Origin of the sequence: Bacillus sp. MAG717A, from assembly GCF_036884855.1 — a bacterium.
Classification (GTDB): domain Bacteria; phylum Bacillota; class Bacilli; order Bacillales; family Bacillaceae; genus Bacillus; species Bacillus safensis.
In genome coordinates this window covers 746,901-804,571 of the sequence record NZ_CP145733.1, presented here as the reverse complement: position 1 = coordinate 804,571, position 57,671 = coordinate 746,901, and the positions used below count along the sequence as shown (strand labels likewise).

The window sequence follows — 57,671 nt, the reverse complement described above, 5'->3', positions numbered from 1 at the left end:
AGATGTGATTTTCCAAATTCGTGTAATAAGACGAATGAAGCGGACATTTCTTTGAAAAATGTTCGCTTTTCGTATTGTGTTTTAAAAATGAAGTTGGTACAATAGACACAGAAATCAAATAGATAGAAGTCGTATAATCGTGGGGATATGGCCCGCAAGTTTCTACCAAGCTACCGTAAATGGCTTGACTACGTCAATTCACACTCGTTTGATATAAATCATGCATTGTTCTTGTTTTATGTCACAGTCTGAATTCACATATGTAGTCAAGCGTCCCAAAATTGTTGGGGCGTTTTTTATTTGACTAGTGAATGGGACAGACTAAAACAAAAGGACATGAAGGGAGTCAGTTGGCTTGAAACAGTTTTTTCAGTTTGATGAGTTAGGAACGAATTACCGCAGAGAAATCATCGGTGGTTTAACCACATTTTTGTCGATGGCTTACATTCTGTTTGTTAATCCGATCACACTTGCATTAGTGTCGGTACCGGATTTTCCAGATAAATTACGTATTGATCAGGGCGCTGTCTTTACAGCAACGGCGTTAGCTTCTGCTGCAGGGTGTATCCTGATGGGATTGATCGCCAGGTATCCAATTGCGATTGCACCAGGTATGGGTCTGAATGCGTTCTTCGCCTTTTCGGTTGTGCTTGGCATGGGCATTAAATGGGAAGCAGCACTTTCGGGTGTGTTTGTTTCAGGATTGATTTTCGTAGCCCTTTCTTTAACAGGTTTCCGTGAAAAAATCATCAATGCCATTCCGGCTGAGCTGAAGCTGGCGGTTGGTGCAGGTATTGGTTTGTTTATTACGTTTGTTGGTCTTCAAGGCTCTGGCATTATCGCCAATAATGATAATACGCTCGTTTCGATTGGGAACATTCATAGTGGTCCTGTCTTGTTAACGGTGTTTGGTATCGTTGTGACGGTCATTTTAATGGTTCTTCGAGTGAATGCAGGTGTCTTCATTGGGATGCTTGTGACAGCTATTGCTGGGATGATCTTTGGTCTTGTGCCAGTACCATCTCAAATTGTGGGAAGTATTCCAAGCTTGTCTCCAACCTTTGGTCAAGCCTTGATTCACTTGCCAGAAATTTTCTCCATCCAAATGCTTGTCGTGATTTTAACTTTCCTATTCGTTGGATTCTTTGATACAGCTGGTACACTTGTGGCTGTGGCAACACAGGCCGGTTTAATGAAAAATAATGAGCTTCCTCGTGCAGGAAGAGCACTGCTGGCGGATTCTTCTTCTATTGTTGTAGGTTCTGTTCTTGGTACATCTACAACGACATCTTATGTTGAATCTAGCTCAGGTGTTGCTGCTGGTGCACGTTCTGGTTTTGCAGCGGTCGTCACTGGTATTTTCTTCTTGCTTGCGATGTTCTTCTCACCACTTTTATCTATCGTTACATCGAATGTGACAGCACCTGCTTTAATTATTGTCGGTGCACTAATGGTCGCTCCGCTGGCGAAGATTGCATGGGATCGCTTTGAAATTGCGGTACCAGCGTTCTTAACGATGATTATGATGCCACTGACATACAGTATTGCAACAGGGATTGCGGTTGGCTTTATTTTCTACCCGATTACGATGATCTTTAAAGGGAAAGCGAAAGAAGTGCATCCAATCATGTACGGATTGTTTGTCATCTTTATTCTATATTTCGCTTTCTTAAATCATTAATTGAACATCTGAAACAGCAGCTCATGGGGCTGCTGTTTTTTTGTTAAAAAAATCAAAACATAGTTGACATATAGGAATTATGTGTTTATGATAAAAAGACATAATTCGCTGATTGGATCACCAAAGGCGCTTTGATTTCCTTTTTTAATAGAAGGTTTCAGGGTGCCTTTTTTTCTTGCAAACATTCAAAAGGGGGAGGAGATGTCTTTTGTCACACTGGCTTAGACAGGTGATTGAACGAAAAAAGCAGGTGCTGATTCAAAAGCTCCTTTTATGGGGGCATGAAGAAAAGCAGGAGGCGCTCATGCATTACACGATTCATGAGCTGGAAAATGAGGTTCTCTATTTAAAAGAGCGAAAACAAAAATAGGGGGATGAGCGATGGATGAACAAAAGCTGAATTATATTTTATCTGCCTTAAAAGGGATCGACTATGGATCAGTAGTCATCACCATTCATAATGGCCATATTACACAGGTCGATTCGACCAAAAAGACTCGGTTCCCCGCTCATCAGGAGAATATCCGGGTTCAGCAAGGAAAGCGGAGTCACTATCGTTCTTGACGGATTTCAACATGGTAAAAAGCTGATGGAGGCCGTCAGCTTTTTTGTTTTGTCTTATTTAAAACCTCTGCTGCCTTTTATCCGTCTATTCGTATGAACGTCAAGGAATCTTGACTGAATAGAGAGACTCCGCTACTTTAAGAGGAGTCATCCGAACAGTTCATTCACTTGAACCTGTAAGGATTGGATAGGAGTTGATATGAGATGTTAGAGAAAGATCAAGATCAGGGGACATCTGAAAAGAAAAATGAAGAGTCATCAATAGATCAAGAAACAAGGCAATCCCGCCTCAGCCGCAGCGCTGCAAAACGTGGAAGAACCTCAAAATCAGCAGATGATGAGCGTTCAACCTTCCAGCGTATACTGCAAGGTGCAGGAGGCGCGTTTAAGCGCTATGGTTCATATGGACTGGCGATGTTAAAATCACCGAGCCAGGCCATCAATCAAGCGGAAACATTGCGTATGAAGTACGCCTGGATCTCGATTGTGTTATTCAGCGTGTTTTTTGCTTTAGGCAACTATGTTCAATTAAAGGCGTCAAAGACCCGCTTATTAGGCTTTGGCATTCATTATTCTTTTGGCGACGCCTTTTTGAGGGTAGCAGTCTTTACACTCATTTTGTTGACATTAATGATGCTTACCGTCTGGCTGCTCGGAAAATACATGCTAAAAGGAAACATATCACTGAAAGAAGTGATCATGAAGTTTGGTGCTGCGCTTGTGCCGGTGTTGGTTTTATCCATCCTTTGGCTTGTATTTGCCATGCTGAATATTCCATATGTGACCGTCATATTATCCGTGATGATGTTTGTCGGCCTTCAGTTGATTGCGGTCGTGCTCTTTCGCTCGATTCAATCGGAGCATGATGCAGAACGTGGAGATTTGATGTATGCAGGCTGGGTCTTTTTATTGGTTGAGCTTGTCATCATCGCGCTGCTCTGGGGCATAGTCGGGGAGTATTTGATTCCATCACTTGTTCCTGTTCGATTTGGATAAAACACACCTGAAAACCTCCTTTTTTGAAAAAGGGGGTTTTCATGTTGAGAAGAGAAAAAAACGGGTAAACTCTTGGTAACAAACACCACCCTTGTTGTCGAAAGATATATGTGTTTTGATCGCGTAAATTTGATTGTATCAAGGTATGTTCTCTAGTAGAATATGGGGTGCTTTATTTGATTTTTTAGTGCAGGGGGTTCGAATCGTGCTTCAACAACTTTTATCCAATGCGTTCACCATGGTTTTAATCATTTTAGTGATTAATATTGTCTATGTTTCTTTTTCCACCATGCGTTTGATTTTAACGATGAAAGGCAGACGGTACGCAGCTGCTTTTGCGGGTACGATCGAAATGCTCATTTATGTCATTGGGTTAAGTATCGTTCTAGATAACTTAGATCAAATACAAAATGTCATTGCGTATGCCCTAGGTTATGGAATGGGGATCATTGTCGGGATGAAAATTGAAGAGAAGCTGGCACTTGGCTACACAACTGTTAACGTGATCACAAAAGAATTGGATGTCGATCTCCCAAGACAATTGAGAGAAAAAGGATATGGTGTCACCAGCTGGGTAGCAGGCGGTCTTGAAGGAGACCGGACAGCATTGCAAATTTTAACACCGAGAAAATATGAACTGCAATTATATGAAACGATTAAGACGCTGGATTCAAAGGCGTTTATCATTTCATATGAGCCCAAATCGATTCACGGCGGCTTCTGGGTGAAGGCTGTGAAGAAAAGGAGAATTAAAGAATGACCGCAAAACCAAAGAAGAAAAAATTCTATGTGGAAGACAACATGACGATTGATCAAGTGTTGTCCCAGATGGCAGCGGAAGGCTACTCGCCTGTCCGACGAATGGAGGAACCGATTTTTCAAGAAAAGAAGGAAAATGGGTCGATTCAGATCATTCCGATTGGGAAAAAAATCGTATTCGAAGGAAAAATAGTCTAAATCCGAACATTAAAACGACGACTTCATAGATTGTTCGATAAATCCGTTGACATCATGAACATCCGTTGTTAAGATAAACATGAAATCAAAACACGAGCCTCATATAATCTTGGGAATATGGCCCATAAGTTTCTACCCAGTTACCGTAAATGACTGGACTATGCAGGATAGTGAACAAAACTGACATGGCAATTCAAAAGCGAACAGCGCTTACCATGGCCCGGTTTGTGTTGCTTCCTAACAATGCAATGCAAATCGGGCCTTTTTGTTCGGCGTTTGACAAGCTGCTTAGGTTTGGGAAGCGTGTCAAACGATACAAAATCGAATATCAGCTTAAAGGTGGGGACAAAATGAAGCCGCTTGTAGGTGTCATCATGGGAAGTACATCTGATTGGGAAACAATGAAAAATGCGTGCGACATCTTAGAGGAATTAAACATTCCGTACGAAAAACAGGTAGTATCCGCACACCGGACACCTGACTTGATGTTTGAATATGCGACTGAAGCAAGAGGTAAAGGACTAAAGGTCATCATTGCCGGTGCTGGAGGCGCAGCACATTTACCGGGGATGGTCGCAGCAAAAACGACACTGCCGGTCATTGGTGTGCCTGTACAATCAAAAGCACTAAACGGTCTGGATTCCTTATTATCCATCGTTCAAATGCCAGGCGGTGTACCAGTTGCTACAGTAGCAATCGGCAAAGCCGGTGCAACAAATGCAGGCCTTCTTGCCGCACAAATGATTTCAGCATTTGATGAAACAATTGCAGCTCGCCTTGAAGAAAGAAGAGAGCAGACAAAACAGACTGTACTAGAAAGCAGTGATCAGCTTGGCTAAGCAGACCATTTTTCCAAACGCAACCATCGGTATCATTGGCGGCGGACAGCTTGGCAGATATATGGCTGTCAGCGCAAAGCAAATGGGGTACCGGGCAGCAGTTCTAGACCCGGTCACACAATCTCCTTGCGGACAGGTTGCCGATACAGAAATCACAGCCGCATATAGTGACCTTGAAGCGATTCGAAAGCTGGCAGAAATCAGCGATGTGGTGACTTATGAGTTTGAAAATATTGATTATGATGCACTGAATCAGCTCAAGGAAGAAGCCTATTTACCACAAGGAAGCGACCTTCTCCTTTTAACTCAAAATCGTGAGACCGAGAAAAAAGGGATTGTAGACGCAGGCTGTGAAGTAGCACCTTACCGCATCATTCATGATGAAAAAGAGCTGGAAGATGCCGTGGACGCGCTCGGTTTGCCAGCCGTGCTGAAAACATGCAGAGGCGGCTACGATGGAAAAGGACAGTACGTCATCAAAGAAAAAGGACAGCTGAAGGAAGCTGCTGCACTGCTCACACATGGAACATGTATTTTAGAAAGCTGGGTTCCATTCCAAATGGAGCTTTCGGTGATCGTCACTCGTTCTGTTCATGGAGAGATCGCAGTATTCCCAGTCGCTGAGAACATTCATAAGCATAATATTTTGTTCCAAAGCATTGTACCTGCAAGGGTAGAGAACCGCATTCAGGAGAAGGCGAAAGAACTGGCAACAACACTGGCTGAAAAGCTGTGGCTGGTTGGTACTCTTGCTGTAGAACTGTTCTTGACAAATGACGGAAAGCTGCTCGTCAATGAACTGGCACCACGCCCGCATAATTCTGGTCATTATACGCTCGATTTATGTGAGACAAGTCAGTTTGAACAGCACGTCCGTGCTATATGTGGTCTGCCGCTTGGCGGTACAGCCCTTTTATCAGAGGGAATGATGGTGAATTTATTAGGCGATGAAGTGGACATTCCAAAAGAGCATCCTGAGCTTCTCAAAGAAGCAAAGCTTTATCTATATGGAAAGCATGAAGTAAAAGCCGGCCGCAAGATGGGGCATATGACGTTTATGAAACAGCTCGATGATGAATGGATGACAAACATCACAAAGATATGGACTGAAAGAGATGGAGGAAACGGGAAATGATCGAACGTTACGCACGACCAGAAATGTCAGCAATCTGGACAGAGGAAAACAAATTTAATGCATGGCTTGAAGTAGAAATTCTCGCTTGTGAAGCTTGGGCAGAGCTTGGTGTCATTCCGAAAGAAGACGTTGTGACAATGCGCAAGAATGCAAGCTTTGATATTGGACGTATTCTGGAGATTGAACAAGACACGCGCCACGACGTGGTTGCCTTTACGCGTGCTGTATCTGAATCTCTAGGGGAAGAAAGAAAGTGGGTTCATTACGGATTAACATCGACAGACGTAGTGGATACGGCGCTTTCATATCTATTAAAACAGGCGAATGATATCTTGCTCAAGGACATTGAGAGATTTGTTGACATACTAAAAGAAAAAGCAAAAGAGCACAAATATACCGTCATGATGGGCCGTACACATGGTGTACACGCTGAACCGACAACATTTGGCCTGAAGCTTGGTCTTTGGTACGAAGAAATGAAGCGTAACCTAGAACGTTTTAAACAAGCAAAAGCTGGCATTGAATACGGCAAAATCTCTGGAGCTGTTGGCACATATGCGAACATCGACCCGTTTGTTGAGCAATATGTATGTGAGAAACTTGGCATCAAAGCTGCACCAATTTCAACCCAAACCTTGCAGCGTGACCGTCATGCAGATTACATGGCTACTCTTGCTTTAGTGGCAACGAGCATTGAGAAATTTGCTGTCGAAATTCGTGGTCTTCAAAAGAGTGAAACACGTGAAGTAGAAGAGTTCTTCGCAAAAGGACAAAAAGGATCATCAGCGATGCCGCATAAGCGTAACCCAATCGGTTCTGAGAATATGACGGGAATTGCCCGCGTTATTCGTGGATATATGCTGACAGCTTATGAAAATGTACCGCTTTGGCACGAGCGTGATATTTCTCATTCATCTGCTGAGCGCATCATTTTACCAGATGCTACGATTGCACTGAACTATATGCTCAACCGTTTCTCAAACATCGTGAAAAACTTGACGGTCTTCCCAGAGAACATGAAACGCAACATGGACCGCACACTTGGCTTAATTTACTCACAGCGCGTTCTTCTTGCATTAATCGATACAGGCATGGGACGTGAAGAGGCATATGACACGGTTCAGCCAAAGGCAATGGAAGCGTGGGAGAAGCAAGTGCCGTTCCGTTCATTAGTAGAAGCAGAAGAAAAAATCACGTCACGTTTAACACCTGAACAAATCGCTGACTGCTTCGATTACAATTATCATTTGAAAAATGTCGATATGATTTTCGAACGTCTAGGTCTTGCGTAAGAAACGGGCCGCCTGCTCGCCAGGCGCCCAATCCTGAAAATTGCCAACATTCAAATTAGGAGGCCAACCTGAATGACTGTGAAACAAGAACTTCTCTACGAAGGCAAAGCGAAAAGAATCTATCAGACCGATGACGAGCATATTTTATATGTCGAATATAAAGACTCAGCTACAGCATTTAACGGCGAAAAGAAAGCCGAAATCGAAGGCAAAGGCAGATTGAACAACGAAATTTCGAGCTTAATCTTTCAAATGCTGCATGAAAAAGGGGTCAACAATCACTTTGTAAAACGCCTCTCTGAAACAGAACAGCTCATTCAAAAGGTACAGATTGTTCCGCTTGAAGTGGTTGTACGAAATGTAGTGGCAGGCAGTATGTCAAAACGCCTTGGCATTCCAGAGGGAACGAAACTGGACACACCTTTGATTGAGTTTTACTACAAAGATGATGCACTCGGCGATCCGCTCATTACAGAAGATCATATTCGCATTTTACATGCAGCGACACCTGAGCAGGTAGAGGAAATGAAACAGATCACAAGACAAGTGAATGAAGAATTAAAGCAAATCTTCTCAGACTGTCATGTGAATTTAATTGATTTCAAGCTTGAATTCGGAATAGATCACGAGAATCGTATTTTGCTAGCTGATGAGATTTCACCTGATACGTGCAGGCTTTGGGACAAAGATACAAACGAAAAGCTTGATAAAGACGTGTTCAGACGAAACCTGGGCGGCTTAACGAATGCATACGAAGAAATTTTCAAAAGACTTGGAGGCCATAAACATGTATAAAGTGAAAATTTTTGTCAGCTTAAAAGAGAGCGTTCTTGATCCACAAGGAAGTGCCGTGCAGCACGCTTTGCACAGCATGTCTTATCAGGAAGTAAAGGATGTCCGTATCGGGAAATACATGGAGCTTGTCATTGAAAAATCAGATCGTGATTTAGACACAGTCGTCAAAGAAATGTGCGAAAAATTACTTGCCAACACGGTGATTGAAGATTACCGCTATGAGGTGGAGGAGGTTGTCGCACAGTGAAGTTTGCAGTGATCGTCTTGCCTGGCTCTAACTGTGATATCGATATGTACCATGCGATTCAAGATGAGTTAGGTGAACAAGTTGAATATGTATGGCACGACGAAACGAGTCTTGACGGATTTGACGGTGTACTCGTACCAGGCGGTTTCTCCTATGGGGATTACTTAAGATGTGGTGCGATCGCCCGCTTCTCAAACATCATGCCGGCGGTGAAGAAAGCAGCTGAGGAAGGAAAACCTGTTCTTGGTGTTTGTAACGGGTTCCAAATTCTTCAGGAGCTTGGCATTCTTCCGGGTGCGATGAGACGAAATAAAGACTTGAAGTTTATCTGTCGACCAGTTGAACTCATTGTAGAAAACAACGAAACGCAATTTACAAGCGGTTATCAAAAAGGCGAATCCATTACGATTCCTGTAGCGCACGGTGAAGGCAACTTCTACTGTGATGAAGACACTTTAGCGAAGCTCATTGAACGCGGCCAAATCGCTTTCACCTACGGAGACGATATTAACGGCAGTGTGAATCGAATTGCAGGTGTAACGAATGAAGAGGGCAATGTACTCGGCATGATGCCGCACCCTGAGCGCGCGGTTGATTCATTACTAGGCAGCGCAGACGGACTTAAATTGTTTCAATCTATCGTGAAAAATTGGAGGGACACTCATGTCACTACTGCTTGAACCAAGTCACAAGCAAATTAAAGAAGAGAAATTGTATCAGCAAATGGGATTGAGTGATGAAGAATTCGCTTTAATCGAATCCATTATTGGCAGGCTGCCAAACTACACAGAAACGGGCATTTTTTCTGTCATGTGGTCAGAGCATTGCAGTTATAAAAACTCAAAGCCTGTTTTAAGCAAATTCCCGACAAAAGGAGAACATGTCCTTCAAGGTCCTGGGGAAGGCGCTGGAATCGTTGATATTGGAGACAACCAAGCGGTTGTATTTAAAATCGAATCACATAACCATCCATCTGCGATTGAACCGTATCAAGGAGCGGCGACAGGTGTCGGCGGAATTATCCGTGATGTATTCTCCATGGGTGCGCGTCCAATTGCTGTATTAAACTCTCTTCGTTTTGGTGAACTGACTTCACCGCGCGTGAAGTACTTGTTTGAAGAAGTAGTGGCAGGGATCGCAGGCTATGGAAACTGTATCGGAATTCCAACAGTCGGCGGAGAGGTTCATTTCGATCAAAGCTATGAAGGCAACCCGCTCGTAAATGCAATGTGTGTTGGATTAATCAACCATGAGGACATCAAAAAAGGGCAGGCCAAAGGTGTTGGCAACACGGTCATGTACGTTGGTGCCAAAACGGGACGTGACGGAATTCACGGTGCAACATTTGCGTCTGAGGAATTTTCTGATGAATCAGAAGAAAAACGCTCAGCTGTTCAAGTCGGTGATCCGTTCATGGAAAAACTGCTGCTTGAAGCGTGCCTTGAAGTCATCAAAAACGATGCACTCGTTGGGATTCAGGATATGGGAGCGGCTGGCTTAACAAGCTCAAGTGCTGAAATGGCGAGTAAAGCAGGTTCTGGTATCGAGATGAATCTAGATCTCATCCCGCAGCGTGAAACAGGCATGTCAGCATACGAAATGATGCTGTCTGAATCTCAAGAGAGAATGCTTCTGGTTATTGAAAAAGGTCGTGAACAAGAAATCATTGATATTTTTGAAAAATACGATCTTGAAGCGGTATCAGTCGGTCATGTGACAGACGATAAAATGCTTCGTTTACTTCATCAAGGTGAAGTGGTATGTGAGCTTCCTGTTGACGCTCTTGCAGAAGAAGCGCCGGTTTATCACAAGCCGTCAAGTGAGCCTGCCTACTACCGTGAGTTTTTAGAAACAAAAGTTGAAGCACCTGCTATCACAGATGCAGCAGACACGTTAAAGCAGCTCCTTCAGCAGCCAACAATTGCAAGTAAAGAATGGGTCTATGATCAATATGACTACATGGTTCGGACAAATACAGTGGTTGCACCAGGCTCTGATGCGGGCGTTTTAAGAATCCGTGGAACGAAAAAAGCCCTTGCGATGACAACCGATTGTAACGCACGTTATCTCTACCTTGACCCAGAGGTCGGCGGGAAAATCGCAGTCGCTGAAGCAGCACGTAATATTGTGTGCTCAGGCGCTCGTCCACTTGCAGTAACAGATAACTTAAACTTCGGTAACCCAGAGAAACCAGAAATTTTCTGGCAAATTGAAAAATCTGCTGACGGTATTAGCGAAGCGTGCCGCAAGCTAAGCACACCAGTTATCGGTGGTAACGTCTCTTTATATAACGAATCAAATGGAACAGCCATTTACCCAACACCAGTCATTGGGATGGTTGGTTTGGTTGAAGATACAGCTCATATTACGACGCAGTCGTTCCAGCAGGCTGGCGATGTGATTTTCGTTATTGGTGAAACGAAGGAAGAATTCGCAGGCAGTGAGCTACAAAAGATGACAGAAGGCCGTATTTACGGAAAAGCACCGGAAATTGATTTGGATGTAGAGCTCACGCGTCAGGAAGCCCTTCTTGCTGCGATTCAAAACGGACTTGTTCAATCAGCACACGATGTGTCTGAAGGCGGTCTTGGTGTCGCACTTGCTGAAAGTACATTTGGAACAGACGGTCTTGGCGCTCATATCCAAATGGATTTAAACAGCGAAGCTTCATTATTTAGTGAAACACAGTCACGTTTTGTTGTCACAGTGAAACCAGAGCACCGCGAAGCATTTGCTGCGGCTGTCAAAGATGCGAAAGAAGTTGGAACGGTCACAAATGATGGTGTATTCACCGTCAAAAATCAAGAAGGACAACAATGGATTCATGCAGCGGTCAACGAACTTGAACGCGCATGGAAAGGAGCGATCCCATGCTTGCTGAAATCAGAGGCTTAAACGAAGAGTGTGGCGTCTTTGGGGTTTGGGGACACGAAGAAGCCCCGCAAATCACATATTACGGATTGCATAGTCTTCAGCACCGAGGACAAGAAGGTGCGGGAATCATTGCAACAGATGGTGAAAACCTGACGGCACATAAAGGCCTTGGACTGATTACGGAAGTCTTTCAAAACGGTGAGCTAAAGGATTTGAAAGGAAAAGGTGCAATCGGACATGTCCGGTATGCGACAGCAGGCGGAGGCGGCTTTGAAAATGTGCAGCCCCTCTTCTTCCGCTCGCAAAACAACGGCAGTCTTGCCCTTGCTCATAATGGGAACTTAGTGAATGCAACGCAATTAAAGCAGCAGCTAGAGAACCAGGGGAGTATATTCCAGACATCTTCTGATACTGAAGTGCTCGCTCATTTAATTAAGCGCAGCGGCTATATTGAATTGAAAGAGCAGATCAAAAATGCCCTGTCCATGCTTAAAGGAGCATATGCTTTCTTAATTATGACGGAAACTGAAATGATTGTGGCACTTGATCCGAACGGCTTACGTCCGCTTTCACTTGGTATGCTTGGGGACGCTTATGTCGTTGCTTCTGAAACATGTGCATTTGACGTTGTCGGCGCCACGTATTTACGAGATGTGGAGCCTGGCGAAATGCTGATTATTAATGATGAAGGCCTCAAATCTGAGCGCTTCTCCATGAATATTAACCGCAGTATGTGCAGCATGGAATACATTTATTTCTCAAGACCTGACAGCAATATCAACGGCATCAACGTGCATAGTGCGAGAAAGAACCTTGGCAAAAAGCTTGCTGAGGAAGCGCATGTCGAAGCAGATGTTGTGACAGGTGTACCAGATTCGAGTATTTCTGCAGCGATTGGATATGCCGAAGCAACAGGTATTCCATATGAGCTCGGTTTAATTAAAAACCGTTATGTCGGCAGAACCTTTATCCAGCCGTCTCAAGCACTGCGTGAGCAGGGCGTGCGCATGAAGCTGTCTGCTGTGCGCGGGGTCGTCGAAGGAAAGCGTGTCGTGATGGTGGATGATTCCATCGTACGCGGAACAACAAGCCGCCGCATTGTGACGATGCTAAGAGAAGCGGGTGCGACGGAAGTCCATGTCCGCATTAGTTCACCGCCAATTGCACATCCGTGTTTTTATGGAATTGATACATCCACACATGAAGAGCTGATTGCTTCTTCTCATTCAGTGGAAGAAATTAGACAGGAAATCGGTGCAGACTCCATTGCCTTTTTATCTGTAGACGGTTTAATGGACGGGATTGGCAGAAAGTATGATGATCCGCAGCGCGGTCAATGCTTAGCATGCTTTACTGGGAAATACCCGACGGAAATTTATGAAGATACTGTTCTTCCGCATGTGAAGGAAACAGCACTGACGAAATAATCGAATAAAGGAGCAGCAGTCAAGATGATTTGATATGCTGCTCTTTCATTCTGCTGAAAATAAATGGAAGAGAAGCAGTTAAAAGGAGTGAATGGGATGTCAGAAGCATATAAAAACGCCGGTGTCGACATCGAAGCAGGATACGAAGCCGTCAAACGAATGAAAACACACGTAGAACGTACAAAAAGAGCAGGCGTCATGGGTGCTCTAGGTGGATTTGGCGGTATGTTTGATTTATCTGAGCTGCCATACAAAAAGCCCGTTCTTGTCTCAGGAACAGATGGTGTCGGAACAAAATTAAAGCTTGCCTTTTTAATGGATCAACACGATACGATCGGCGTCGATGCCGTGGCAATGTGTGTCAACGATGTGCTTGCACAAGGGGCAGAACCGCTCTTTTTCTTAGATTACTTAGCAGTCGGAAAAGCAGATCCTTTGAAAATTGAATCCATTGTCAAAGGTGTGGCTGACGGCTGTGAGCAGTCTGGTTCAGCGCTTGTCGGCGGAGAAACAGCAGAAATGCCGGGTCTTTATACAGAAGATGAATATGATATTGCTGGTTTTTCAGTAGGCGTCGTTGAAAAGGATGAAATCGTGACAGGAGAGAGCATCAAAGAAGGACACTTGCTGATTGGACTCAGCTCAAGCGGAATTCATAGCAATGGGTACTCTCTCGTTCGTAAAGTATTGCTTGAAGACGCTGGTCTTGACCTTCATCAAACGTATGAACCTTTTACAAGACCGCTTGGAGAAGAGCTTCTTGAACCGACCAAAATTTATGTAAAGCCTGTTCTTAAACAAGTGAAAGCCGGTAAGGTTGACGGTATGGCACATGTGACAGGCGGCGGTTTTATTGAAAATTTACCACGTATGCTACCTGAAGGGCTTGGCATTGAGATTGATAACGGTTCATGGCCAGTGCCGCCAATTTTCTCCTTTATTCAAGAAAAAGGACAGTTAAAGGCAGAAGAAATGTTCAACGTGTTTAATATGGGCATTGGTTTTGTCTTAGCCGTAAAAGAAGATGACCTTGTCGAAGTGATTAGAGGACTTGAAGAAGACGGAGAGAAAGCTTTTCTCATCGGCCGTGTTCAAAAAGGAGAAGGTGTCACATTCGGCGGTGGAAGCCTCTCATGAAGAAGTTTGCGATCTTCGCCTCTGGAAGCGGGACGAATTTTCAAGCCATTATTGATACATTAAAAAAGGAACAGTGGCAGGCAGAGGCCGCCATTGTGATTTGTGATAAACCGGGGGCAAAGGTGCTGGAGCGTGCTGAGATAGAGGGCATTCCCTCCTTTGCATTTACCCCGAAGGCTTTTCCGAATAAAGCCGCTTTTGAACAAACGATCATTGAACAGCTTAGGCTGCATGAAGTGGAATGGGTTTTCCTTGCTGGGTATATGAGACTGATTGGTCCGACATTACTTGAAGCATTCAGAGGGAAAATTGTTAATATCCATCCGTCTTTGCTGCCAGCCTTCCCAGGGCTTGATGCTATTGGCCAAGCCTATCAAGCAGGCGTCAAAGTGGCAGGCATCACTGTCCATTTTGTCGATGAAGGCATGGATACAGGTCCAATCATTGACCAAGCGTCGATTTACATTGAACAAGGGGAAGAGCTTGAATCGATTGAAAAAAGAATGCATGAACTAGAACACACACTATATCCAAAAGTGATCAAATCACTTTTAGAATTATCTTAATGAGGTGACGAAGGCATGACGATCAAACGCGCATTAATCAGTGTTTCCGATAAAACGAATCTTGTACCTTTTGTGAAAGAATTAACAGAACTTGGTGTTGAAGTGATTTCAACTGGAGGTACACACAAGCTTCTTCAAGAGAACGGTATTGATGTCATTGGGATTTCAGAAGTCACTGGATTCCCTGAAATCATGGATGGACGACTCAAAACTCTTCACCCGAACATTCATGGTGGACTTTTAGCAGTGAGAGAAAACGATGAGCATATGGCACAGATTGAAAAGCATGGCATTCAGCCGATTGATCTTGTTGTCGTGAATCTCTATCCATTCAAAGAGACGATCTCAAAAGACGATGTGACATATGAAGAAGCGATTGAAAACATTGATATTGGCGGACCGGGAATGCTTCGTGCAGCATCAAAAAACCACCAAGACGTCACAGTGATTGTCGATCCTCGTGATTATGATACAGTCATTCAGCAAATCAAAGAAGGCGGCGTGTCACTAGAGAAAAAGCGTGAGCTCGCTGCAAAGGTATTCCGCCATACGGCTGCTTACGATGCTCTGATTGCAGATTACTTAACAAACTTTGTCGGCGAAACAGAGCCAGAACAGTTCACTGTCACGTTTGAGAAAAAACAATCCCTTCGTTACGGAGAAAACCCGCACCAAGCGGCGACTTTCTATGAAAATGCTCTTCCAGCGAAAGGTTCGTTGGCTACTGCAAAGCAATTACATGGAAAAGAGCTTTCCTATAACAATATTAAAGATGCAGATGCAGCTCTCCAAATTGTACGAGAATTCACGGAGCCGGCAGCTGTTGCTGTGAAGCATATGAACCCGTGCGGCGTTGGTACAGGAGAGACGATTGCAGAAGCATTTGACCGAGCGTTCAAGGCAGACGAAACTTCTATTTTTGGCGGCATTGTGGCACTTAACCGTGAAGTAGATAAACAAACGGCTGACGTACTGCATACGATTTTCTTAGAAATTGTCATCGCTCCTTCGTTCAGCCAAGAAGCACTTGACGTGTTAACGGCGAAAAAGAACCTTCGTCTATTAACATTAGATGTAGAAGCGGATCTCGGGAAAAAAGAAAAACAGCTGACAAGTGTCCATGGCGGATTGCTTGTTCAGGATATTGATACGTATGGCTTAGAGGAAGCAACGATCTCTATTCCAACGAAAAGAGAACCAACAGAAGACGAATGGAAAGACTTAAAACTTGCTTGGAAAGTTGTCAAGCATGTGAAATCAAATGCCATTGTTCTTGCGAAAGATCAAATGACAGCAGGGATCGGTGCTGGTCAAATGAACCGTGTTGGCTCAGCGAACATTGCGATTGAGCAAGCAGGTGAAAAGGCAAAAGGAAGCGCACTAGGCTCTGATGCGTTCTTCCCAATGGGCGATACAGTGGAAGCTGCTGCAAAGGCAGGCGTCACAGCGATCATTCAGCCAGGCGGATCTATTCGTGATGAAGAATCGATTCAAAAGGCAGATGAATACGGCATCGCCATGGTCTTCACTGGCGTTAGACATTTCAAACATTAAGGGGATGACAGAGTGAACGTACTAATTATCGGCAGAGGCGGAAGAGAGCATACCATCGCATGGAAAGTGAATCAAAGTGAACTTGTCAGCCAAGTATTTGTCGCACCCGGCAATGATGGAATGACAGATGCTGCGAAGCTTGTACCAATCGACGAAGGCGATCATGAGGCATTAATTCGTTTTGCAAAAGAAAACGAAATCGGCTTAACCATTGTCGGCCCAGAGGTTCCTTTAATTGCTGGTGTGGTGGATGCATTTGAAGAAGCAGGTCTAAAAGTATTTGGACCGAATGCAAAAGCTGCGGTCATTGAAGGCTCAAAGGAATTTGCAAAAGACTTAATGAAAAATTACCATATCCCGACAGCCGCCTATGCTGCCTTTACATCGTTTGAAGAAGCAAAGACATATGTGGAAGAAAAGGGTGCGCCGATTGTCATTAAAGCAGACGGGCTCGCTGCAGGAAAAGGCGTGACAGTGGCTATGACACTTGAAGAGGCGATCGACTGTCTGCATGATTTCTTAGAGGATGAAAAGTTTGGCGATGCAAGTGCATCTGTCGTCATCGAAGAATTTTTAACAGGCGAAGAATTTTCACTCATGGCCTTTGTCAACGGAGAAAAGGTGTACCCGATGGTGATTGCGCAGGATCATAAACGGGCCTTTGAAGATGACAAAGGGCCGAATACAGGCGGAATGGGCGCTTATTCACCAGTTCCGCAAATTTCAGATGAAGTGGTTCAGAAAGCGGTGGAGGACGTCGTCAAACCGGCAGCTCGCGCGATGGTGCAGGAAGGGCGTCCATTTACAGGCATTTTATATGCAGGCTTAATGCTGACACCAGAAGGCTCAAAGGTGATTGAATTCAATGCACGCTTTGGCGACCCTGAAACGCAGGTGGTTCTCCCTCGACTACAATCAGATCTAGTTCAAGTATTTCTCGATATTCTTGATGGAAAAGATGTGGACTTACAGTGGAAAGACACTGCGGCTGTCAGTGTGGTTCTTGCATCAGAAGGATACCCAGAAGACTATGCAAAAGGCACACCAATTGGTACCTTGCAAACGACTGTCTCTGATGTCGTGACCTTCCACGCAGGAACAAAAAAAGAAAACAATCAATTCGTCACAAATGGCGGCCGTGTAGCGAATGTAACCGCATTTGACGACACATTTGAAGCGGCAAGATCAAGAGTGTATGAAGCGGTTGAAGAAATCATACAGCCAGGTTTATTTTATCGCCGTGACATCGGTGCCCGTGCGCTGAAGGCTGCGGGGAAAAACGTTTAATCAAAACACCTTTCTATCTGACGAGATGGAAAGGTGTTTTTTGTTCATGAGAAGGGATGATGCTCGAATATGAAGAAGTAATATGGGATGACGAATTTATGAGGAGGCAGCATGGTCATTCAAGGAATCATTCTATTTGCCATCGTATTATTTATTTTATTTATACTGTTCTCAAATCTCATCATGTATGAAGCGAGAAAGCAAAACAAAGCCAAAAAAGGCTCAGCCATTAGGTATATGATCATGTCGATTTTTTCTGATATCGTCATTGTTTCATGTTCCATTTGGATTTTTTTTATTAGCTGATTTATAAGAGAGGATGAGTATATGGTGCAATTGAAGGAACTTGCGAACGAGCGTTTTTCTGCCTCGATCTGTATTGATTCATTTAATGAGCGAATCCGTTTGGATGACTATAGCGGCAGGGTGCGGGATGTGATTCAGTCGGTTCTTCAGGAAGCGGCGGACTGTAAGGCTTCTAAGGTCATTGTGAAAGTCAGGCGTGAGCATATGCCTCTTTTTTTAGAAAAAGGCTTTCGGCTTGAAGGTGTTTTTTCTCATTATTTTCTTGGAAGTGATGCGTACGGCATGTCGCTCTTTCTGACGGAGAGTCGAATGAACAGCCCGTATTGGCTGAAGGAAGATGAAATTGTTACGTCTATTCAAGAAAAGCCTCTCAAAAAAGATCAAGGCACGTGGCAGGATGAGTATGTGATGAGGAAAGCGGATACGCAGGATATTCACAAGCTGGCAAAGCTCTATGATACCGTCTTTGAAACATATCCCACGCCAATGAACGAGCCAGATTACATTCAAAAGGTGATGGAGGAAGGGACGGTTTTTTATGCCGTTGAACATGACGGGCATATTGTGAGTGCAGCATCCGCTGAAATCAATGCGCCGTATGGTCATGCGGAATTAACAGATTGTGCAACCCTTCCATCATATAGAAAGCTAGGATTCATGCATCATTTGATTCTAGCACTCGAAAAGGAACTTCAATCCATGCACATTTATGTCTTTTATTCTCTCGCACGTGCACTGTCCTATGGAATGAATCAAGTGTTTTATCAGCTCGGTTATACGTATACCGGGCGCTTCCAAAATAATTGCTATATTTTTGACAAAATTGAAGATATGAATCTATGGGTCAAAACGCCGAATGAATCATGAAATGGTTCTCATCTGATCAAGCAGACCAGATAGGCGGTACGCCATGATACTGAGCTGCAGCTTCATCCGATCATCCGTGGATTTGAGGCTGCAGCCTGTTCTCGTTTCAATTTGTTTCAGCCGGTAGCTTAATGTATGTCTGTGAATAAACAATTCTCCCGCAGATTTTTGAATATTTTCATTGTGGGCCAAATACACTTCGAGTGTATGGATCAGGTCTGCTCCCTGTTTTTTCGTATAAAGCAAAGGACTTAACAGCTCCACGTAAAAGTCATGCAAATTCATACCCGCTTCATTCATTTCAAGAAGCATCCCGTATAAGCCGAGCTTCTGATAATGAATGATGCATTCGTCTGTCTTTAAAAGCGGAAGAAGCCTTGCTGCATACTGTGCTTCCTTCGCGCTTTTTGCAAAGAGACCGATCTGGTCATAGGCTCTCCCAATGCCAATCACGATCGGATGGACGGGAAAAAAATAAGACCAAGTGCTCCGGCACTCTTCTGCTGCGCGATACCACTCCGTTTCTTGAAACGCTTTTTTTCCTGCGGGGGTAAGAACAAAAATGGAATCAAGCCTTGTCTTAAGTAAAAAAGGAATATGTCTCCGTTCAAATATCGACGTGAGCAATTGAGATAGGCGCTGCATCATTTGGTGATCGAGCTGAGTGTGCTGATGCTGAAATTGAAAGTAGATGACCACCTGCTCATCGCTCATATCATATTGCAGCTTTGTTGCTTGCTCGATGACATAGCTTTCTTCTGTGTATTGCTGCTGCAAAATATCATCTAACAAATGACCTTGCATTTGGTTTTCTGTATCTTGAATGGCTTTTTGCTTCAGCCATTCAATCGCATACACGGCTCCGGCATGCTCGATGGCGATTGCGTCGAGATGGTGCCACGTTTCTTTTTTCTTTAAAGCCACAATAAACCCAAAAATATCGCCCATTGCAATGACGGGGCACGCAGCCAGCACAAACGCACCGCACGTGTCATAGACGAGCCGCCCTTTCTCCTCAGCCTGCTTGAGAAGAGGTGTCGTTTCAATTGGTTCGTGATCTGTTTGAAAGCCAAATGCAGGAGAATAAATTACTTCGTCTGTTTCGAGGTGAGCAGCTGTTTGATGTAAAAAAACATCAAGCACAACGATGTTTGCCGAAGTGAGATGTGCCAGCTCATCTGTAATTTGTGTGACATTTTTATTGCTGACATTTAAATGAGTCAGTCTTTGGTGAATGGCTGAAGAATATTTAAGCTGATGAAGCTGGCTGCTGACGATTTGCTCTAGGACGGCTTTTGTAATGTCTGAAAAGTTGACATGTGAAGGAATCTCTATGAGTGGAATGCCGCTTTTTTTGGCCGCTTCGATCAGTGATGCAGGAATTTCCGCTAAGTACACGCCTTTATAAATCGCAATGGCTGATAGACGATGAGATTCAATCAGCTCCTCAAGCCGAGTGCGCCTTTCCCTATTGTCTGCAAGCCCAAAACCGGTTGTGACAAGCAGCTCTCCTTCTGAAAGCCTTGAAGTATCTTCGATAATTTCCACGATGGTCACCCACTGAATGAGGCGATCCAGTCCATTTTCTCCAGCAAGCAGCTTTGTTTCCTTCATGATATCGAGCGAGAGTGCATCTTTGACGAGAATCGCCATAGACTCATGACCTCCTTTTGAACACTCTTATACACAATGTATAAAAAATACGTGTGAAATTCGGGCATGTGGCGAATGGAGGATGACTGCCCTCTTGATTAAGCTAATCTTATAACAAGTATACAAAATTTTCTTGCGATTCATGAAAAAAGAAAGATGCAGCTGCTGACGAGAGAGGGAGGAATAACAAAGTGGAGACCCGGGATTACTTAATCAAACCAATGTTGAATCAGCATTATCCTGTGGCTGTGAAAGGAGAGGGGATTTATTTATATGATCGGGACGGGAAAAAATATTTAGACGGCTCATCTGGTGCTGTCACGGCAAGTATTGGACATGGCATACGAGACATCATTGATGCCATGACAGAGCAAGCGGAAAAGGTGAGCTTTACGTACAGATCACAATTCACAAATGAACCAGCTGAAGAACTTGCCTATGAATTGAGTACGCTCTGCCCAGGGAACCTAAACTGGTCTTTTTTTGTCGGAAGCGGATCAGAGGCAACAGAGACCGCCATGAAAATTGCCATTCAGCATTGGCAGGAGCAGGGGAAGGCAGAGAAGAATCACATTATCTCAAGATGGATGAGTTATCACGGCATCACACTTGGTGCGCTGTCGATGTCAGGACATATTGCAAGGAGAGAGCGCTTTGAACCACTGCTCGAAAAACACCCGGTGCTGTCTCCGCCATACAGCTACCGTTCATGGCTGCCAAAGGAAGAAAGCAAGCAGGTCGAATGGTATGTACAGGAATTTAAAACCGTCATTCAGCGTATAGGAAAAGAGAGAATTGCGGCTTTTATTGCAGAGCCGATTGTTGGAGCAGCGGGCGCGGCACTTGTACCGCCAGATGGATATTTTGAGGCGATGAAGCGAGTTTGTGAGGAAAACGATATTTTAATGATTGCAGATGAAGTCATGACAGGCTTTGGACGAACTGGGAAAATGTTTGCCATGGAACATTGGGGCGTCGTACCAGATATTATGGTGCTCGGAAAAGGCATGAGCGCCGGCTATTCACCGATTGCGGCAGCTGTCTCAGCGGATCATGTGATTGCACCGATTCTCAGCGGTTCGGGCTCTGTGATGGCAGGCCACACATATAGCGGCAATCCGCTTTCAGCAGCCGTCTCACTGGCTGTCATTCGATATATGAAAAAACACCAGCTTTCTGAACGGGCTGATTTGTCTGGCCGATATTTAATGAATGCTTTAAAGGATTTGCAATCAAAACATTCCATCATAGGAGATGTGAGAGGAAAGGGATTGCTCATTGGCATTGAGTTTGTCGCAGACCGATTATCGAAAACACCATTTCCTGCCCATGCTCAAATGACGCATTTAGTTGTGGAGACGGCCAAGCAACATGGTTTGCTTGTTTACCCAGCAAGCGCTGGAGAGGATGGCGTAGGAGGTGCAGCAGTCATGATCGCACCGCCGCTTTCCATCACGCAGCAGGAGATGGATGAACTGATTCATTTATTCGGGCAGACAATGACACAGGTCGAACAAGAAGTCATCAATCGAGGGTTTTTCCCATCTGCCATGTAGGGAGGAAAGAGGATGAACAAAACAGCGAGTCTTAATGAAGTGATCACACATTTTAAGGACGGGATGACCATCATGTTTGGCGGGTTTGGCGGTGTAGGGTCACCGCCATCATTGATCGATGCCATCCTAGAAGCCAATATCAAAGACCTGACATTGATCGGAAACGATGCAGGCTTCCCACAAATCGGTGTTGGCAGGCTGATCACAGAAGGAAGAGTGAAGAAAATCATTGCTTCACATATTGGCTCTAATCCAATTGCCGGGCAGAAAATGCAGGCGGGTACACTAGACGTTCTTTTTTACCCGCAGGGCATCCTAGCGGAAAAGATCAGGGCAGGCGGAATGGGTTTAGCGGGCATTGTGACAGATGTCGGTATGGATAGCCTCAATCTTGATGAGAAACAATTGGTTCCGCTAGATGGAAAGAAGTATATTCTTGAGCCTGCGCTGACTGCGGATATTGCGATTGTGAATGCCCTCAAAGCAGATGAAGCAGGGAACCTGATTTTTGATAAAAGTGCACGGAATACAAACCCGATTGTGGCGATGGCAGGAGACTGGACCATTGCAGAAGTAGAAGAGATTGTGCCTGTGGGCAGGCTTCATCCAGAGGAAATTGTGACGCCAGGAGTATTTGTGAACCAGATCGTGCAATCAAAAGGAGTGAACTGGACATGGGCATGGGAGACATCGATTTAAGACACCGCATAGCCAAACGTGCGGCACAGGAAATTGAAGATGGGATGATCGTTAATCTAGGGATTGGCATCCCAACCCTTGCAGCTGAATACATCCCAGCACATTACGAGGTGTGGCTGCATGCAGAAAACGGCATTATGGGAGCAGGCGCTTCACCAGCACGAGGGGAAGAGGATCCGAATTTGTGCAATGCCGGAGGTTTCCCTATTACGTTAACAAAAGGCGGCTCATATATGGACAGCACAACCGCTTTTGGCATCATTCGCAAAGGGATGCTGGATATGACGATTTTAGGTGCACTAGAAGTCAGTAGTCAGGGGGATCTTGCGAATTGGATTGTACCAGGTAAACGAGTACCGGGTATGGGCGGAGCGATTGAACTCGCGCAAAAAGCGAAAAAGGTAGTGGTCGTGATGAGCCACCTTGATAAACACGGACAATCTAAGATAAAAGCCGCCTGCACGCTGCCTTTAACAGCTAAGTCTTGTGTGGATTTGATTATTACAGATATGGCAGTCATTGAGGTCAAATCACAGCTGCTCATTTTGCGTGAAGTCATGCCGCCGTTTCAGCCGGAAGATATCATGAGGGCGACAGAGGCGCCGCTCATTTTAGCGCCTGATGTCAAATCTGTTGTGTAGAAAGGATGACCGACTTGCAGCCAACCACACGTATCAGAAACTGGATGAAAGAGCATAAGGAGGAAGCCGTGACGCTTCTTCAGCAAATGGTGCAATGTGACAGCACACAAGGAAATGAGCAAGAGGTACAGCAAATCGTAGCAAATAAACTTTCTGCCATTGGCTTTGATGTGGACGTATGGGACATTGGCGGAGATGACTTGCTGAACCATCCGTATTTTTATTCCCCGAGGCGTTCTTTTAAAGGAAGTCCTAATGTCGCCGGACGATTGAAAGGAAAAGGCGGCGGCAAATCTATTTTATTAAATGGGCATGTGGATGTTGTCCCAGCAGGAGATCACAAACAATGGACATATCCGCCTTACAGCGGGCATATCATAAACGGGAGACTTTATGGACGCGGGGCAACAGATATGAAAGGTGGAAACGTTTCTTTACTCTTTGCACTTGAGGCACTGCATGCACTTCAGATTCCGCTGAAGGGAGATGTCGTGTTTCATAGTGTTGTTGAAGAAGAGAGCGGCGGTGCAGGCACCCTTGCAGCCATACTGAGAGGATATACAGCAGATGCAGCCATCATCCCAGAGCCAAGTCATATGAAAATCTTTCCGATTCAGCAAGGATCTAAATGGTTCAGACTGCATATTAAAGGAAGGGCTGCTCATGGCGGAACAAGATATCACGGCGTTTCTGCTATTGAAAAGAGTACGATTGTCCTTTCACATATAGCGGCACTAGAAGAAGAAAGAAATCAGCGAATCACGGAGCCGCTGTTTCAGCATATCCCAATTCCGATTCCGATCAATATTGGGAAAATTCAAGGCGGTGATTGGCCATCCTCTGTAGCAGACCTTGTCACAATGGAAGGCAGGCTCGGGGTGATGCCGGGTGAGACAGTAGAACAGGCAGAAAAGGAACTAGAAAATTGGATGGCAGGACTCGGAGAAAAAGATGAATGGTTCCAAGAGCAGCCTGTTGAGGTCGAATGGTTTGGTGCAAGATGGCTTCCGGGTTCAATCGATACGGATCATCCGCTTTTAGGTTTATTGAAGGAACAATATGAAGCGGTCATGAAGCAGCCGCCGAAGATCGAAGCCGCCCCTTGGGGAACTGACGGCGGATTACTGTCACAGGCAGCAGGTATTCCCATTATCGTGTTTGGACCTGGAACAACAGAGCTTGCCCATTTTCCGAATGAATCTATCGACATTGAGCATGTGATAGAAGCAGCAGAAATTATTGCAGGGACAATGGTCGAATGGTGTGAAGCAGCGGAATGAGATGAAAATGAACATAAAAAAGAAGGCTGCCTTACTCAGCCTTCTCTTTATGTGTGTCCTGCTGCTCACACATATATGTCACTGGACAAAAACGAAGAATGCCAGATCCTAGTTTCATACCGCCAAACATGATGCCCAAAAGCAGCATTTTACTCCATGGTTTTCTAGCATATAAGGATCCAGCTACAGTACATATTGTCATTCCGCAGGCAATTCTAATGAGCGCTTCCATTAAGCCGAGATTAGGTTTCATTGAAGGTGAATCTCCTTTTTTAAATTATTTTAAGTGTGATTTCAAGAAATTGTAACGTTTCATTAATGCGTAACGTGGTTCGTTATGTTACGATAGGGCTAATACAAATGAAGGAGAGTATGTGAATGTCCGAACGTACTTTTAATTGGAGAAATAATGACATCCGCACACAAATCGATGTAGTCGACTCAAAAATAGTTCCAACACTCCTTTTAACGAATGGACTCGTGCTTAACCCGTTTTTGAAGCAATGGGTGAAGGCAAATATTTGGATACATGATGATCGAATTGTTTATGTCGGAGCAGAGCTTCCTCAAAATAAATCAGCTAAACGTGTGATTGATTGTGAAGGGAAATACATTGTGCCTGGGTATATAGAGCCTCACGCGCACCCGTTCCATATTTATAATCCCCAATCACTTGCAGAATATGTGTCTCAATTTGGCACAACAACAATGGTCAGCGATAACTTATTTCTTCTTTTGCAAAGCAATGAAAAGAAAGCGCTTTCCACTCTATGTGAATTAAAAAAGCAGCCATTTCAGTATTTCTGGTGGTCCAGATACGATCTTCAAACGGAAGTCAGATATGAAGATGAGATGCTGCCTGTCAACTACCGGAAGGAATGGATTGATCATCCTGACGTCCTTCAAGGCGGCGAATTAACAAGCTGGCCAAGATTGATGGACGGTGATGATCTCATTTTATATTGCATGCAAGAAACGAAGAAGCAGAGAAAACGAATTGAAGGGCATTTTCCCGGTGCTTCTGAGAAAACGCTAACAAAAATGAAGCTGTTTGGCGCAGACAGTGATCATGAAGCGATGAATGCGGACGATGTGTTAAAACGCCTGTCCCTTGGCTATCATGTTTCATTGCGGCATTCTTCCATCCGTCCAGATTTAGTGAACATTTTAAGAGAACTGCATGAGCGTGATTTTAGACACTATGACCACTTTTTCTATACAACAGATGGTGCTGCTCCTCACTTTTATGAGGAAGGCATGATTAACCGCTTGATTTCGATTGCCCTTGAAGAAGGCGTGCCGATCATTGATGCGTATAATATGGCGACATTTAACATTGCAAAATACCATCAAATTGATGACTTATTAGGCGTTGTCGGTCCTGGACGGCTGGCTTCTTTGAATATTTTAGATGATCCAATGAACCCAAATCCTGAAACAGTCATATCTAAAGGGGTTATCCTCAAATTAGATGGCGAGAACCAGCATCAATTCCAAGAAACAAAATGGGAAAATGGCGGGCTTCTTCCATTAGATTTGGGGTATGATCTGACGATGAGTGATTTGCAATTCTCTATGCCGCTAGGTGTGAAGATGAGAAATGCCGTCATCATGGAGCCTTATACAGTGGAAATTGATAACTCAATCAACCAGCTGTCATGTGATCATGATCAAAGCTTCTTTAGCCTGATTGACCGAAAAGGCGAGTGGCGTGTGAATACGATGCTAAAAGGATTCGCAAACAAAGTGCAAGGCTTTGTCAGCTCATTTTCGCTCACGGGTGACATTTTAGTAATCGGGAAAAATAAAGACGATATGATGCTGGCACATAAGCGGATGAAAGAAATTGGCGGGGGAATCGTCCTCACAGAGAACGGGAAAATACTGCATGAAATCCCGCTGCAATTATCAGGCTGTGCATCGGCTGAACCATTTGAGACTGTTCTTCAGCAGGAACAAACATTACGCGAGCTGCTCATTGAGCGCGGCTATCCATTTGACTGCCCAATTGATACACTTGTCTTTTTCCAAAGTACACATTTGCCGTATATTCGAGTGACACCAAGAGGAATATTTGATGTCATGAAAAAAACTGTACTCTTTCCGTCTATAATGCGTTAAAATATAACAGAGTGGAGCTGTATCATCTTTGCCGCATTTCTGAATGCTGTTATAGGGCAGAAGTGAGCTATGGTTCTCTTCACTGCCATGTAAGTGATCATGATCTTATGTGGAGCTGTTGACAAAGCAGAGGGCTTTGACATGACGAATGAAGTACTCTAATTGTAAAATGATTCTGTCGGTTACGCTGACCGGCCAGCATATTTTGAATGATCGAGCAAGGCGGGGCGCATATTTGTGGGTCTCGCTGAGCTTTTCGCAAAGTCTATATATTAGGGCAGAAGACCTAACCAAGCAGAAGTCATCTTTATACAGGAAGCAAACAAGTTTGTCAGATTGTCATACAAGGAAAATGACAGAACTTGTCGAATTTGTTTACGATAAAGAAGCTTCGGCTTACGAAAGAACCTGACGGCATTTTCAGCGTAGAACCAAACCTGTCATGATCTGTTCAAAGCTCATTGCTGAGGTTTTAAAAAAATTAGTCAGGAAAGATACCGCTTTCTTAGAAGAAGATCGTGCGAAGCGGTGTGGCAATAGTAAAGGAGAAGATGTATTAAGATGCAAATTGATAAATTAAGGGGCAAAAGCTTAGATCAGTTATTCAACTCCATCTTATCCCTTAAAGACCTGGAAGAATGTTATCGATTCTTTGATGATTTGTGTACCATCAATGAAATCCAATCTTTATCACAGCGTCTTGAAGTAGCACGTATGCTTCGCGAGGGAAACACGTATCATAAAATTGAGACGGAAACAGGTGCAAGCACTGCAACTATCTCACGTGTCAAACGCTGCTTGAACTACGGCAACGATGCCTATACGATGGCACTTGACCGCGTAGCCGAACAGCAGGAAAATAACGAAACAAAATAAAGCAGCTTTCACTGTAAACAATCCTTTTCACGAAAAATGGACTTGTTTGCAGTTTTTTTATTAAAAGCGGGCAGGGACTGATAAATGGTCCCTGTTTTTTTACTTTAGCTCGCCCATAAACCATCTTTCTCCCTCATAGGAGATGCTATCTTCGTTTGAGATGATTTTCTTAAACTCTACTGTTTGCTAACTTTATACGAAAATGTCAATAAAAAAAGGCGCGTTTCCGCACCTTTTCAAGCTAGACAGATGGCTGTGTGCCTGAGAACATCGGCACTTCGCTTGTTTCACCATTCTCCTGTCTAAAAATAATATGTTTTTCATTAAAATGAATAGGCGATTCTATTCCCGCAGCTGCGGATAAGTTAAATAAACCTTCTCTAAGAGACAGGATATAATTGCACACTCGGTATTTTTTTTCTTCAATCGATAAACCCTTTTGCAGCTTTGGATCAGTTGTGGCGACCCCGACTGGACATTTATTCGTGTGGCAGACTTGGGCGCGAATGCATCCGACTGAAAACATGAGACCTCTAGCAATATTCACAAAGTCAGCTCCCATTGAAAGGGCAATCGCAATTTTATCAGGTGAGAGAAGCTTGCCAGAAGCAAAGAGCTTCACCTGATCTCTGACACCGTATTCTTTCAAAATTTGATGAACCATAGGGAGTGCCGTGAAAATTGGCAGCCCTGCGGAATCCGCCAATTCATGAAAGGACGCCCCTGTACCGCCTTCTCCGCCATCGACTGTAATGAAATCAGGGTGTTTGCCGCTTTTTTTCATATAGCTGGCAAGCTCTTCAATATTTTCTTTATGTCCGACAACAAGTTTGATTCCAACTGGCTTTCCGCCTATACTCCGCAGCTCCTCAATGAAATCAAACATGTCAGGAATGGAGTGGAACATCTCAAAGCGGTTTGGGCTGTCTATGGATTGGTGAGGCGGCAATTTACGGATATTCGCAATTTCTTCCGTTACTTTTTCGCCGTCAATATGACCACCGCGTGTTTTTGCTCCTTGTGCCAGCTTGAGTTCAAAGGCTTTGACTTCCTCGTGTTCGCTTTTTTTCTTGAATTCTTCAAAAGAAAATGCGCCATCCTCTGTTCTAACGCCAAATAAACCGGGCCCAATCTGACAAATGATATCTGCGCCGCCTTTGAGGTGATAAGGAGAAAGACCGCCTTCACCTGTGTTCATCCACGTACCGCCGGCCATTTTTAATCCTGAGGATAGAGCTGTAATGGCCCTGTCGCCTAAGGAGCCATAGCTCATAGCGGATTGGCCGATCAGTCCTTTCACATGGAAAGGCTTTTGACATGTGTGTTCGCCAATGACTTGTACATCCTCTTGATGGAGAAAGTAAGGATTTGCTTCAACTTCTTTGAAATGTTCACTTCTTCGCAGTAAATTGTCTTGATCAATTTGATACACTTTTGTTTTGATTTTTTCAGATTGATCGATTCGTAGTTCATCTCGCTGCTTTGGAAACAGGACGTTTCGAATGTAATAGCCTGGCTTGTCAAAATCACGTTTTGATCCAAAGCCCATTGTCCGGCTTTTGTACTTTCCTGACATGACCGCCTGCTCGTATTCTCTTCTTGAGAAGGGCAGCTCCTCTCGGTCATTCAGAAACAGATATTGGCGAAGCTCAGGTCCTATTTTTTCAAAGATAAACCGCAGCTTTCCAATGACCGGATAATTTCGTAGAACTGAATGTTCTTCTTGTTTTTCATCCCTCATCCAAATCCAGATCAATAGAATGATTGGGATGATCAAAAAAATGATTAGCAATGTGCCGATGATCATTAAGGTTGTGGTCATGAAGATCCCCTCTTTTCTCTTTCATTGCTGTTGTTATTCCACTTTTCATAAAAAGAGAAACCACATCAACATATTGTGACGTTTAGAAATGAAAAGGCGGGGTAACTTACAAATAAGATCATAAGGGGAGGGAACATACATGAATAAGCGTCCAAATACGTATGTACTTGCAGGATTAGGGGTTGGAGGAGCTGTGTTATTAGCGGTAAAAAATAAACAGCATCTGAAAAAATGGGCAAGCATGTTCCGGTCAGATGAAAAGGTTCCTGAAAAAGCCGGCCACCCAGATCCATTAGATATCCAAGACAACAAGATGGTCGACGAAGGGGCCATGACATCCGTCCATTATTTTAATGAAGCGAGACAATAGTTTGAAAAAAAACCGTTTTGAAAGATCAAAACGGTTTTTTTCTTGTGATGTTATATCGAAGAGGATCGACAATGGTAAAACCGATCAGCCCATTGTGATCAGATGTCGAGAATTGGAATTCAACGCCTGACAGATGATAGGTTGAGAGAACTTCCTGATCCGTCAAACGTAAAGAAAGATGATCCTCATAAACCGGAGCGTTCCGCAGCACTTCGGATTCTTCTGCAAATAACTCCAATCCAGCCACTCGGTCCTCTTTGTCGATATCTACATTGATACATTCATTGACATCTAATTCAATGGTTTCTTTGATTTTCAAACGCTCCGATTGCGGGGTGATATAGATGTATCCGATATCTATACTTTGTTCATATGTAATCGTTCTTTTCAAAAGAGTCACCTCTTTTCAATAGATCTTTTTTAAATCTATAGTAAAATATTCCTTTATTGTATAATAGCATGTGACAAAGTGCCAAAATATCAACCTCTTTCAGCTCCTCTCCAAGTCGATTTTTTCATCTATTCTCCAGCCATTTTATCTAAAGTCACAATCGCTCATTTTCAAAAGAATGAAACTTTTAGCTGAAGGAGGTTACCCATTTTTTGCGGTCACTGATTTTGTTATAATATTTAAATGGAATGAAACGAATGGAGGAACGTTTTTCATGTATGATGTTACCGAGTGGAAGCATGTCTTTAAACTCGATCCAAATAAAGAAATTTCCGATGAACAGCTAGAAGCGATTTGCGAATCTGGGACGGATGCCATATTAATTGGCGGAAGTGATCATGTGACAGAGGACAACGTGCTTCAATTGATGTCAAAGGTCCGCCGCTTTCTAGTGCCATGTGTGCTCGAAATCTCCACACATGAGATGATTGTGCCGGGCTTTGATCTGTATTTCATCCCGACTGTCTTAAACAGTACTCACCCTGACTGGATTGTTGGGCTTCATAAGGACGCGATGAAGGAATTCGGTGATTTGATGTCAATGGAAGAGATTGTGCCTGAAGGCTATGTCATCTTAAATGAAGATTGTAAAGCGGCCAAGCTCACAGAGGCAAATACAGCGCTGGATATCGATGACGTCAGGGCATATGCAAGAGTGGCAGAGCATTTGATGAGGCTGCCCATTTTTTATCTGGAATACAGCGGAACGCTTGGAGACATAGAGCTTGTCAAAGAAACAAAAGCAGTGCTTGATGAAACAGTTCTTTTTTATGGCGGTGGCATCGAGAATGCTGAGCAGGCAAAAGACTTCTCCCAGCATGCAGACGTCGTGGTTGTAGGAAACGTCATTTATGACAATTTCAAAGAAGCATTAAAGACAGTGGATGCAGTCAAAAAGTCATCATAGTCAAATTAGACGAAACGGGTTAAAATAGAACATAAGTTCGAATTGGCGGTGAATGGAATGAATGAAATATCGAATCATCTATTAGAAGGCCTGAATGACGCACAGAAAGAAGCAGTCAAAGCAACAGACGGTCCTTTATTGTTGATGGCAGGAGCAGGAAGCGGGAAGACACGGGTGCTCACACATCGAATAGCCTACTTAATGGCAGAAAAGCATGTGGCTCCGTGGAACATTTTAGCGATTACATTTACAAATAAAGCAGCACGTGAAATGCGTGAACGTGTCCAGGCTATTTTAGGGCCTGGCGCAGATGACATCTGGATTTCTACGTTCCACAGCATGTGTGTCCGTATTTTAAGACGCGATATTGACCGCATTGGTGTGAATCGCAATTTCTCTATTTTAGACACATCTGACCAGCTTTCAGTCATTAAAAACATTTTAAAAGAACGGAATATCGACCCTAAAAAGTTCGATCCACGCAGCATTTTAGGATCGATCAGCAGTGCAAAAAACGAACTCATTGACGCAGAGGAATACGCCAAAACAGCCGGTGATTTCTATGATCAAGTGGTCAGCGATGTCTATACAGATTATCAAAAGCGTTTACTCAAAAACCAATCACTCGACTTTGATGATTTAATTATGATGACGATTCGTCTATTTGAGCGCATCCCTGAAGTGTTAGAGCACTATCAGCGGAAATTCCAATACATTCATGTGGATGAGTATCAAGATACGAACAGAGCGCAGTACATGCTTGTGAAACTGCTCGCTCAGCGTTTTCAAAATATATGTGTTGTCGGTGACTCTGACCAGTCTATTTATCGCTGGCGCGGAGCGGATATTACAAACATTCTCTCCTTTGAAAAAGATTATCCATCCAGTGAAGTGATTCTGCTTGAGCAAAATTACAGATCGACGAAACGCATTTTGCATGCCGCAAATACGGTGATTCAAAACAATGCAAACCGGAAGCCGAAAAATCTTTGGACAGAAAATGATGAAGGGGCGAAGATTGCCTATTACCGTGCAGATAATGAATTCGGTGAGGGACAATTTGTCGCAGGAAAGATTCGTCAGCTGCATCAAAGCGGAAAGCGCAAATTATCCGATTTTGCGATCCTTTACCGAACAAATGCTCAGTCTCGTGTCATAGAGGAAACGTTAATGAAAGCCAACATTCAATACAACATTGTCGGCGGCACGAAGTTCTATGACAGAAAAGAGATCAAGGACATTTTGGCATACTTACGCCTAGTGGCAAACCCAGATGACGATATTAGTTTTGCACGAATTGTCAACGTACCAAAGCGCGGAATCGGTGCGACATCTGTTGATAAAATTGCAGCATATGCGGAGATGAATGACCTGTCTATGTTTGAAGCACTTGGTCAGGTGGATTTCATTGGACTGAGTGCACGAGCAGCCAATGCACTTGATGAGTTCAAACAGCTCATCGATCAAATGACGAACATGCAGGATTATTTATCTGTCACAGAATTAACAGAAGAAATTTTAGAGAAAACAGGCTATCGTGAAGCGCTGAAGCTCGAAAAAACGATTGAAGCACAAAGCCGCTTAGAAAATATTGACGAGTTTCTATCCGTCACGAAGAACTTTGAAGAACAAAATGAAGACAAGTCACTTGTGACCTTCCTGACAGATCTCGCCCTCGTCGCAGACATTGATAAGCTGGATGAAAATGAAGAAGAAGATCAGGATGCTGTCATCTTAATGACACTTCACGCCGCAAAAGGTTTGGAATTCCCTGTTGTTTTCTTAATGGGAATGGAGGAGGGTGTCTTCCCGCACAGCCGTTCATTAATGGAAGATGCAGAGATGGAAGAAGAGCGCCGCCTCGCTTATGTAGGCATCACACGGGCTGAAGAAGAGCTTTATTTATCAAGTGCGAAAATGAGAACACTTTTCGGCCGAACGAACATGAACCTTGAATCAAGATTCATTCGAGAAATACCAGCCGATTTATTGGACAACCTAAATGAGAAAAAAGAAACAAAAACACCGTTTGGCCAAACAAGAGAAAGACCGCAAAGACGGGGACCTGTCTCACGTCCGCAAACACAAACCATTCAAAACACAGGCGGCGGCAGTATTGGCTGGGCTGTGGGCGATAAAGCGGCCCATAAAAAATGGGGCGTTGGTACGGTTGTGAGTGTGAAAGGCAGCGGAGACAGCACAGAGCTTGATATTGCGTTCCCAAGCCCTACAGGCATTAAGCGTCTTCTAGCAGCATTTGCACCAATCGAGAAGCAATAAACTGATAGGACTGACAAAACGGATGAATTGAAAGGAAGAAGCAGATGGATAAAGAAGCAGCGAAACGCCGGATCGAGGAACTGCACCAGATTTTGAATCAATACAACTACGAATATCATACACTTGATCGTCCAAGTGTTCCTGACGCTGAATATGATGCGCGGATGCGTGAGCTGATCTCTTTGGAGGAAGAGCACCCTGACTTAAAAGCAGCAGATTCTCCATCACAAAGAGTAGGCGGCGCTGTTTTAGACGCCTTTCAAAAAGTGCGTCACGGCACACCAATGCTCAGCCTTGGGAATGCGTTTAATGAACAGGACCTTCTTGATTTTGACCGCCGGGTTCGTCAAGCAGTCGGTGACGATATCGCATACAATGTCGAGCTGAAAATTGATGGACTCGCTGTTTCTCTCCGTTATGAAAATGGCGTGTTTGTCCGAGGAGCGACGCGCGGCGATGGAACAACGGGTGAGGATATTACTGAAAATCTCAAAACGATTCGTTCCATCCCGCTTAAAATCAAACGCCCTCTGTCGATTGAAGTGAGAGGCGAGGCATTTATGCCAAAACCTTCTTTTGAAGCATTAAATGAAAAAAGAATACAAAACGAAGAAGAGCCGTTTGCAAACCCGCGTAATGCGGCTGCAGGTTCACTTCGTCAGCTTGATACGAAAATTGCAGCGAAACGAAACCTTGATATATTCGTCTACAGTATAGCGGAGCTTGATGAAATTGGTGTTGAAACGCAAAGCGCAGGACTTGATTTTCTCGACGAACTTGGCTTTAAAACCAACAAAGAAAGACGGATGTGCCAAACGATCGAAGAAGTCATCGACCTCATTGAAACATTAAAAATAAAGCGTGCCGATTTTTCATATGAAATCGATGGAATTGTCATTAAAGTCGATTCACTGGCTCAGCAGGAAGAGCTCGGCTTCACAGCAAAAAGCCCGCGCTGGGCAGTTGCGTACAAGTTTCCAGCTGAAGAGGTCGTAACGAAGCTGCTTGATATTGAACTAAGTGTCGGACGTACAGGCGTGATTACACCAACAGCGATTCTTGAGCCTGTCAAAGTAGCAGGGACGACAGTGCAGCGTGCATCTCTTCATAATGAAGATTTGATCAAAGAAAAGGATATTCGCTATTTTGATCAAGTGATTGTGAAAAAAGCCGGGGATATTATTCCTGAAGTCGCAGGTGTCCTTGTTGATCAGCGGACAGGGGAAGAAAAGCCGTTTCACATGCCAACTGAATGTCCAGAGTGTCATAGTGAGCTGGTGCGAATCGAAGGCGAAGTGGCCTTGCGATGCATCAATCCAGAATGTCCTGCCCAAATACGTGAGGGACTCATTCACTTCGTTTCCCGTAATGCGATGAATATTGATGGACTTGGCGAGCGGGTCATTACACAGCTCTTCAAGGAACAGCTCGTTTCTCGTGTGTCCGACCTTTATCGATTAACGAAAGAAGAGCTCATTCAGCTTGAACGAATGGGCGAAAAATCTGTCGACAATTTACTGCGTTCAATTGAACAATCGAAAGAAAACTCTCTTGAGCGTTTACTATTTGGACTCGGTATTCGATTTATTGGTTCAAAAGCGGCAAAGACCTTGGCAATGCATTTCGAAAACATCGATCAATTAAAGCAAGCGACGAAAGAACAATTACTTGAAGTCGACGAAATTGGTGAAAAAATGGCTGATGCCGTCGTCACGTACTTTGAGAAAGAAGAAATACTTGATCTGCTGAACGAATTAAAAGAGCTCGGAGTCAATATGACCTACACAGGGCCAAAGCCGGTAAAAGCAGAAGAAAGTGATTCCTACTTTGCAGGAAAAACCATTGTGCTGACAGGAAAATTAGAAGAAATGGCTCGAAACGATGCAAAAGCAGCGATCGAAGCATTAGGCGGAAAGCTGGCAGGCAGTGTGAGTAAAAAAACAGACCTAGTCATTGCCGGAGAAGCAGCGGGAAGTAAGCTGACAAAGGCAGAAGAACTCAATATTGAAATTTGGGACGAAGCTAAAATGCTCGAGGAGCTAAAGAAATAAGAGGAGTGTTTTCTATTGAAAAAGTTGTTATTGCTGCTGACAATGCTCACACTGGTATTGTCAGCGTGTGCACCTTTTGGGGGAAAGGAAGAGGAAGAGGTCACACAAAAAACGGATGAAACGAAGGAAACAAAGGAAACAGCCATCATCCCGATGTACAATATCTCAGACTCCTATTACAAAATGGTGCTGCCGTTTAAACAAGGAGCTGCTAGAGGTCTAACGGCGGAGCGTCTCAATACACGCTTGGACATTGATGAATTTGAAACAGGACTCATGCGCCTTGCAACAGAGTCATTTAATACAAACGACTATCTATTCCAAGAAGGACAGCATTTAGATGAGGACACTGTTCTCAGCTGGCTGGCGCGCAAAAAAACAGGCAGTGATCTGAAAAAGGCAGAAAAAGAAGATAAAGACTTTAAGAATCTAGGCTTAAATCCTGCTCTTCCAAACTCGGGTTCAACAAAGTCTAAAAATGAAAATAGTCCAATTTACTTAGCTTCAATGCTAGAGCATAATTACTTAATTCGAAAAGACAAAAACAGCTTACAGCTTGGCGGAGTTGTCATTGGTCTTGCGCTAAACTCTGTTTATTATTACCGTGAAAAGATCGGTGACCCGCAGCAAGAGGTGACCATCGATTCATCGAAAAATTCAAAGAAACTTTTGGCAGAGGGTGAAAAAATCGCTGAACAAGTGGTCAAGCGCATTCGTCAAATGGACGGACTGCAAAAAGTGCCTGTCATGATTGCCCTTTATAAGCAAGCACCAAAATCATCTATCGTTCCAGGTAACTTTATCGCCAAAACAGATGTGAAAGCAGGCTCCGCTGATATCGGAAATTGGGATACAATCAAAGAGGAGAATGTATTCTTCCCTTCAGATAGTGCGAAAAGCAGCTACAAAGATGATTCAGAGCGATTTGACCGCTTCAAGACAAAGGTCGAAGACTACTTCCCGAATTACACTGGTGTTGTAGGAAAAGGTTTTTATAAGAACGGCAACCTGCAAAAAATGAAAATCGAAATTCCAATGCAGTTCTATGGAAAAACGGAAGTCGTAGCCTTCACACAATATTTAACCGGAGAAGTCATGGATTACTACAAGAGTACCAATATTGAAATCAACATCACATCTTCTGATCAACAAGAAGCCTTGATCACAAAAAGTGCTGAGGACAAAGAACCGACTGTTCATATATATGACTAAATAAGAGGAATTTCCAGACTCTTGTCAAAGTATTAGTATAAATCAAGAAGAAAGGCTGGTATGTTGATGCTCGTATAATGCTGATTACCGTCAAGAACATTTAAAAAGACGATAAAAGGAGAATCAGCATGCATAAAGAAGTAAAAGCACGATACGATGAACAGAAAGTCTTAAAGAAAGCGGCTCACTTGTATGACTTTCAGCTTGACCAAGTGACATTTCTAGCCGATGCAGAAAATTATGTGTATGAATATAAGGCAATGAATGGGGAGAATTATATATTAAAAATCACCCATACCATTCGTCGCTCACCCACATATATTTTAGGAGAAATGGACTGGCTTCGATTCCTGTCTCATCATGGTATTTCCGTAGCAAAGCCGATTTCATCAGCAAGAGGAAAAGACGTTGAAACCATTCCTGATCAAGCCGGAGGCGCATTTTTACTCCGTGTGTATGAAAAAGCACCGGGGAGAAAAGTGAATGAAGGAGATTGGAATGGGAAGCTGTTTGAAGCGTTAGGGTCCTATACAGGACGAATGCATCAAATAACAAAACAATATCAAGTAAAAGATCCTCTTTATAAGCGTCAAGAGTGGTATGAAGAGGAGCAATTAAAGCTTGAACAATATATCCCTTCTGATCAAACGGTTGTTTTGCGAAGAAAAGATGAACTAATGCAAAAGCTTCACCAGCTCCGAATTTCGAAGGATGTGTATGGGCTGGTGCATGCCGATTTGCATCACGGGAACTTTCATTATCATCAAGGAGAGATTATCGCATTCGATTTTGATGATATTGGATATCACTGGTTTATCAATGATATTAGTATTTTGCTATACAATGTTCTTTGGTATCCAGTGATTCCATATGATGATAAAGCTGAATTTACGGCAGAATTTATGAGTCATTTTCTAAAAGGCTATCGACAGGAGAATGAGCTTGATGACGCGTGGCTGGCAACAATCCCTGATTTTCTCATGCTGCGTCATATGCTGATTTATGGGCTTTTACATCAAGCATTTGATCTCCAAACATTGACTTCTGACGAAAAAGCCATGCTGTCATGTTTTCGAAAGGAAATTGAGCAAAAAACACCCATTACTCCTTTTGACTTTCAACAGCTGGCACGATAGAAGAAACCCCTTGCTGTGTTAAACAGCAAGGGGTTTTTTTATGACTACACCGTATCACACTTCACGCCAACGACGCCTTCTAGATCTTTAATATCAAAGTACACATCGGTTGTATAGCGGTCTTTATGCACACGTACGCGTACTTCCATGATTGGATAGTCTTTTTCTTTTAAATCATCAATTCGTACAGAATGAATGCGGATATTGAGGGCTTTCATTTCTTTTAAAATATCGGTCATGCGGTTTCTGTCAGAAAGAGACATTCTGATGCGGATTTCTTTTTCCTGCAGGCGAATCGGTCCGATCCGCTGGAAGAGCCATGGCAGGAATTCGACACTAATCAGAATAAAGAAAAGGCTGAGGAAGGCTTCTTTATAAAATCCTGCACCGGTTGCAACCCCAAGTCCTGCTGCTCCCCAGATCATCGCAGAAGTCGTGAGACCTGAGATGACATCATTGCTTTTTCGAAGAATCACACCTGCTCCAATAAAACCAACACCAGATATAATTTGCGCCGGTAACCTGAGTGGGTCCATTTGAAGCTTAGAGACTCGAGGGAAATTGTAGGCTGCATCAATGCTGATGATGGTTAAGACGCAGGAGCTGACAGCAATGACAATACACGTTTTTAAGCCGAGGGGCTTTTTCTTCAACTCTCGTTCAAGCCCGATAATCAGCCCGATTAAGGTGGCCACGGCTAATTTTAAGACTGTATCCCATTCAATTGTCCAAAACATGCGTATCGCTCCTTTCACTTCATGTACGTTTCACAACATGTATATGATCTTCTCACAGCCCATATGGCTGCACAACTCTTATTTTATTCAGTTTCTGAAGAAAGAAAAGCTTTTTATTTTATTTAAAAAGAGAGTCATCCGCATAGGGCAGATGACTCTTCAATTCTTTATTTTGTTTCTTCCTCAAGATGATCTTCCATTTTGGTAAACAGCTTCTTAGAAGCTTTAGATGGTTTATTGGTCAAGAGGCTGACAATGATGGCAGTCAAACCACTCAAAATAAATCCTGGAACCATTTCGTACAAACCAGTTGTATTATTCAAGCCGGTTGAAATCCATGTTAACACTACAACTGCCCCTACAACCATTCCTGCAAGTGCACCGTGATGGTTCATTCGCTTCCAATATAGGCATAGAAGGATGACTGGACCAAATGAAGATCCAAAACCTGCCCAAGCATAACCAACAAGGTCAAGAATGGTATCACTTGGATTAAGTGAAAGACAAAGCGCGATAATGGCAACCACCAATACAGACATACGCCCAATCATCACTAGTTCTTTGTCTGACGCTTTTCTTCTAAAGAAGGTTCGGTATAAATCCTCTGTCATTGCACTTGCAGTCACAAGCAGCTGTGAAGAGATCGAACTCATAATCGCAGCTAAAATAGCAGAGAGTAAAAATCCAGTAATATACGGGTGGAATAACACTTTAGAAAACACAATAAAGATGGTTTCTGGGTCTGCTAAAGTGGTACTAGTCTCATGTACATAAGCTACACCGACTAATCCAACAGACAGTGAACCAATAACAGACACAATCATCCAGCTCATCCCGATACGACGTGCTGGTTTTAAATCTTTTACAGTCGTAATGGCCATGAAGCGAACAATGATGTGCGGCTGTCCAAAGTAACCAAGCCCCCATGCTAAGAAGGAAATAATGCCAATGACGCTCGTTCCTCTGAATATATCAAGCAATTTTGGATCAATTTGTTGGATATCTTGATACGTGGCAATTGGGCCACCTAATTGAGTAAAGGCAACGATCGGCACGAGCACTAATGCTAAAAACATAATGGCTCCTTGAACAAAATCAGTTAAACTCACTGCCAAAAAGCCGCCGAATAAAGTGTATAAGATCACGATACTAGAGGTTAAAATTAAACCAAATATATAATTGGCACCAAACGCAGATTCAAATAAACGACCGCCAGATACCATACCTGATGAGGTGTACAGTGTAAAGAAAATCATAATAATGACAGCTGAGACAGCTTTTAATAAAGTAGAAGAATCTTTAAATCGTTTGTCAAAAAAGTCTGGAATGGTGATCGCATCATCAGCAACCTCAGTATACGATCGTAAGCGAGGAGCTAAAAATAGATAATTCAAGTAAGCCCCACTAATCAAACCAACAGCAAGCCATCCTGACGAAAGCCCAGTTGTATACATCGCGCCTGGAAGCCCCATGAGCATCCAGCCGCTCATATCTGAAGCACCAGCAGATAGAGCTGTCACGTAAGGACCCAGCCCTCGTCCGCCCAACATATAATCATTTAAGTCATTTGTTTTTCTAAATGCATACCAGCCAATGGCCAGCATTCCAATAAAATAAATAGCTAGAGAAATTCCAATCTCAATACTCATGTTTCCATATCACCTTTTTCGTATTAATTTGACATCACCTCATTCAAAATATACAAGAACATTCCAATCGTCTGTCTGCTCACTGCTATGGTTACTTAACCTAACAGAGTATTCCCTGCTGATCAACCTTCTTAAACCTCTTTCTTACATAAAAAAATGCATAAATGATTGATAAGAATCTATATGTAAGCGTTATCAAAAACATTTAAAAGAAAAAATTTTCTGATAAATAATCAATTTCTGTTACAAATCATTTTCATACTTTCTGGTTTTAAGGGTGATGGGGAGAATGGCTACCTTCTCAAGCCTGCGTAAAGTTGCTTTAGAACAGTAAAATTTGATATGATAAAGTGTATATGACTTATGATCATGACCACGATCACGCATCATTTTTGGAGGTGAACCTGCATGTCAAGAATTTCAATAGAAGAAGTCAAGCACGTTGCGCATTTAGCAAGGCTTGCGATTACAGAAGAAGAAGCTGAGATGTTTACAGAACAGCTTGATAGCATCATTTCATTTGCAGAGCAGTTAAACGAGGTAGATACGGAAAACGTTGAACCTACTACACACGTATTAAAAATGAAAAACGTCATGAGAGAAGATGTTCCGAATAAAGGTCTTTCCATTGAGGCAGTCGTCAAAAACGCGCCTGATCATAAAGACGGCTATATTCGTGTGCCATCAATTTTGGACTAAAGGAGGCCCGAGACATGTCACTGTTTGATCACAAAATTTCTGAATTAAAAGAGCTTTTACATAAAAAGGAACTGTCTGTTTCTGATTTAGTGGACGAGTCTTATAAACGAATCAATGAAGTAGACGGGAAAGTACAAGCATTCCTTGCATTGGACGAAGAAAAAGCTCGTGCGTATGCAAAGGAATTGGACGAGGCAGTTGGTGAAAAGGACGAGCTTGGCCTATTGTTCGGTATGCCAATCGGTGTGAAAGATAACATTGTTACAAAGGATTTGCGTACAACAGCTTCAAGTAAAATCCTGCAAAACTTTGATCCAATTTATGATGCAACCGTTGTGAACCGCCTAAGAGACGCAGAAGCAGTCACAATCGGTAAATTAAATATGGACGAATTCGCAATGGGATCTTCTACGGAGAACTCAGGCTTCAAAGCGACGAAAAACCCGTGGAATTTAAACACCGTTCCAGGCGGATCAAGTGGTGGATCAGCAGCTTCAGTTGCAGCAGGTGAAGTACCGTTCTCACTTGGATCAGATACAGGCGGTTCTATTCGTCAGCCGGCATCTTTCTGCGGAGTTGTAGGTCTTAAACCGACATATGGACGTGTATCCAGATACGGATTAATTGCATTTGCTTCATCATTAGACCAAATTGGTCCGATTACACGCAATGTAGAGGACAACGCTTATGTTCTTCAAGCGATTTCTGGTGTCGATCAAATGGACGCAACAAGTGCAAATGTCGATGTACCAGATTTTCTTTCTTCATTAACTGGCGACATCAAAGGTCTGAAAATCGCTGTGCCGAAAGAATATCTTGGCGAAGGTGTTGGCGAGGAAGCAAAAGAGTCTGTTCTTCAAGCGTTAAAAGTATTAGAAGGACTTGGTGCTTCGTGGGAAGAAGTGTCTCTACCGCATTCTAAATATGCGCTTGCGACTTACTACTTACTGTCTTCTTCAGAAGCATCTGCAAACCTTGCACGTTTTGACGGTATCCGCTATGGCTACCGTACAGATAATGCAGACAACCTGATTGATTTATACAAAAATACTCGTTCTGAAGGCTTCGGAGACGAAGTGAAGCGCCGCATCATGCTTGGTACATTCGCGCTAAGCTCAGGATATTACGATGCGTACTATAAAAAAGCGCAAAAAGTCCGTACATTGATCAAAAAAGACTTTGAAGATGTTTTCGAAAAGTATGATGTCATTGTAGGACCGACAACGCCAACTCCTGCATTTAACATTGGTGAAAAGACAAGCGATCCATTGACTATGTACGCAAACGATATTTTAACGATCCCTGTTAACCTTGCAGGCGTTCCAGGAATCAGTGTGCCTTGTGGATTTGCAAATGGCCTTCCGTTAGGACTGCAAATCATCGGCAAGCACTTTGACGAAGGAACAGTGTACCGCGTGGCTCACGCTTTTGAGCAAGCAACAGATCATCATAAAGCAAAACCTGAACTGTAAGGGGTGAATCAGAATGAACTTTGAAACGGTAATTGGACTTGAAGTCCACGTAGAGCTAAAAACACAATCGAAAATTTTCTCAAGCTCGCCGACACCTTTTGGTGCAGCTGCCAACACGCAAACAAGTGTCATCGACCTTGGATATCCTGGCGTACTGCCTGTACTGAACAAAGAAGCGGTGAACTTTGCGATGAAAGCGGCTATGGCACTGAACTGTGAAATCGCAACAGATACAAAATTTGACCGTAAAAACTACTTCTATCCTGATAACCCAAAGGCGTATCAAATTTCTCAATTTGATAAACCGATCGGTGAAAACGGCTGGATTGAAATTGAAGTAGAAGGCAAAACAAAACGAATCGGTATTACGCGTCTCCATTTGGAAGAGGATGCAGGGAAACTGACGCACACAGGCGACGGTTACTCCCTCGTCGATTTCAACCGTCAAGGAACACCACTTGTTGAAATCGTATCTGAGCCAGACATTCGGACGCCAGAAGAAGCGTATGCTTATTTAGAAAAATTAAAATCCATTATTCAATATACAGGCGTTTCTGACTGTAAGATGGAAGAAGGCTCACTTCGCTGTGATGCTAATATTTCTCTTCGCCCAATCGGCCGTGAAGAGTTTGGTACAAAGACAGAGCTCAAAAACTTGAACTCATTTGCTTTCGTACAAAAAGGCCTTGAATTCGAAGAGAAGCGTCAAGAGCAAGTATTGCTTTCTGGCGGCTTGATCGAGCAGGAAACACGCCGTTATGACGAAGCGTCTAAAAAGACAATTCTCATGCGCGTTAAAGAAGGCTCTGATGATTACCGCTACTTCCCAGAACCGGATTTGGTGGAGCTGTACATTGATGACGAGTGGAAAGAACGCGTAAGAGCATCCATCCCAGAGCTTCCAGACGAGCGCCGCAAACGCTACATCGATGAGCTTGGACTTCCTGCATACGATGCAATGGTACTCACGCTGACGAAAGAAATGTCTGATTTCTTTGAAGCGACCATTTCAGAAGGTGCAGAAGCAAAACAAGCATCGAACTGGCTCATGGGTGAAGTTTCTGCTTACTTAAACTCTGCTCAAAAAGAGCTAGACGATACAAAGCTAACGCCGCAAGGGCTGGCTGGTATGATCAAGCTTATTGAAAAAGGAACGATTTCCTCTAAGATTGCGAAAAAGGTATTCAAAGAGCTTATCGAAAATGGGGGAGATGCAGAAACAATCGTCAAAGAAAAAGGACTTGTCCAAATTTCTGACGAAGGTGCACTGCTCAAACTTGTCACAGAAGCACTTGATAACAACCCGCAATCCATTGAAGACTTTAAAAATGGTAAAGACCGCGCGATTGGTTTCTTAGTCGGACAAATCATGAAAGCATCGAAGGGCCAAGCTAACCCGCCGATGGTGAACAAGATTCTCCTTGAAGAAATCAAAAAACGCTAAATAGTAAAAAACCGCCTGATGAAAAAGGCGGTTTTTTTGATTGAAATGACAGGGTCTTACTATAGATTCGGACCACAGCCGTATATCAATTTAGAGATACTTTTCTTATAATGAAGCATAAGCGAAAGTGCACATTCGAAGGGGGAAAGGTGAGCTAAATCAAAAAACAGCACGTTATGTTACTGAAGAAACAGCCTCAATTGTTCCACTGCTCTTAGAACAGCAGGATCCTCGCACTTTTCTAAATTCGTCAGCATTCCTTGGATGACTGGCTTACGAGGTTCAGCTTTTGCCAGCTCTTCTTCAATCACTTCAATGGATACAACGGTATCATCAGAAAGCAGATGCTCCAGCTTTAACAAACGAAGCTCCTCTTGAAGGGAAGCAGCACTAGGCGCTTCATCGTCCCAAATGGTTTGCTTCAAAATCGGCTTCGTCTGAGAACGAAGCAATCCTTGAACCAGATCATCAAACCGTTCGAGTATAAAGGATGAGAGCTCATCAAATGATAATTGCATTTGATCCTGTAAAAGCAGAACCTGCACATACGATTGGATAATTCCTTGAATCATGACTGACAGGTCAGTTATATATGGTTCGATCTCCTGTCCATAAGTGGTCAAGATGGAAATTTGAATTTCATCATTCATTTGCTTTTTCACAGTTTTTGAATACTTTTTAATTTGCTGGTTTTCCGGAATAATGTTCTCGCTGAGGATCAGAATGATAAAATCTTTGTTCTCAGCAAAATGCTGAAACTGTTCAGCAATTTGTTTCTGAAAGATCTCTCTCGGCGCGAGATGCTGATTCTCTTTTCGAATCGTTTCGATTGTTTGCATCGAAGTGTCGATATAATATTCAAACGCTCGGTTGAAAAGCTGTTCTTTTGATTTGAAATGTAAATAAAATGCGCCTTTTGATATTCCGCATTCATCTGCAATTTCCTGAATGGTCGTAGAAGAAAAACCCTTTTTCGCAAACAATTGGATGCTTGCTTTAATGATTTTTTCTTTTTTTTCGTTCATGAAATAAGGCCCCTTCAGCTTTAGAATGTTACGTCAAACGCAAGTGAAATGGTTGACGGCATTGTATATCACCGTTTATTATGATATAGAATGACCAGTCAGTCAATACATAAAGGAAAATGGAGGATATAATGAATTCGATCATCAATTTTGTATTAAAGAATAAGTTCGCTGTATGGCTCATGACGATTATCGTAACAGTTGCTGGTCTATATGCCGGATTGAATATGAAACAAGAATCAATCCCAAATATCAACACTCCAGTCATTACGGTTTCTACAACGTACCCTGGCGCAACGCCGGACGAAGTATCAGATAAGGTGACAGATCCAATTGAAAAGTCAATTCAAAACCTCAATGGGGTCAGCGTAGTCACTTCTAATTCTTTTGAAAATGCATCATCCATTCAAATCGAGTACGATTACAGCAAAGACATGGATGAAGCAAAAAAGGAAATTGAAGATGCGATTAGCAATATTGATTTCCCTGAAAATGCAGAAAAACCTAAAATCGCACGCTTTAGTATTAATGCGATTCCAATCCTAGCTCTTAGTGTCTCAGGTGATAAAGAATCATTACAAGACCTTACACAAAAAGTAGAAAATGACCTCGTTCCTTCACTTCAAGGGTTAGACGGCGTCTCTTCTGTTGAAGCTTCAGGACAGCAAATCAAAGAAGTAGAATTTTCGTTTAAAGAAAAGAAACTAAAAGAATACGGTTTAGATGAAGAAACCGTCCAAAACATGATCAAAGGCTCTGATGTGAATGTACCATTAGGTCTATACACATTTGGCAACAAACAAAAATCAGTTGTCGTGGACGGCAATATTTTAAGCGTCAAAGATTTGAAAAACATGCGAATTCCTGTTACACCAAGTGCAGGCGGCGGTGCGGGAAGCGCTGGAGCTGGAGCGCCATCTAGCAGCGCAGGTGCGCAAGGTGCCGAGCAGCAGGCGGGAAGTGCAAGTCAGCAGCAAGCAGCAGCACAGCAGCAAACAGGTGCAGCAAGCAGTCAATCTGTAGAGCTGCCAACGATCAAGCTGTCTGAGATTGCAGATATTAAAGTCGTCAAAGAGGCAGAATCGATCTCTAGAACGAATGGGAAAGACAGTATCGGTCTGCAAATTGTCAAAGGCTCTGATGCCAACACAGTGAGTGTTGCAGAAGAAGTGACAAAAGAGCTTGAGAAATTCAAAAAAGACAACAAAGGAATCAAAGTAAGCACCACATATGATCAAGCAGAGCCGATTAAAGAGTCTGTCAGCACAATGCTGAACAAGGCGATCATCGGAGCAATCTTTGCGATCATTATCATTCTCTTGTTCCTGCGAGATATCAAATCAACATTAATCTCGGTCATCTCCATTCCGTTATCTCTGTTGATTGCTGTCTTACTATTAAATCAGCTGGATATCACGCTAAATATCATGACACTTGGTGCCATGACCGTCGCCATCGGGCGTGTTGTCGATGACTCGATAGTGGTCATAGAAAATATCTATCGACGAATGGCGTTAAAGGATGAACCGTTAAAAGGCAAGGCACTCGTCAGAGAAGCCACAAAAGAAATGTTTATCCCAATCATGTCTTCAACGATTGTGACAATTGCGGTATTCTTACCGTTAGCATTAGTAGGTGGAATGATTGGTGAACTATTCATCCCATTTGCCTTAACGATTGTGTTTGCGTTACTTGCTTCACTGCTTGTCGCCATTACAATTGTTCCAATGATGGCACACACTCTATTTAAAAAGAATCTGTACGGCACAGCGAAAAAGGTAAAAGAACATAAACCAAGCAAGCTTGCTGGTGGTTATAGACGTGTACTTAATTGGACACTCAACCATAAATGGATCACATCAGGAATTGCCATTCTTATGCTTGTTGGAAGCTTATTCTTAGCACCACTTGTCGGTGTCAGCTTCTTACCACAGGAAGCAGAGAAAACGGCGATGGTGACATATACACCTGAACCTGGACAAACGAGAGAGCAAGCAATTGATGAAACGAAAAAAGCTGAAGAATATTTGATGAAACGTGACCATGTCAATACAGTTCAGTATTCTCTTGGCTCTTCAAATGCCATGACAGCAAGTGTTGGCGGTAACTCTAACGGTGCATTATTCTTCGTACAATATGACGAGGACACACCGAATTTTGATAAAGAAAAAGATCGTGTAGTCAAAGCCCTGCAAGACAAAGCGTCTAAAGGGGAATGGAAATCACAAGACTTCTCATCTGCTGGCGCCAGCAATACTGTGACGTACTATGTGTACGGTGACAAAGCAAGCGATATTGAAGGCACAGTAAAAGATGTTGAGAACATTTTAAAAGATGAGAAAAACTTGAAAAATGTCAGCACAAGCTTATCTGAGAAATACGACGAATATACGTTTAATGCAGATCAAGAAAAACTGGCGAAACTAGGTCTAACTGCTTCACAAATCGCTCAAGCGATTGCACCTCAAAATAGTGAAACAACACTGACGAAAGTCACAGAGGACGGCAAAGAACTTGATGTGAAGCTTCAAACGGAAAAAGATGAATATAAGAGCAAAAAAGATTTAGAAAATAAAAAGATCACCACACCAACAGGGCAAGAAGTCCGAATTGGTGATGTCGTCAAAGTAAAAGATGGGACAACAGCAAATACGGTGACAAAACGTGATGGAAAAATCTACGCAGAAGTGTCTGGTGATATGACAACAGACGACGTCTCAAGCGTAACGCAGGATGTTCAGAAGAAAGTCGACAAGCTTGATCTAAAATCTGGTGTAACGATTGACACAGGCGGTGTAAGTGCGGATATCCAAGAATCCTTTACACAGCTTGGCCTTGCAATGCTTGCAGCGATTGCCATTGTGTATCTCGTTCTCGTCATCACATTTGGCGGAGGTCTTGCACCATTTGCAATTCTCTTCTCACTTCCATTTACGGTTATTGGCGCTCTCGCTGGATTGTTTATAGCAAAAGAAACCATCAGCTTAAATGCCATGATTGGATTGCTTATGCTGATCGGTATCGTTGTAACAAATGCCATTGTCTTGATTGACCGCGTGATTCATAAAGAACAAGAAGGTCTCTCAACAAGAGAAGCGTTACTTGAAGCAGGTACAACAAGATTACGTCCAATCTTAATGACGGCACTTGCGACAATTGGTGCACTGCTGCCACTGGCATTAGGATTTGAAGGCGGAAGCCAGATCGTATCAAAAGGACTTGGTGTTACCGTAATTGGCGGTTTAACAAGTTCTACACTTCTCACATTGGTCATCGTTCCAATCGTGTATGAAATGTTAAGCAAGTTTAGACGTAAGAAGAAATACGCAGAAGAAGAGTAAGAGGAAGCCCCGTCTATTGGCGGGGCTTTTTTTATTTTGAAATCTGGCAAATAGCTTTTCTCATAAGTTCTTCAAATGCGTGGAAAAAGGCATCACGATCGACATGGTCAATCACTTGAATTGATTTTCCATCTGGATGCTCTTCTGTCCGTCCTTGCTTTGGCGTCTCGGTATAAACGATCGCATTCACTTCTTTTGAACGGGTAAATGATGTAGAAGCAAGAGTAATTGTCGTCAGCACGTCCCATAGGTAATACGTCGAATTGGTTTCATGATGAATGAGCGGCGGACAAAAGGCGTAGCACTGACCGATAAAATCTATTCCAATATGAGTGCGAAGAGAAGCCCAGCGCTGACGTACATCAAGTGTCAGCGGGACTTGATTTGTACTTTCAAGTGCGACCATTTCAATAGGAAACGGTTCCTGAAAGATAGTGCTCACAGCATAAGGATCCCAAAATGCATTCCATTCTGCTGTCCCGTCATGCTCGGGTTCTTCAACATTGCCTTTTTCAAGGAACGTGCCGCCCATCCACACCAATTTCTCAATTTTATTAGAGATTGAAGGGTCTTCTTCTAAAGCGCGTGCAAGATCTGTGAGCGGACCAGTAAAGAGTAGGGTGACAGGTTCTTTTGCCTTCTTAACTGTTTCAATCAGATGAAGGTGTGCTGGCAGCTTGGACACCTTTGTATCAACAGTACCTTTTTCATTTAAAATTGGAAGAGCATCTACATAGAAAGCATGCATTCGCCACTCCTTCGGAAATGGATTGACGCCTCTAGAAGTTGAAGCAGCGACTTCAATTTCATAAGGGCTGAATCGATCAATGATTTTTTGAGATGCACTGAGCGCAGGCTCTAAATAACAATCAGCAGGAATCACAGACATTCCGATGACTTTCAAATGTTCCATTTGAAGGAGAAGAAATAAAGAGACGAGGTCATCAACACCGCCGTCATGATTAAAATAGACAGGCTTTTTCATCGCATATCATCCTTTACAGCGTTTTCTTTTATCTTATCAGAATGCTTTCTTACTGAGGGAAATGTGCTTGGAGATTTTACATATTAGGCGGTTGTTTTGTTGCCATTTTCAAATCTCATAGTATAATTAAAGGTTGTTAGTGGTGAAAATAGATTGCATAATGAATATAGGATGATGATGAATGAAACGTGCTCGAATTATATACAATCCGACATCTGGGCGTGAACTCTTCAAGAAGAATTTACCGCAGGTTTTGCAAAAATTTGAACAAGCTGGCTATGAAACTTCTTGTCATGCGACGACATGTGCAGGAGATGCCACGCAAGCAGCAGAAAAAGCCGCACAGAGAGATTTTGATTTAATTGTAGCAGCAGGTGGAGACGGCACGATCAATGAAGTCGTTAACGGACTAGCACCGCTTGAAAAAAGACCAAAACTAGGAATTATTCCAGTTGGAACGACAAATGATTTCGCAAGAGCACTTGGAATTCCAAGAGAAGGTGTTTTGAAAGCGACAGATGCCATTATTGAGGGTGTAGCGAAGCCGCTTGATATCGGTAAAGTCAATGGCCATTATTTTATTAATATTGCTGGCGGCGGCCGGTTAACAGAGCTCACCTATGAGGTGCCTAGTAAGCTGAAGACCATGCTTGGACAGCTTGCTTATTATTTAAAAGGCATGGAGATGCTTCCATCTATCCGCCCGACAGAAGTCGAAATTGAATATGACGGCAAATTGTTTCATGGAGAAATCATGCTGTTCCTTGTTTCACTCACAAACTCAGTAGGCGGCTTTGAAAAACTAGCGCCAGATTCCATTTTAGATGATGGGATGTTTGACCTGATTATTCTAAAGAAGGTCAATCTAGCAGAAGCCATTCGAGTGGTCAGCCTTGCACTGCGAGGCGAGCATATTCATGATAACAATGTCATCTACGCAAAAGCGAATCGCGTGAAGGTAGATGTAAAAGATAAAATGCAATTGAATTTAGATGGTGAATACGGCGGCATGCTGCCAGGTGAATTTGAAAACCTGTATCGCCATATTGAATTTATTGTGCCAAAAGAAACAGCTGAAAAAATAGGGTGAAGACTGAACTTGGTTCCTTATGGCGGCCAAGTTTTTCTTTGCAAATGAGGTGATAAAATTGGTGAAAATGAAACCGCCTGTTGAAAAGAATGAGTACTACAATGTAACCTTCGAAGACTTAACGCATGAAGGTGCAGGTGTAGCAAAAATTGAAGGATTCCCTGTCTTTGTACCAAATGCCCTTCCTGACGAACAAGGGCAAATCAAAGTCACACGAGTCAAAAAAGGATTTGCTTTTGGACGACTCATGGAGCTGACAAAGGAAAGTCAGCACAGGCAAGATGCGCCATGTCCCATTTACAAGCAGTGCGGCGGCTGTCAAATTCAGCATATGAGCTATGAAGGCCAGCTGCTATTTAAACAAAAACAAGTAAAGGACGTTTTAGAGCGGATCGGCAAGCTTGATATGAGCCGTGTAAAAGTTCATCCTGTACTCGGCATGGAAGACCCTTGGAATTACCGAAACAAAGCACAAGTGCCAGTTGGCGAACGCGAAGGCGGACTTGTTGCAGGATTTTATCAGCAGCGTACCCATGAAATCATTGATATGGAAAAATGCTTGATTCAGCAGTCAGAAAACGACGAAGTGGTACAGGCAGTAAAAGACATATGCAATGCGTTTGGCATCAAAGCGTATAACGAAGAGAGACACAAAGGCTGGCTGCGTCATGTGATGGTTCGCTACGGTATTGCAACAGGTGAAATGATGGTTGTGTTTGTTACTAGAACGGCTGACTTTCCGCAAAAGCAGCAGGTGATTGAGCAGATTATAGCACGCTTCCCACACGTTCGGTCAATTGTACAAAACGTGAATTCAAAGAAAACAAATGTCATTTTCGGAGACGAAACAACCGTTTTATGGGGCGAAGAATACATTTATGACACGATTGGCGACATCAAATTTGCCATTTCAGCTCGCTCGTTTTATCAAGTGAACCCAGCCCAAACAAAGGTGCTTTATGACAAAGCGCTTGAATATGCCGAGCTGCAAGGCGAAGAAACTGTTATCGATGCCTACTGCGGAATCGGTACGATTTCCTTATTTCTCGCACAAAAAGCAGGCAGAGTATATGGGGTTGAAATTGTCCCAGAAGCAATTGAAGATGCAAAACGCAATGCTGCCTTAAACGGAATCAATAACGTCGAATTCGCAGTCGGCGAAGCAGAAACCGTCATCCCAAACTGGTACAAAGAAGGCATCAAAGCAGACACCCTCGTCGTCGATCCGCCTAGAAAAGGCTGTGACGAAGCACTGCTTGACACCATTTTAAAGATGAAACCAAAACGAGTTGTGTATGTGTCTTGTAATCCCGGGACGCTTGCTCGTGATTTGCGCATTCTTGAAGATGGCGGGTATGTGACAGAGGAAGTGCAGCCGGTGGATATGTTTCCGCATACCTCACATGTGGAATGTGTAGCAAGTCTTGTGATTAATCAGTAATGTATTGAGACATCCCGATTTCGTGAAAAACATCGATATTGGGGTGTTTTTATTTTTGTATGTTCAATCGGCACTAAAAAATGATATTTGGAAGTGGAATCAATATTTTCACCCTGCAATTCATTACCAAATGTCCTTTTTTGCAATTTTGCCCGGTTCATATTAAAGTATATAATGATAAAATTGCTGAAAGATTTTATAGAAGGACATGCCCTATAAGGCGCTATGTCATGAGAGGAATTGGATGAAAGATGAGTAAAAATTTCTGGCGTGATTTACCGCGGCCATTTTTTATATTAGCACCAATGGAAGAAGTGACAGATGTTGTGTTTCGTCATGTTGTGAGTGAGGCGGCGAGACCGGATGTGTTTTTTACAGAGTTTACGAATAGTGAGAGCTATTGCCATCCTGATGGCATTCAAAGTGTGAAGGGGCGTTTAACGTTTACAGAGGATGAGCAGCCGATTGTTGCTCATATTTGGGGAGACAAGCCTGAAAACTTTAGACAAATGAGTATTGGAATGGCGGAAATGGGATTTCAGGGGCTTGATATTAATATGGGCTGTCCTGTCCCGAATGTCACGCAAAACGGGAAGGGCAGCGGCTTGATTCTTCGCCCAGACGTTGCAGCAGAGCTGATTCAAGCGGCAAAAGCTGGGGGATTACCTGTCAGCGTGAAAACAAGACTTGGTTTTACTGAGGTCGATGAATGGCGCGGATGGCTTCGACACATTTTGGAGCAAGATATTGTGAATTTATCGATCCACCTTCGCACAAGAAAGGAAATGAGCCAGGTGGATGCGCATTGGGAGCTCATTCCTGAAATCAAAAAACTTCGTGATGAAGTAGCACCTGATACGCTTTTGACAATCAATGGTGATATTCCAGATCGTCAAACAGGCTTAAAGCTCGCAGAACAGTATGGAGTGGACGGAGTGATGATTGGGCGCGGGATTTTCCATAACCCATTTGCCTTTGAAAAAGAGCCGAAGGAGCATACAAGTGATGAACTTCTTGGTCTCTTAAGATTACATCTTGACCTTCATGATCAATACTCATCACTAGGTCTGCGTCCATTCAAGGCACTGCACCGTTTCTTTAAGATTTATGTAAAAGGATTCAGAGGAGCGAGTTTCTTAAGAAATCAATTAATGAACACATCATCAACAGATGAAGTGCGTGCAATGCTAAATGAATTTGAAGCGAGAAATCAAGAACAATCATGACCAACAAGAGGAGGGGGGCGAACCCTTCTCTTTTTTTATTAAATAGGACTATTAAACTAGTTCTCTTAAATGGTAAAATGAGATAGAAATAACAATTGGAGGTATTTCATTTGAAACCATTTTGGGATAAAGACAGTGAAAGCGATGAAACATTTAAGAAAATCAATGAGAAAGGCATTGCAAAAGCGGAAAAGAAGCTAGGCGTCATCTTGCCGGATACATATAAAAAACTGATTCTCGAACAAAATGGCGGGTATACCCTGCATAACGCTTTTCCCACGGACCAGCCGAATGGATGGGCAGAGGATCATGTGTCATTTGATCATTTAAGAGGAATTGCCAAGAATGAAGGCATTATGGATAGTGATTATTTAATAGAAGAATGGGAATTGCCTGAGGGACTTGTGCTCATTTGTGGGGATGGTCATACGTGGATTGCATTGGATTATAGAGAAACAAAGGAACATCCGCCGGTTCATTACTTTGATCTAGAATATGAGACAGATTTTAAATTAGCGGATTCGTTTGATGAACTGCTTGCTGGGCATTATACTGCTGAATAGGAAAAGGCAGCCGCAAGTAGATATATTTCATTAAATCCGCTGTTATATAGTGTTTTTTGAGAGAGACAAAAGAGTCTCTCTTTTTTTTGCGAAGCAACATTGAATCTCTCTCCAAAACTGTACCTGTTATGTTTAAGTCCTATTATTCAATTGCTTCACTTTCCACTCACTAAATTTTCTGACGATAATATCTGCCACAATGTAAAATGGCAGAAAGCTGGAGTTGTCCACTTTGTTATATAAGTGAAACGGGGTGCTGCTTACATAGATGTTAAACATGGCATTTTGTGCAAGGAGGTTATTCCTCAATGTGGTCATGCTGATAAATTTGATATGTCTCGTTTTCACCAATTGAATGATTTCATCTAAATTCTTCGATTCACCCGATAAAGAAATGATAAATAAAAGGTCATCCTCACCAAATTCAATGATTCCATCTGTTAAGTCCCGCTTGCTTCGTAATACTTGAGATTTTTTATGCAGTGACCATAGCTGCCGCTGTACATCATTGGCCAAATCGAGCTGTGCAGTTCCTGTACCATAAATATAAATATACGGTGCGCGATCTATCAGTTGATTTAATTGATGAAAGTCCAGCTGCTCCATATATTTTCTTGTCTGCCGGATATCTTGATCGAGCAGCTGCATTAAATCCTGTGTTGTCTCTTGAGTGAAAGCATTTAATTTCACATAAGACTTTAAGTCACTGTAGCCGTCGAACCCTATTTTCTTGGCAAGTCGATGGATGGATGAAATGGAAGTATGAGCATAACGGGCAAGGTCCTGAATTTTCATTGTCTTCATTTCTTCAAGATGATCATGGATCGTTTTAATAATGTGCAGGTCATTCTTATTTAAATCTTCGAAGTATTCATTTACCAGCTTGTCCAGTATCATGCGATGTGCCCTCCAACATGAAAATATTTTCTTCCTGTGAAAATATAATCTAATGTTACAACTTGATTTCTAAATACGTCAAACCTATTGGTTTTTGTAAGCGCTGCCTTTACAGTGATGTTATGGATCAAGCAAAGGGGTAATGCTTATGAATGCAATCAAGCGGTTTGGCAGTGCTATGGTAGTTCCTGTACTTTTATTCGCGTTTTTTGGTATTGTTGTCGGCCTCGCGACTTTATGTAAGAATCCAGCGATTATGGGGGAAATGGCTGCAGAAGGTACGATGTGGTATAAGGTTTGGACACTGATTGAAAGCGGAGGATGGACGATTTTCAATCATATGGAATTAGCCTTTGTGATTGGATTGCCCATCTCACTTGCAAAAAAAGCGCAAGCCCGTGCGACGCTCGCAGCTTTGATGATTTATCTCGTATTTAACAATTATATTCATGCTATTTTGACACTTTGGCCGTCTGCTTTTGGTGTTGATTTATCGCAAGGTGTTGAGAATGTAGCAGGGGTAAAAGAAATTGCGGGTATACCTACGCTGGATACAAGTATCATTGGTGCGGTGATGATATCTGGAATCGTCATTTGGATCCATAATCGTTTTTATGATCAAAAGCTGCCTGAAATGCTTGGAATTTTCCAGGGGCTTGTATTTGTTGTCATCATCGGATTCTTTGTGATGATTCCTATTGCTTTTGCCGTTGCGTTTGTCTGGCCCTATGTTCAGCAGGGGATTCAATCTCTCCAAGGGTTCATGGCACAGTCTGGTTATATTGGTGTCTGGCTGTTTCATTTCTTGGAAAGGGTGTTAATTCCAACAGGACTTCACCATTTTATATATACACCTTTTGAGTTTGGTCCAGCGGCTGTAAATGGGGGGTTAAAACCATATTGGATCGCTCACTTAAATGAATTTGCGTCCTCAACTTCCGATTTGAAGGATCTTTATCCATACGGATTTTTATTGCATGGGAATATTAAGATGTTCGGCTGTTTAGGGATAGCTCTAGCCATGTATTTTTCTACACCGAAGGAAAATAGAAAAAAGGTTTTGGCATTGGTATTACCCGCCACATTGACAGCCATATTTGCGGGAATTACAGAACCGCTTGAATTTACATTCCTATTTCTCGCGCCTTATTTATTTGTGATTCATGCACTTCTTGGAGCGACCATGGTGACAATCATGAATATGTTTGGTGTTGTCGGAATGATGGGTTCCGGACTGATTGAAATAGCCGCATTGAACTGGATTCCGCTCTCTTCAAATCATGGAGGGATTTATCTGATCCAAGCGATGATTGGACTTCTCTTTACTGCATTGTATTTTGTCATATTTAGATGGATGATTGTGAAATTTGATATTCCATTACCAGGACGAAAAGATGAGGAGGAGACGAGACTATATACAAAACAAGATTATGAGAATGCTCATAAAAAAGGTCATGACAAAAAGGAAGCGCCCGTTTATGCGTCTGAGTATGAAGAGAAAGCCGTTTATTTCTTAGAAGGCCTTGGCGGTAAAGAAAACATTAAAGATGTGACAAACTGTGCCACGCGTCTGCGTATTACAGTGATTGACCCTAGCTTGGTGAAAGATAGGGACTACTTTACAGAAAATAAACTGGCACACGGCATGGCAAAGAGTGGTCAAAGCATTCAAATCATTGTTGGCTTAAGTGTACCGCAAGTAAGAGAGTCCTTTGAGACTAAACTTTCATTAGATTGAAAAAGGAGCTGGATATCATGAAAAAATTTAACATTACCATCGCTGGAGGCGGAAGTACATTTACACCGGGAATCATTTTGATGCTGTTAGACTATTTAGAGGAGTTCCCAATTCATACAATTAAACTCTATGATAATGATGAAGCTAGACAAAAGACGATTGCAGATGCATGTGAGATTATGTTAAAAGAACGAGCACCAGAAGTGCAATTACTGGCAAGCACGGACCCCGAAGAAGCGTTTACTCAAGTCGATTTTGTGATGGCACATATTCGTGTCGGAAAATATGCAATGCGTGAATTAGATGAGAAAATTCCATTGAAGCATGGAGTCGTCGGACAGGAAACATGCGGTCCAGGCGGAATAGCTTACGGAATGCGGTCCATTCCAGGTGTATTAGAACTTGTCGATTATATGGAAAAATACTCACCCGAAGCTTGGATGTTAAACTATTCGAACCCTGCAGCGATAGTAGCAGAGGCAACACGTAAGCTAAGACCAAATGCCAAAATTTTAAACATATGCGATATGCCAATTGGCATCGAAGAATTAATTGCAAAAAATTTAGGCTTATCTTCACGGAAAGAACTAGAAGTAGATTACTATGGTTTGAATCACTTTGGCTGGTGGACAGATATTCGAGATAAATCAGGAAATAGCTTAATGCCTGAGGTGATTAAGCATGTAAGCCAGCATGGTTATGCAACAGATGGAACATCCGAACTAGAACAGCAGAAGAGTTGGAACAGCACATTAAAAAAGGCCAAAGATATTCAAGCACTTGATCCAAAAACGGTCCCTAATACGTATTTGAAATACTATCTATTTCCAGATGAAGAAGTGGCACATTCAAATATCGAGTTCACACGTGCCAATGAAGTGATGGAGGGACGGGAAGCTTTTGTTTTTAGTGAGTGTCAGGCCATCATTGATAAAGGAACTGCAAAGGAAACAAAGCTGACCATTGATGAGCACGCTTCCTATATCGTTGATTTGGCAAGAGCCATTGCTTTTAATAAAAAAGAACGGATGCTGATGATTGTAGAGAACAATGGCGCCATTAGAAACTTTGACCCAACAGCCATGGTCGAAATTCCTTGTATCGTTGGCAGCAATGGTCCAGAAAAATTAGTAGTTGGAGAAATTCCTAGATTTCAAAAAAGTCTCATGGAGCAGCAAGTTGGCGTAGAAAAATTAGTAGTAGAAGCATTTGAAGAAGGGTCCTATCAAAAACTATGGCAGGCCATCACATTATCGAAAACGGTGCCGAGTGCTAAAGTAGCAAAAGATATTTTAGACGACTTAATTGTGGCAAATCAAGCATTTTGGCCAGAGTTAACATAACAAAGGAATAAGCAATATGGGCGTCACAGCGCTCATATTGCTTTATTTATTGTAATGGAGACAAAAAGCCCCCTTATCAAAAGGGGGTCACCATTCCTTACTCCGCACTCTCCTCAACCTCACGGCTATCCTCAGTTTCACCAATATAAATAGGGCCGTTTGCGTGGTCGATTCGGATTGGCCATTCGTATGGAATTTGAAGACGTCTAGCAATGGCTCTCCAGAATTTTGTGGAATCCAATTCGAATTCTTGGAAGTCTTTTAATAAGTCTTTGTAAGACGAGCCGTCAAATTGAATGTACATATCTTGAAGGCGCATGAATGCGACATGTCTCACTTCTAGTGCTGCTGCGGCTTCCATTTCTTCTTCTGTTGCTTCTCCGATGATTGTACCTGCGGGCGGAAGCATGTCGTATACGTTAAATTCCTCTTCTTCTTCGTG

At 42.9% G+C, this 57,671-nt stretch carries 52 protein-coding genes, 1 pseudogene and 2 riboswitches (2 of these 55 cut by a window edge); of the genes and pseudogenes, 43 read left to right on the top strand and 10 right to left on the bottom strand.

Annotation, left to right across the window (positions count from 1 at the left end):
- The 21 genes from V6Z54_RS04210 to ablB all read left to right on the top strand — a co-directional run.
- A protein-coding gene (locus V6Z54_RS04210; protein WP_305960688.1) for a LysR family transcriptional regulator crosses the window boundary here: on the top strand, nt 1–2 show a 2-nt sliver of it. Its footprint begins 904 nt before the window's first position; only 2 of the gene's 906 nt are visible here; the start codon falls outside the window, past its left edge; the stop codon is cut by the window's left edge — 2 of its three bases fall inside, at nt 1–2.
- Nucleotides 3–109: 107 nt separating this feature from the next.
- A riboswitch (purine riboswitch) is annotated at nt 110–211 on the top strand.
- Nucleotides 212–355: 144 nt separating this feature from the next.
- Nucleotides 356–1,681 (top strand): NCS2 family permease, encoded by a 1,326-nt coding sequence (locus tag V6Z54_RS04205; RefSeq protein ID WP_034282847.1) that lies wholly within the window; start codon nt 356–358, stop codon nt 1,679–1,681.
- A 208-nt stretch (nt 1,682–1,889) separates the two neighbouring features.
- Complete coding sequence (locus V6Z54_RS04200) at nt 1,890–2,051, top strand: hypothetical protein (protein WP_165585024.1); 162 nt, start codon at nt 1,890–1,892, stop codon at nt 2,049–2,051.
- Between the two features lie 11 nt (nt 2,052–2,062).
- The gene (locus V6Z54_RS04195) at nt 2,063–2,245 is read left to right on the top strand and encodes a YezD family protein (protein ID WP_059376582.1); all 183 of its coding nucleotides are present in this window, start codon (nt 2,063–2,065) and stop codon (nt 2,243–2,245) included.
- Nucleotides 2,246–2,449: 204 nt separating this feature from the next.
- Nucleotides 2,450–3,241 carry a hypothetical protein gene (locus V6Z54_RS04190; RefSeq protein WP_269104173.1) on the top strand — a complete coding sequence of 264 codons (792 nt, stop codon included), beginning with the start codon at nt 2,450–2,452 and terminating at the stop codon, nt 3,239–3,241.
- A gap of 205 nt (nt 3,242–3,446) precedes the next feature.
- Nucleotides 3,447–4,001: a DUF2179 domain-containing protein gene (locus V6Z54_RS04185; RefSeq protein ID WP_024424505.1), complete on the top strand. Its 555-nt coding sequence runs from the start codon at nt 3,447–3,449 to the stop codon at nt 3,999–4,001.
- Nucleotides 3,998–4,198: an NETI motif-containing protein gene (locus V6Z54_RS04180; RefSeq protein ID WP_012009137.1), complete on the top strand. Its 201-nt coding sequence runs from the start codon at nt 3,998–4,000 to the stop codon at nt 4,196–4,198. The genes V6Z54_RS04185 and V6Z54_RS04180 overlap by 4 nt, the downstream gene beginning before the upstream one ends.
- Nucleotides 4,199–4,277: 79 nt before the next feature.
- Nucleotides 4,278–4,379: riboswitch (purine riboswitch) on the top strand.
- A gap of 169 nt (nt 4,380–4,548) precedes the next feature.
- Nucleotides 4,549–5,037 (top strand): 5-(carboxyamino)imidazole ribonucleotide mutase, encoded by a 489-nt coding sequence (gene purE, locus V6Z54_RS04175; protein ID WP_039183007.1) that lies wholly within the window; start codon nt 4,549–4,551, stop codon nt 5,035–5,037.
- Nucleotides 5,030–6,172 carry a 5-(carboxyamino)imidazole ribonucleotide synthase gene (purK, locus tag V6Z54_RS04170; RefSeq protein ID WP_075610983.1) on the top strand — a complete coding sequence of 381 codons (1,143 nt, stop codon included), beginning with the start codon at nt 5,030–5,032 and terminating at the stop codon, nt 6,170–6,172. Before purE ends, purK begins: the two co-directional genes overlap by 8 nt.
- Complete coding sequence (gene purB / locus V6Z54_RS04165) at nt 6,169–7,464, top strand: adenylosuccinate lyase (protein ID WP_338527737.1); 1,296 nt, start codon at nt 6,169–6,171, stop codon at nt 7,462–7,464. The genes purK and purB overlap by 4 nt, the downstream gene beginning before the upstream one ends.
- Before the next feature lie 72 nt (nt 7,465–7,536).
- Nucleotides 7,537–8,259, top strand: a complete 723-nt coding sequence (gene purC, locus V6Z54_RS04160; protein ID WP_039176936.1) for a phosphoribosylaminoimidazolesuccinocarboxamide synthase — start codon at nt 7,537–7,539, stop codon at nt 8,257–8,259.
- The gene (gene purS / locus V6Z54_RS04155; RefSeq protein WP_003214349.1) at nt 8,252–8,506 is read left to right on the top strand and encodes a phosphoribosylformylglycinamidine synthase subunit PurS; all 255 of its coding nucleotides are present in this window, start codon (nt 8,252–8,254) and stop codon (nt 8,504–8,506) included. The genes purC and purS overlap by 8 nt, the downstream gene beginning before the upstream one ends.
- Nucleotides 8,503–9,186, top strand: a complete 684-nt coding sequence (purQ, locus tag V6Z54_RS04150) for a phosphoribosylformylglycinamidine synthase subunit PurQ (protein WP_024424510.1) — start codon at nt 8,503–8,505, stop codon at nt 9,184–9,186. Before purS ends, purQ begins: the two co-directional genes overlap by 4 nt.
- Nucleotides 9,170–11,401, top strand: a complete 2,232-nt coding sequence (gene purL, locus V6Z54_RS04145; protein ID WP_039176940.1) for a phosphoribosylformylglycinamidine synthase subunit PurL — start codon at nt 9,170–9,172, stop codon at nt 11,399–11,401. The genes purQ and purL overlap by 17 nt, the downstream gene beginning before the upstream one ends.
- Nucleotides 11,377–12,807, top strand: coding sequence for an amidophosphoribosyltransferase (gene purF, locus V6Z54_RS04140; RefSeq protein ID WP_039183010.1), 1,431 nt, complete (start codon nt 11,377–11,379; stop codon nt 12,805–12,807). Before purL ends, purF begins: the two co-directional genes overlap by 25 nt.
- Nucleotides 12,808–12,903: 96 nt before the next feature.
- The gene (gene purM / locus V6Z54_RS04135) at nt 12,904–13,944 is read left to right on the top strand and encodes a phosphoribosylformylglycinamidine cyclo-ligase (RefSeq protein ID WP_047202803.1); all 1,041 of its coding nucleotides are present in this window, start codon (nt 12,904–12,906) and stop codon (nt 13,942–13,944) included.
- The gene (gene purN / locus V6Z54_RS04130; RefSeq protein ID WP_338527736.1) at nt 13,941–14,510 is read left to right on the top strand and encodes a phosphoribosylglycinamide formyltransferase; all 570 of its coding nucleotides are present in this window, start codon (nt 13,941–13,943) and stop codon (nt 14,508–14,510) included. The genes purM and purN overlap by 4 nt, the downstream gene beginning before the upstream one ends.
- A gap of 15 nt (nt 14,511–14,525) precedes the next feature.
- A complete protein-coding gene (purH, locus tag V6Z54_RS04125) occupies nt 14,526–16,064 on the top strand; it encodes a bifunctional phosphoribosylaminoimidazolecarboxamide formyltransferase/IMP cyclohydrolase (RefSeq protein ID WP_024426697.1) in 1,539 nt (512 codons plus the stop codon).
- Nucleotides 16,065–16,076: 12 nt separating this feature from the next.
- The gene (purD, locus tag V6Z54_RS04120; RefSeq protein WP_338527735.1) at nt 16,077–17,351 is read left to right on the top strand and encodes a phosphoribosylamine--glycine ligase; all 1,275 of its coding nucleotides are present in this window, start codon (nt 16,077–16,079) and stop codon (nt 17,349–17,351) included.
- A gap of 111 nt (nt 17,352–17,462) precedes the next feature.
- Nucleotides 17,463–17,657 (top strand): hypothetical protein, encoded by a 195-nt coding sequence (locus V6Z54_RS04115; RefSeq protein ID WP_041087085.1) that lies wholly within the window; start codon nt 17,463–17,465, stop codon nt 17,655–17,657.
- A 21-nt stretch (nt 17,658–17,678) separates the two neighbouring features.
- Nucleotides 17,679–18,524, top strand: coding sequence for a putative beta-lysine N-acetyltransferase (ablB, locus tag V6Z54_RS04110; protein ID WP_338527734.1), 846 nt, complete (start codon nt 17,679–17,681; stop codon nt 18,522–18,524).
- On the opposite strand, the gene V6Z54_RS04105 is transcribed toward ablB, so the two are convergent.
- Nucleotides 18,519–20,177: a PucR family transcriptional regulator ligand-binding domain-containing protein gene (locus V6Z54_RS04105; RefSeq protein ID WP_338527733.1), complete on the bottom strand. Its 1,659-nt coding sequence runs from the start codon at nt 20,175–20,177 to the stop codon at nt 18,519–18,521. The two genes, ablB and V6Z54_RS04105, sit on opposite strands and share 6 nt — an antisense overlap.
- Nucleotides 20,178–20,368: 191 nt before the next feature.
- On the opposite strand from V6Z54_RS04105, the gene V6Z54_RS04100 reads away from it, so the two are divergent.
- From V6Z54_RS04100 to V6Z54_RS04085, 4 genes are read left to right on the top strand one after another with little or no spacing between them, the layout of a single operon-like run.
- The gene (locus V6Z54_RS04100) at nt 20,369–21,733 is read left to right on the top strand and encodes an aspartate aminotransferase family protein (protein ID WP_305960692.1); all 1,365 of its coding nucleotides are present in this window, start codon (nt 20,369–20,371) and stop codon (nt 21,731–21,733) included.
- A 12-nt stretch (nt 21,734–21,745) separates the two neighbouring features.
- On the top strand, nt 21,746–22,432 hold the full coding sequence (locus tag V6Z54_RS04095; protein ID WP_073979908.1) for a CoA transferase subunit A: 687 nt from the start codon (nt 21,746–21,748) through the stop codon (nt 22,430–22,432).
- Nucleotides 22,408–23,073, top strand: a complete 666-nt coding sequence (locus V6Z54_RS04090; protein WP_338527732.1) for a 3-oxoacid CoA-transferase subunit B — start codon at nt 22,408–22,410, stop codon at nt 23,071–23,073. The genes V6Z54_RS04095 and V6Z54_RS04090 overlap by 25 nt, the downstream gene beginning before the upstream one ends.
- Nucleotides 23,074–23,087: 14 nt before the next feature.
- The gene (locus tag V6Z54_RS04085; protein WP_338527731.1) at nt 23,088–24,353 is read left to right on the top strand and encodes a peptidase; all 1,266 of its coding nucleotides are present in this window, start codon (nt 23,088–23,090) and stop codon (nt 24,351–24,353) included.
- 31 nt (nt 24,354–24,384) lie between these two features.
- Here the strand turns inward: V6Z54_RS04085 and V6Z54_RS04080 are convergent, their stop codons facing one another.
- Nucleotides 24,385–24,606, bottom strand: coding sequence for a DUF2892 domain-containing protein (locus V6Z54_RS04080; RefSeq protein ID WP_024424522.1), 222 nt, complete (start codon nt 24,604–24,606; stop codon nt 24,385–24,387).
- A gap of 125 nt (nt 24,607–24,731) precedes the next feature.
- Between V6Z54_RS04080 and V6Z54_RS04075 the strand changes: the two genes are divergently transcribed.
- Together V6Z54_RS04075 and V6Z54_RS04070 are read left to right on the top strand one after the other, a co-directional pair.
- On the top strand, nt 24,732–26,474 hold the full coding sequence (locus V6Z54_RS04075; RefSeq protein ID WP_041087099.1) for an adenine deaminase C-terminal domain-containing protein: 1,743 nt from the start codon (nt 24,732–24,734) through the stop codon (nt 26,472–26,474).
- A gap of 561 nt (nt 26,475–27,035) precedes the next feature.
- A complete protein-coding gene (locus V6Z54_RS04070) occupies nt 27,036–27,350 on the top strand; it encodes a YerC/YecD family TrpR-related protein (RefSeq protein ID WP_024424524.1) in 315 nt (104 codons plus the stop codon).
- Nucleotides 27,351–27,591: 241 nt separating this feature from the next.
- Here V6Z54_RS04070 and V6Z54_RS04065 read toward each other — a convergent pair whose 3' ends face one another.
- Entirely contained in the window at nt 27,592–29,172 is a 1,581-nt protein-coding gene (locus V6Z54_RS04065) for an FMN-binding glutamate synthase family protein (RefSeq protein WP_041087101.1), read from the bottom strand.
- A gap of 139 nt (nt 29,173–29,311) precedes the next feature.
- Here V6Z54_RS04065 and V6Z54_RS04060 point away from each other — a divergent pair, with 139 nt between their 5' ends.
- The gene (locus V6Z54_RS04060) at nt 29,312–29,542 is read left to right on the top strand and encodes a hypothetical protein (RefSeq protein WP_041087103.1); all 231 of its coding nucleotides are present in this window, start codon (nt 29,312–29,314) and stop codon (nt 29,540–29,542) included.
- Between the two features lie 25 nt (nt 29,543–29,567).
- Here V6Z54_RS04060 and V6Z54_RS04055 read toward each other — a convergent pair whose 3' ends face one another.
- On the bottom strand, nt 29,568–29,933 hold the full coding sequence (locus V6Z54_RS04055; RefSeq protein WP_041087105.1) for a DUF2283 domain-containing protein: 366 nt from the start codon (nt 29,931–29,933) through the stop codon (nt 29,568–29,570).
- A 274-nt stretch (nt 29,934–30,207) separates the two neighbouring features.
- On the opposite strand from V6Z54_RS04055, the gene V6Z54_RS04050 reads away from it, so the two are divergent.
- From V6Z54_RS04050 to V6Z54_RS04030, 5 genes are all read left to right on the top strand, one after another.
- Complete coding sequence (locus V6Z54_RS04050; RefSeq protein ID WP_041087107.1) at nt 30,208–30,900, top strand: heptaprenylglyceryl phosphate synthase; 693 nt, start codon at nt 30,208–30,210, stop codon at nt 30,898–30,900.
- A 57-nt stretch (nt 30,901–30,957) separates the two neighbouring features.
- Nucleotides 30,958–33,180, top strand: a complete 2,223-nt coding sequence (pcrA, locus tag V6Z54_RS04045) for a DNA helicase PcrA (protein WP_024426683.1) — start codon at nt 30,958–30,960, stop codon at nt 33,178–33,180.
- A 44-nt stretch (nt 33,181–33,224) separates the two neighbouring features.
- Nucleotides 33,225–35,231: an NAD-dependent DNA ligase LigA gene (gene ligA / locus V6Z54_RS04040; RefSeq protein ID WP_058837834.1), complete on the top strand. Its 2,007-nt coding sequence runs from the start codon at nt 33,225–33,227 to the stop codon at nt 35,229–35,231.
- Nucleotides 35,232–35,273: 42 nt separating this feature from the next.
- On the top strand, nt 35,274–36,443 hold the full coding sequence (locus tag V6Z54_RS04035; RefSeq protein ID WP_231120231.1) for a CamS family sex pheromone protein: 1,170 nt from the start codon (nt 35,274–35,276) through the stop codon (nt 36,441–36,443).
- Between the two features lie 128 nt (nt 36,444–36,571).
- Nucleotides 36,572–37,579, top strand: a complete 1,008-nt coding sequence (locus V6Z54_RS04030; RefSeq protein ID WP_338527730.1) for a phosphotransferase — start codon at nt 36,572–36,574, stop codon at nt 37,577–37,579.
- Nucleotides 37,580–37,623: 44 nt separating this feature from the next.
- On the opposite strand, the gene V6Z54_RS04025 is transcribed toward V6Z54_RS04030, so the two are convergent.
- Both V6Z54_RS04025 and putP read right to left on the bottom strand, forming a co-directional pair.
- Nucleotides 37,624–38,322 carry an MgtC/SapB family protein gene (locus tag V6Z54_RS04025; RefSeq protein WP_169510856.1) on the bottom strand — a complete coding sequence of 233 codons (699 nt, stop codon included), beginning with the start codon at nt 38,320–38,322 and terminating at the stop codon, nt 37,624–37,626.
- Between the two features lie 161 nt (nt 38,323–38,483).
- Complete coding sequence (putP, locus tag V6Z54_RS04020; RefSeq protein WP_041087115.1) at nt 38,484–39,965, bottom strand: sodium/proline symporter PutP; 1,482 nt, start codon at nt 39,963–39,965, stop codon at nt 38,484–38,486.
- A 408-nt stretch (nt 39,966–40,373) separates the two neighbouring features.
- On the opposite strand from putP, the gene gatC reads away from it, so the two are divergent.
- From gatC to gatB, 3 genes are read left to right on the top strand one after another with little or no spacing between them, the layout of a single operon-like run.
- A complete protein-coding gene (gene gatC / locus V6Z54_RS04015; RefSeq protein ID WP_024424549.1) occupies nt 40,374–40,664 on the top strand; it encodes an Asp-tRNA(Asn)/Glu-tRNA(Gln) amidotransferase subunit GatC in 291 nt (96 codons plus the stop codon).
- A 14-nt stretch (nt 40,665–40,678) separates the two neighbouring features.
- The gene (gatA, locus tag V6Z54_RS04010; protein ID WP_048239989.1) at nt 40,679–42,136 is read left to right on the top strand and encodes an Asp-tRNA(Asn)/Glu-tRNA(Gln) amidotransferase subunit GatA; all 1,458 of its coding nucleotides are present in this window, start codon (nt 40,679–40,681) and stop codon (nt 42,134–42,136) included.
- Between the two features lie 13 nt (nt 42,137–42,149).
- Nucleotides 42,150–43,580 (top strand): Asp-tRNA(Asn)/Glu-tRNA(Gln) amidotransferase subunit GatB, encoded by a 1,431-nt coding sequence (gene gatB / locus V6Z54_RS04005; RefSeq protein WP_024424551.1) that lies wholly within the window; start codon nt 42,150–42,152, stop codon nt 43,578–43,580.
- 179 nt (nt 43,581–43,759) lie between these two features.
- Here the strand turns inward: gatB and V6Z54_RS04000 are convergent, their stop codons facing one another.
- Nucleotides 43,760–44,605: a TetR/AcrR family transcriptional regulator gene (locus tag V6Z54_RS04000; RefSeq protein ID WP_039176996.1), complete on the bottom strand. Its 846-nt coding sequence runs from the start codon at nt 44,603–44,605 to the stop codon at nt 43,760–43,762.
- Nucleotides 44,606–44,736: 131 nt separating this feature from the next.
- Here V6Z54_RS04000 and V6Z54_RS03995 point away from each other — a divergent pair, with 131 nt between their 5' ends.
- A complete protein-coding gene (locus V6Z54_RS03995; RefSeq protein ID WP_338527729.1) occupies nt 44,737–47,946 on the top strand; it encodes an efflux RND transporter permease subunit in 3,210 nt (1,069 codons plus the stop codon).
- Between the two features lie 31 nt (nt 47,947–47,977).
- On the opposite strand, the gene V6Z54_RS03990 is transcribed toward V6Z54_RS03995, so the two are convergent.
- Entirely contained in the window at nt 47,978–48,931 is a 954-nt protein-coding gene (locus tag V6Z54_RS03990; RefSeq protein WP_338527728.1) for a nucleoside hydrolase, read from the bottom strand.
- 181 nt (nt 48,932–49,112) lie between these two features.
- On the opposite strand from V6Z54_RS03990, the gene V6Z54_RS03985 reads away from it, so the two are divergent.
- The 4 genes and pseudogenes from V6Z54_RS03985 to V6Z54_RS03970 form a co-directional block, all read left to right on the top strand.
- Entirely contained in the window at nt 49,113–50,021 is a 909-nt protein-coding gene (locus tag V6Z54_RS03985; RefSeq protein ID WP_039177003.1) for a diacylglycerol kinase, read from the top strand.
- A 61-nt stretch (nt 50,022–50,082) separates the two neighbouring features.
- Entirely contained in the window at nt 50,083–51,462 is a 1,380-nt protein-coding gene (gene rlmD, locus V6Z54_RS03980; RefSeq protein ID WP_338527727.1) for a 23S rRNA (uracil(1939)-C(5))-methyltransferase RlmD, read from the top strand.
- Between the two features lie 251 nt (nt 51,463–51,713).
- Nucleotides 51,714–52,688, top strand: a complete 975-nt coding sequence (locus tag V6Z54_RS03975; RefSeq protein ID WP_075610999.1) for a tRNA-dihydrouridine synthase — start codon at nt 51,714–51,716, stop codon at nt 52,686–52,688.
- 110 nt (nt 52,689–52,798) lie between these two features.
- A pseudogene (locus tag V6Z54_RS03970) lies at nt 52,799–53,248 on the top strand (SMI1/KNR4 family protein); the annotation flags it as partial.
- 135 nt (nt 53,249–53,383) lie between these two features.
- Here the strand turns inward: V6Z54_RS03970 and V6Z54_RS03965 are convergent.
- A complete protein-coding gene (locus V6Z54_RS03965) occupies nt 53,384–54,148 on the bottom strand; it encodes a MurR/RpiR family transcriptional regulator (RefSeq protein ID WP_269104140.1) in 765 nt (254 codons plus the stop codon).
- Between the two features lie 148 nt (nt 54,149–54,296).
- Between V6Z54_RS03965 and V6Z54_RS03960 the strand changes: the two genes are divergently transcribed.
- Both V6Z54_RS03960 and V6Z54_RS03955 read left to right on the top strand, forming a co-directional pair.
- The gene (locus tag V6Z54_RS03960; RefSeq protein ID WP_338527726.1) at nt 54,297–55,886 is read left to right on the top strand and encodes an alpha-glucoside-specific PTS transporter subunit IIBC; all 1,590 of its coding nucleotides are present in this window, start codon (nt 54,297–54,299) and stop codon (nt 55,884–55,886) included.
- 17 nt (nt 55,887–55,903) lie between these two features.
- A complete protein-coding gene (locus V6Z54_RS03955) occupies nt 55,904–57,229 on the top strand; it encodes a 6-phospho-alpha-glucosidase (RefSeq protein ID WP_338527725.1) in 1,326 nt (441 codons plus the stop codon).
- A 97-nt stretch (nt 57,230–57,326) separates the two neighbouring features.
- Here the strand turns inward: V6Z54_RS03955 and V6Z54_RS03950 are convergent, their stop codons facing one another.
- On the bottom strand, nt 57,327–57,671 hold the 3' portion of the coding sequence (locus V6Z54_RS03950) for a hypothetical protein (RefSeq protein ID WP_041087131.1). 27 nt of this gene lie beyond the right edge of the window; only the last 345 of its 372 coding nucleotides appear in the window; the start codon falls outside the window, past its right edge; the stop codon is at nt 57,327–57,329.

What these genes read in the sequence shown, in the direction of transcription:
- V6Z54_RS04195 (WP_059376582.1), top strand. Translation starts at nt 2,063, where the DNA reads ATGGATGAACAAAAGCTGAATTATATTTTATCTGCCTTAAAAGGGATC.
- V6Z54_RS04190 (WP_269104173.1), top strand. Translation starts at nt 2,450, where the DNA reads ATGTTAGAGAAAGATCAAGATCAGGGGACATCTGAAAAGAAAAATGAA.
- V6Z54_RS04180 (WP_012009137.1), top strand. Translation starts at nt 3,998, where the DNA reads ATGACCGCAAAACCAAAGAAGAAAAAATTCTATGTGGAAGACAACATG.
- purE (WP_039183007.1), top strand. Translation starts at nt 4,549, where the DNA reads ATGAAGCCGCTTGTAGGTGTCATCATGGGAAGTACATCTGATTGGGAA.
- purB (WP_338527737.1), top strand. Translation starts at nt 6,169, where the DNA reads ATGATCGAACGTTACGCACGACCAGAAATGTCAGCAATCTGGACAGAG.
- purC (WP_039176936.1), top strand. Translation starts at nt 7,537, where the DNA reads ATGACTGTGAAACAAGAACTTCTCTACGAAGGCAAAGCGAAAAGAATC.
- purS (WP_003214349.1), top strand. Translation starts at nt 8,252, where the DNA reads ATGTATAAAGTGAAAATTTTTGTCAGCTTAAAAGAGAGCGTTCTTGAT.
- purL (WP_039176940.1), top strand. Translation starts at nt 9,170, where the DNA reads ATGTCACTACTGCTTGAACCAAGTCACAAGCAAATTAAAGAAGAGAAA.
- purF (WP_039183010.1), top strand. Translation starts at nt 11,377, where the DNA reads ATGCTTGCTGAAATCAGAGGCTTAAACGAAGAGTGTGGCGTCTTTGGG.
- purM (WP_047202803.1), top strand. Translation starts at nt 12,904, where the DNA reads ATGTCAGAAGCATATAAAAACGCCGGTGTCGACATCGAAGCAGGATAC.
- purN (WP_338527736.1), top strand. Translation starts at nt 13,941, where the DNA reads ATGAAGAAGTTTGCGATCTTCGCCTCTGGAAGCGGGACGAATTTTCAA.
- purH (WP_024426697.1), top strand. Translation starts at nt 14,526, where the DNA reads ATGACGATCAAACGCGCATTAATCAGTGTTTCCGATAAAACGAATCTT.
- V6Z54_RS04115 (WP_041087085.1), top strand. Translation starts at nt 17,463, where the DNA reads ATGGTCATTCAAGGAATCATTCTATTTGCCATCGTATTATTTATTTTA.
- ablB (WP_338527734.1), top strand. Translation starts at nt 17,679, where the DNA reads ATGGTGCAATTGAAGGAACTTGCGAACGAGCGTTTTTCTGCCTCGATC.
- V6Z54_RS04105 (WP_338527733.1), bottom strand. Translation starts at nt 20,177, where the DNA reads ATGGCGATTCTCGTCAAAGATGCACTCTCGCTCGATATCATGAAGGAA.
- V6Z54_RS04095 (WP_073979908.1), top strand. Translation starts at nt 21,746, where the DNA reads ATGAACAAAACAGCGAGTCTTAATGAAGTGATCACACATTTTAAGGAC.
- V6Z54_RS04090 (WP_338527732.1), top strand. Translation starts at nt 22,408, where the DNA reads ATGGGCATGGGAGACATCGATTTAAGACACCGCATAGCCAAACGTGCG.
- V6Z54_RS04080 (WP_024424522.1), bottom strand. Translation starts at nt 24,606, where the DNA reads ATGAAACCTAATCTCGGCTTAATGGAAGCGCTCATTAGAATTGCCTGC.
- V6Z54_RS04075 (WP_041087099.1), top strand. Translation starts at nt 24,732, where the DNA reads ATGTCCGAACGTACTTTTAATTGGAGAAATAATGACATCCGCACACAA.
- V6Z54_RS04070 (WP_024424524.1), top strand. Translation starts at nt 27,036, where the DNA reads ATGCAAATTGATAAATTAAGGGGCAAAAGCTTAGATCAGTTATTCAAC.
- V6Z54_RS04065 (WP_041087101.1), bottom strand. Translation starts at nt 29,172, where the DNA reads ATGACCACAACCTTAATGATCATCGGCACATTGCTAATCATTTTTTTG.
- V6Z54_RS04060 (WP_041087103.1), top strand. Translation starts at nt 29,312, where the DNA reads ATGAATAAGCGTCCAAATACGTATGTACTTGCAGGATTAGGGGTTGGA.
- V6Z54_RS04050 (WP_041087107.1), top strand. Translation starts at nt 30,208, where the DNA reads ATGTATGATGTTACCGAGTGGAAGCATGTCTTTAAACTCGATCCAAAT.
- pcrA (WP_024426683.1), top strand. Translation starts at nt 30,958, where the DNA reads ATGAATGAAATATCGAATCATCTATTAGAAGGCCTGAATGACGCACAG.
- ligA (WP_058837834.1), top strand. Translation starts at nt 33,225, where the DNA reads ATGGATAAAGAAGCAGCGAAACGCCGGATCGAGGAACTGCACCAGATT.
- V6Z54_RS04035 (WP_231120231.1), top strand. Translation starts at nt 35,274, where the DNA reads ATGCTCACACTGGTATTGTCAGCGTGTGCACCTTTTGGGGGAAAGGAA.
- V6Z54_RS04030 (WP_338527730.1), top strand. Translation starts at nt 36,572, where the DNA reads ATGCATAAAGAAGTAAAAGCACGATACGATGAACAGAAAGTCTTAAAG.
- putP (WP_041087115.1), bottom strand. Translation starts at nt 39,965, where the DNA reads ATGAGTATTGAGATTGGAATTTCTCTAGCTATTTATTTTATTGGAATG.
- gatC (WP_024424549.1), top strand. Translation starts at nt 40,374, where the DNA reads ATGTCAAGAATTTCAATAGAAGAAGTCAAGCACGTTGCGCATTTAGCA.
- gatA (WP_048239989.1), top strand. Translation starts at nt 40,679, where the DNA reads ATGTCACTGTTTGATCACAAAATTTCTGAATTAAAAGAGCTTTTACAT.
- gatB (WP_024424551.1), top strand. Translation starts at nt 42,150, where the DNA reads ATGAACTTTGAAACGGTAATTGGACTTGAAGTCCACGTAGAGCTAAAA.
- V6Z54_RS04000 (WP_039176996.1), bottom strand. Translation starts at nt 44,605, where the DNA reads ATGAACGAAAAAAAAGAAAAAATCATTAAAGCAAGCATCCAATTGTTT.
- V6Z54_RS03995 (WP_338527729.1), top strand. Translation starts at nt 44,737, where the DNA reads ATGAATTCGATCATCAATTTTGTATTAAAGAATAAGTTCGCTGTATGG.
- V6Z54_RS03990 (WP_338527728.1), bottom strand. Translation starts at nt 48,931, where the DNA reads ATGAAAAAGCCTGTCTATTTTAATCATGACGGCGGTGTTGATGACCTC.
- V6Z54_RS03985 (WP_039177003.1), top strand. Translation starts at nt 49,113, where the DNA reads ATGAAACGTGCTCGAATTATATACAATCCGACATCTGGGCGTGAACTC.
- V6Z54_RS03975 (WP_075610999.1), top strand. Translation starts at nt 51,714, where the DNA reads ATGAGTAAAAATTTCTGGCGTGATTTACCGCGGCCATTTTTTATATTA.
- V6Z54_RS03965 (WP_269104140.1), bottom strand. Translation starts at nt 54,148, where the DNA reads ATGATACTGGACAAGCTGGTAAATGAATACTTCGAAGATTTAAATAAG.
- V6Z54_RS03960 (WP_338527726.1), top strand. Translation starts at nt 54,297, where the DNA reads ATGAATGCAATCAAGCGGTTTGGCAGTGCTATGGTAGTTCCTGTACTT.
- V6Z54_RS03955 (WP_338527725.1), top strand. Translation starts at nt 55,904, where the DNA reads ATGAAAAAATTTAACATTACCATCGCTGGAGGCGGAAGTACATTTACA.